Genomic DNA, 54965 nt, shown 5'->3' with positions numbered 1-54965 from the left:
CTACGCCCACGTTGCGTGGCACGTAGCCGTCCGTGCCCGTGACGGACAGGAGGAAGGCCTCCGCGTCCACGCCCGAGTGGACGTAGACGAACAATCCGTCCGGGCCGGTGCCCTCCTGATTCGCTCCCTGGAGGTCGGCGGTGGGGTAGTAGATGCGACCGGCCAGTGCCTCGACATCGGGGGCGACCTTCGCGCCAGCGACGGGATGGCCGCTGGCATCCACCACGCGCCCCAGCACGAAGCCGGCGTCGCGCAGGGTGGCCGCCCGGTTGTCGGTGTGGCCCCGGATGGCGCTCTCCCCCACGGCGACGCTGAGCGCGTCATGGAAGGCCTCCGGCAGCGCCCACACGTGCGCGCCGATGATGTCCGTGCGCGGCCGGGCACCGGTGAATGCGGAGTCGTAGACGACGGTATGGGCGGGCACCAGGCCCGCGGCCTCCGCGCCCACCGCGAGGCTCAGGTGCATCTCCCGCACCGCCACGTCGCGCACGGTGAAGGCGCCATCCGCGGCGGCCGGCGCGGTGCCGAAGGTGGCGTTGGCGTCATTCACCGCCAGCCGCAGGGGCTCCGCGGCGGTGAGGGGCGCTCCCTCCAACGAGGGCAGGGGCAGTCCCCGGGCATCGAGCAACCGCCGGGCCTCGGGGAGCAGGTCCACCGTGCCGCTGACACCAATGCGGAGGTTGTCCAGGTCCACGGCCTCGGCGTCGTCGGTCTGCACGCCAGGGGCGGGTGTGTAGTCGCCAGGGCCGCAGCCCAGTGAGAGTCCCAGCACGGCACATGGAACCATCAGGAGAGGACGCATCATCGCGGGAAAGCTCTCCACGGCCTCACGTGGCGGCAATCCACCCCACGCTCCGTCCGTTCCCTGGTCGACGCCGCGGTGGTGCTGGCCATGGGGCTGGGGGGCGCCGCGCTGTTCGAAAAACATCAGCGCCGCGCCCCGGAGTGGGACGCGGCGCCGTTCATGTGGAACCCAGGTGTTGTCGAACCGTCACCCGCCTCGCGGTGTGGCCCGACTCAGCGCCAGCGGCCGTTGCCGCCGGAGGAGGACGACGAACCCGAGCGGCCGGACGGAGGCGCGCTGGACCCCGAGGAAGAACTCCCGCTACTGCTGCCACCGCGTCCCCAGCCGCTGCCGCTGGAGCCCGAGCCCGAGCCCGAGCTGCCGCTACGGTTGCTGCTGCCGCTGCTGCCGCTGTTGCCGGAGCTGCTGCCACCGCGTCCCCAGCCGCTGCCGCTGGATCCCGAGTTGCTGGACCCCGAGCTGCTGGAGTTGTTGGACCTGGAGCTCCCGCTGCTCCCGGAGTTGCCGCTGCCCCATCGGTTGCCGCTGTCGTTGTCGCGCGAGTCGTCGTCCTTGGGCGCGGCGTTGTTCGTGGTGCGCCCCGCGGGAGGGCTGCTCCGGCCGCTGCCGGAGTTGTTGCTGGGCGCGACGTTGTTCGAGGTGCGCCCCGCGGGAGGGCTGCTCCAGCCGCTGCCGGAGTTGTTGCTCGAGGTGCGTCCTGAGGGAGGGCTGCTCCAGCCGCTGCCGGCGTTGTCGCTCTGGCCACGCGACGGCCGGTGGTTGCCGCCCGAGTTGGAACCGCGCGGCGTGGTCCAGCGCGTACCTCCCGGGGGCGGCCGGGTGCCGCTGTACGTGTTGCCAGGCACCACGGGGCGGTTGGAGGGGCGCGTCGCCGGGCGCACGTAGCCGTAGCCCGCGGAAGCGCTGTGCGTGCGGCTCCACACGTAGCCGCGGTTGCGCTCGTAGCGGTAGATGCTGCCCGTGCTCGGGTAGTAGTCGTGGGAGTGGCGCCCGTGCATGTTGCAGAGGCCGCCGTGCGCGTGCGGGTGGTCGTTCCAGTACCAGACCACCGACGGGCCACTGTAGTAGTACGCGTCGTCCGAGTAGACGTAGTACGTCGTGGTCGGCTCGTAGTCGTGGACATGCACGTGCGAGTACGGGCACCAGCCGCCGCCGAAGTCATCGGGGATGGGGTGGTCGCTCGAATAGCTGTACTCGATGACCTGAACCGGGGCGTGGTGCCGCGCCGGACCGTGGACGTGGGCGACACAGCCAGTGCCCATCATCAGGGCGAGCGGAACGGCGAGGGCGAGCAGGCGGCGCATGTGGTGACTCTCCTGGGCGGAGTGGACGGCCGGGCCGTCCACCTTGCGGCCACGAGAGGAAGACGGCCGGGCGTGGAGAAAATTCACGCCCGGGTGCAGTCCCGCCTTCGGCCACTCGCCAGCCCCAGGATAACGCCCTTCGTCCTCTGGTGGACACCGCCTGGGTGGTGTAGGGGGAAATGTGCGTGCCGCCTGTCCCGGAAAGGTGAGCAGCGGCGCGAGGGGAGACGCACCATGGCGGAGACTGAGTTCACTTCGGGCGCGAGCTGTCCGCTCCACCCGGGATTCGATGCGGTGGGCACCTGCTCCCGCTGCGGCAATTTCATGTGCCGCACCTGCGGCGAGGGTGGCTCGCAAGCCTGGTGCCCGGCCTGCCGTCAGCGCGAGGGCGTGGGGCAGGCCTTTCCGCTGACGCGCGAGAACTGGAGCGTCTCCGGGCTGATGGACCTGTCCTGGAATGCGTTCAAGCGCGAGTGGGTGATGCTCTGTGTCGGCGTGCTCATCTTCCTGGCGGGCTCCTTCGCCGGGCAGGTCGTCTCGCAAGGCTTCTCGATGGTCGGTGGCGCGACGGGGAGCACCGTCATCACCGTCCTGGGCTTCTTCATCGGGATCATGGGTTCCTACGCCATCCAGGGCGGGATAACGCTGGGCTTCCTCCGGATGTGCATGGACGTGCTCAGCGGCCGGCGCGCGGACCTGGGGCGGATGTTCAGCCAGTTCGGCAAGATTCCCACATACCTGGGGACCCTGTTCCTGTCCTTCCTGTTGATGCTCCCGCTCCTGTTGCTCATCGTCGTGGTGGCGCTGGGCGCGGGGCTGGCGACTGGCACCGTGTCCTGGTCGGAGCTGGTGGCGCTGATGGACCTGCCTCCCTCGGAGCTGGACGCGGCCGTGGCGCCCATGTTGCCGGGCTTCGCGGTGATGGGGGTCGTGGCCTTCGCGCTCTACGTCTTCCCGGGCGGGTGGCTCCTCACGCCGCTCATCCTGATGCAGCCGGAGCTGGCCCGGACCGAATCGCCCGGCGCCGTGGAGACGCTGCGCCGCTGCTTCGCCTACTCGCGCGGTGAGCGCCTGCCCATGATTGGAACGGTGCTGCTGGGGGGCTTGCTCGCCACGGTGAGCGTGTTCCTCTGCTGCGTGCCCGTGATTCCCGCCCTGGGCTTCTTGCAGTTGCTGATGGCCGGGCTCGTCATGGCGCTCAGTAACGGCGCCGAAGAGGCCTGAGCCTTCCCTCCACATGGGGCCTTGCGCGCCCGGCGCGCGCAGTGCCTCCGGAAGGGGGGGCTCAGTGCACCACGCGCTCGGGTGAACCCGAGCGGGGCACCGACACCTTGCCCAGGCACGCGAGGATGTGCTCGCGGTACTCGGCCAGCTCACGCAGGCCGCACAGCATCCACCGGCCGCCGATGACGAGCGTGGGCACGCCCCGCACGCCACGGTGGGTGGCATCCCGGTGCTCGTCGAGGATGAGGCGGCGCGTCTCCTCCGAGCGGAAGGCCGCGGAGAATTCGTTCATCGCCAGGCCCACGCGCGAGGCCAGCTCGAACACCACGTCCGGGCGGGATACGTTGACGCCCTGCTCCAGCGCCGCGCGCTGCATGGCGCGGGCGAGGAACGCGCGCGCCTGCGGGCCCTGCAGCCGCGCCGCTTCCAGTGCCGCCAACGCCGGCACGCTGGTGCGCGGTGGATCTCCCCCGAGCCACAGGTCCGTGGACAACATGCGCGCGGCGGCATCCGGTTCTCGCTGTGCGCGCTCGACCTCCTCCACCAACGCGCGTTGTTCGCGCGCCGTGGGCAGCACGTCATGGACGCGCAGCGGATACGGCCTGACGCTCCAGCGAACGGCTTCGCCCAGCTCCTGGCGCAAGACATCGAGGCGCAGGTCGGCGAGGTAGCACCAGGAACACAGCACGTCCTGGTAGACGGTGATCTGCAGCGGCTTGTGCAGCGTTTTCATTTGAGGGCCGCCAGATTAGAGGGCCACCCGCGTCGCTGCCAACTCCTCAGGACACGCGGGCCACGGAGGCATTCCTGTGTTCCTGAGGAGCATGCAAGGTGCCTTGCCCCGGCTGTGTGTCTGCTTGAAAGCAGGCGAGCAACCTCACGTGACCCGGGTTCGCGCTCACCCGGCGCGCTTCGCCTCGGCGTACTTCAGCGCGTGGTCGATGATGGCCCCTGCGATGTCCATGCCCGTGGCGCGCTCCAGGCCCTCGAAGCCCGGGCTGGAGTTGATTTCCATCAACCGGGGGCCCGCGTGGCCCTCCAGCATGTCCACGCCCGCGACCTCCAACCCGACGACGCGCGCGGCCCGCACAGCTGCTTCCGTGTAGGGCGCGGACAGCTCGATTGCCTGCCCTTCGCCGCCGCGGTGGATGTTGGAGCGGAACTCACCGGACTTGGCCTTGCGCCGCATGGCGCCCACCACGCGGTCACCCACGACGAGGGCCCGCACGTCCCGTCCCTCGCTCTCCGCGACGAACTCCTGGAGCACGATTTCCTGTCCCAGGTCCCAGAAGGTGTCGAGGATGGTCTGCACCTCCGGCAGCGTGTGGGCAATCATCACGCCCACGCCCTGGGTGCCCTTGATGAGCTTGATGATGACGGGCAGCCCGTTGACCTCCTCCACCAGCCGGCGCACGTTGCTGCGGTCGTGCGCCATGACGGTGCGGGGGATGTCCAGCCCGGATCGCGACAGGTACTGCAGCGCGCGCAGCTTGTCGCGGCTGCGCGCGATGGACGTGGGCGGGTTGAGGACGGGCACGCCCATCATCTCGAAGTGGTTCACCACCGCCAGGCCATAGGCGGTGATGGACGCGCCGATGCGCGGCACCACCACGTCCACGCCACGCACCTCCACGCCGCGATACGTCATGCGCGGTGCGTCTTGCGCGAGCAGCAGGCAGCAACGCAGCGTGTCCAGCACCAACGGGCGGTGGCCCCGCGCGCGGATGGCGGCCACCAGCCGCCGCGTGGAGTACAGCGCGCGCTTGCGGGACAGGATGACGACCGTCTTCTTCGCGTGCCCTCGCCGTGGGGCCCGTTCGGGACGGTCGGGTGCCTGGGACCCGGTCAGGACCGGGACCTTCTTCGGCTTCACTTTGCGCGGAGGCATGGGCGGGGCGTGAGAGCCTAGCACGGACGCCCGCGAGGGGCGGGCCTCGTGGGGGGCCTTTGCTATCCTCGTGCGCAGATGAGTGCTCCCCCTCTGCACCCTGACGACATCCACACCAGTCCCGGCGACGTCGGACAAGACCTGAACCACTCTCCGTTGTTGGGCGAAACGCTCGTGGTGGACCCGCGCACCACGGTGAAGCTCCACAAGTGCCGCCTGGCCGTCACTTCCGGACCGGACACCGGCCGCTCGGTGGTGAGCGACAAGGAGCGGCTGCGCTGCGGCGCGCATCCAGGCAATGACCTGGTGCTGGTGGAGGACCGCACCGCCAGCCGTCACCACTTCGAAATCCAGTTCACCGAGCGCGGCTATCTGCTGGTGGACCTGGGCTCCACCAACGGCACCTTCCTGGATGGCCGGCGCATCGAGCGGGCCTACCTGTCACCGGGCTCGCAGATTCGCGCGGGCTCGTCAGTGCTGACCTTCGCGCCACTGGATGAGGAAGTCACCATCGAGCCCGACCGCGAGGGCGAGCTGTGCGACATGGTGGGGCAGAGCATGAAGATGCGGCAGATATTCGGCCTCATCAAGAAGATCGCCCCCATGGGTGTGTCCGTCATCATTCAAGGTGAGACGGGCACCGGGAAGGAGCTGGTGGCACGCGCCATCCATGAGTTGTCCGGCCGCACGAAGGGGCCCATGGAGGTGCTGGACTGCGGCGCCATTCCCCCCAACCTCATCGAAAGCGAGTTGTTCGGCCATGAGAAGGGCGCATTCACCGGCGCGGTGAGCAGCCGGCCAGGCGCCTTCGAGCGCGCGCACGGGGGCACCATCTTCCTGGATGAGCTGGGCGAGCTGCGGCTGGACCTTCAGCCCAAGCTGCTGCGCGTGCTGGAGAACCATGAAGTGCGGCGCGTGGGCGGCAACGACGTCATCGAGGTGGACTGCCGCGTCATCGCCGCCACCAACCGCGACCTGATGAAGGAGATACAGGGCGGCGGCTTTCGCGAGGACCTCTACTTCCGTTTGTCCGTCATCACCATCCAGCTGCCGCCGCTGCGACAGCGCCGCGACGACATCCCCCTCATCCTCAAGCGCGCGCTCGCGGACCCGGAGGTGGTGGGCAAGCACGGCAAGAAGCGCTTCTCCGCGGAGTCCCTGGGCCTGCTGATGTCGTATTCATGGCCCGGCAACGTGCGTGAGCTGATGAACGTGTTGTCTCACGTCCTGACTTTCAGTGAGGGCGAGGAGATTCAGCCCGCGCACCTGCCGCCCCGCGTGCGGGGACAGGTCCGCGAAGGGCCGCTGCCCTTCAACGAGCACCTCTCCTTCAAAAACGCGAAGGAGCAGCTGCTGGAGAACTTCGAGCGCGAATACATCACCAGTGTTTTGACGCGCTGCGAAGGAAACCTGTCTCGCGCAGCGCGTGAGAGTGGGCTCCATCGGAAGTCGATTGAACGGTTGGTAAAAAAGTACCAACTGGATACAAAGGGGATGAAGTCACGTTAGCCCCATGAGTCAGCGGTGGATGCTGTAACTCGGTTGTTTCACGCCAGAAAAGCGCGTTTGTCGCAGAGCCGTGTTCTCCTGTTCGCGATGCAAGGAACGCCCCGTCAAGTTGACGTATGTCCGATCTGGACTGAATTCCCGGAACATGCGCCTGCCATGAATTCAATGCGCCCGAGCGGAAGACGCGAATCCGGACAGGCGATGGTGGAATCCGCCCTGACGCTCCCCTTGATGGTGTTCCTCGTCTTGGGGACGCTGCAGCTCTTCCTGATGCTGCAGGGGCGGCTGTTGGCGGAGTACGCCGCCTTTCGCGCGACGCGGGTGGGCAGCGTCAACCACGGCGACTGTCAGGCCATGACTCACGCGGCCATCCTCGCGCTGATGCCCAGCTACTATTCGTTCCTGGGCGGCGCGGGGGGCTCACCGGGGCAGAAGCTGGCCAATGCCTTCGCGGCCCGCCGCGACAACCAGTACAACGGGGCGGCAGGGCGGGCCAACCGGGTGTCGATGCCCGACGGGAATCATACCGGGGCCATCGTGTGGATCATCCGCGACAGCCCACTGGCCACGGCGGTGCCGAACGAGGACGCGCTCTTCGACCAGTTCGACAATCCGGCGGGCATTGTGCGGCTCGAGACGCGGCTGGTTTACTGGTTTCCGCTCAAGATTCCCTTCGCCAACTGGGTCATCGCCCGGTTGACGATGGCGCGCTGGGGGTGGCGGGATTACACGAACCAGAACCCGTTGATGCAGACCCAACGCGCCAGATGGACCCAGGGGCCTCCGTCCATGGGACTGGAAGGGCTGATTCGTGAAGAGGCGCTGCGGCGGATGAACTCCGAGCAGTACGTCATCCCCATCCACGCCTCCGCTTCTCTTCGGATGTTGACGCCGGTGCAACGGCGCTTCTTCCAGACGCAGAACTGCGCTCCTGCTCCCGAGGCACTATGACGCACAAGCTACTGAGCCGCGGACAGACGCTGGTGCTGTTCGCCTTGACGCTGTTGCTCCTCACCCTGCTGGTGACCTTGACGTTGTCGCTTGGCTCCAAGGTGAAGGAGAAGATGGAGGTCCAGGCCGCGGCGGATGCCGCTGCCTACAGCCAGGCGGCGCAGACGGCTCGTGTCTTCAACGAGATGGCCTTGATGAGCCGGGCGCAGATTGGCCACCTGGTCTCCAAGGCTGCGGTGAATAGCCTCATCGACTGGAGCAGCTACTACCGCGCGCAGATTGGCGCCACGCGGAATGCCTACACCATCGCGATGCTCCCTTACATCGCGTTGCTGCCGTGCTGCATTCCCTATTCGGGGTGCAGCAGCTTCTGCAGGTGCGCCATCCAGGGCGTCCGGGACATCACCCGCAGCCAGAACGCGCTCTCTCGCTACGACCGGACGGAGATTGCTCCTCGGTGGGATCAGCTCGAGCGGCCCGCCGCGCAGCGAGCGTTGCGGCTCAGCCAGGCCGCGCAGCAGATGTTCGTGGTGGGGCAGGTTGTCCAGTACGGGCGCCTGATGCTCGAACTGAACAACCAGTCTGCTGCGAACGATATCATCGACAGCGCCGGCGCGGGCAGCCGCTGGGCGGGGGAGCTCCGAGTGGATGGGGTCTCCACCACGCGCCGCGAGGTGGCGCCCTTCCTGGGGGCCGTGGCTTGGCCCAACCTCATCAACGGGCATCACGTCTACGCGGCCATGGGCAGCCGGGGGCACAGCTTCGTCGCCAACCGTGGCATCTTCCCCACCGATGACATGCTCGTCACGGCGGGTATCCAGCGGCGGTTGACTACGCCGGACACGGTGATGATTCAGGGGGATGGCAGCACCTACTGGGCTCGCACGCCGCTTCATGGCACGTATCTGGGCACGACGGACACGTACTCCATCGCGGATGACCATGGTCTGGCCTTCGTCACCTTCGCCCGTGGCCGGTCCCCGTGCCCCACGCAAACTTTTGGAATCGGTGTCGCGGAGTCGCTGCTCATCGCCTCGGATTCGAGCGACCCCAGGGACCGGCACCGCTGGTCTCCGCGCCTGGGAACGGGTGACCTGGAGCCGGCACAGACGCGTCACAACATGGGGACCTGTTATGGCCGCAATCGGATGGGGTGCCCGTCCGTCTGGCCCATGTTCGTCGACTACAATGGCGTCAAGGTCATGGACAAGGATGACAACTGGGGCCAGCCGAAGAACTTCGCGGTCATCCAGCGTGACTACACCGTGCGCGGCACCCAGGCGGACCCCTGGAACCTGCTGTTCCGCTTCCGGTTCGGGGGGACGGACAGCGGGTTCGACAACAGCGGGCTCGTCCTGGGGCCGGCGGGCGGCGGGTTGAACATCAGCCGCCAGACGGCGGTGTCCACCGGGTTGGCCTACTACCATCGTCGCGAGCACTGGCGCGAGCCTCCCAATCTGCTCAATCCGTACTGGCGCGCCACGTTGGTCCCCGCCACCGTGGACTCCAGCGGCGCGGAGGATTTCGTGGACGAGCTGAACGGCGCCGGCGTGGGCTGGGCGGCGGAGGCATACGAGGCCCTGCGTGCACAGGGCTACAGGGGAGGGCCGTGACATGGAGCTGTCTCCTTCGCGTCGCACCCAGCGAGGCCAGGCGATGGTGGAGATGGCCATCGGCTCGCTCGTCTTCATCACCATCCTCCTCTTCGTCATCCACTTCGCCGAGGTGTCCTTCCTTTCGGTGAAGGTGACCGAAGCGGCGCACTCCGCCTTGTTGGAGGCGCCTGGACACAAGCTGCATGAGTGGCCCAATGACTCATCGCCTTCTTCCGCGGCGGCGGAGCGCGCGGGGCAGGACGCCGCCATGCGCTACCGTGACTTCGACAGCCGCACGACCACCAACAGCGCGGGCGTCATCACGCTCGCGTTGACCCGGACGGAAGGGATGCAGGTGGCGTGTGCCCAGGGCGGTCCGACCTTCGACCCGCATCCCGTCTTCACGTCGGTTGCCTACCGCGACGGCGGCGGCATCTCCTGTACCGCGCAGGCGGACCTCACGGCCTTCCGGATTCCGCAGCGTGTCGCCCAGCGGGAGACGGGGGGCTTCTTCCAGGCGGAGCACTACGAGATGCGCCCCATCCGCGTATGCGCCATGGGGCGCGCCCAGGGCGGCAACTGCACGGGCCGTCTGACCAGCATGCTGGATGACTGGGGACTGACGGGCTCGGGTGAGTCCGGCTCGTGCCCCATCATCCCCGATATTCCCGCCCCCTGCCCCATGAACCTGCCGTACTGGGGAATGGCTTCCAGCGTCTATGGCGTCAGCCTGATGGTGAATGCCTTTGGACCGGACTTCTCGGCGAGCCGTCTGGCGCAGACGGTTGTCGGAGGGCTGCCGCTGCCCTTCTTCTTTGGCGCGGAGAACATGTTCTGGATGAGCGCCGTGGGAGAGGAGGCCTTCTTCGGTCAGCCGCTGCCCGCTGACTCCATGGGCGGCCTGGCGACCATGGGGTTCAAGGGCTGGCCCACGTCCCCGGGCTTGTTGCCTCCGGGGCTCAACTGGCAGGCCATTCCGTACCCCGTCTCCTACGGTCGCCGGGACTCGTGCTTCCTGGGGAATGAGTGTCCCTGATGCGCGTGTGGCTGATGTGCGTGGCGCTCGCGACGGCGCCCTCCGTGGGGCAGGCTGAAACGTCGAAGCCCGCTGACCCGAAGGTGCGTCCCTCGGCGGAAGCGAAGGCAGGAAAGGCCCCTCCCAAGAAGGCTCCGGCCGCTAGCGCCAAGCCCGTGCCGGCACCGACATCCGAGCAGGACGCAGGCACGCCACCGGCTCGCCCGTCCTTCCGCTGGGACATCCCCGCCGTGACAGCTTGGGTGGAGTCTCCTGGGCTCCAGGTGACGGATGGTGTGCCCATGCACCTTCAGCTCGCGCGCTCGTCCTGGCAGATGGACCCGCTCATCCAGCACATGGTGGACCGCTTCCGGGCCGCGGGGCTCTTCATCTCCTCTTCACCGGAGGCGCTCAACTCGCCGATTGCCGAGCCCATGCTCACGGCGCTGGATACCGAGACGCTCACGGCCTACACGGTCATCTTCCAGAAGAACCAGGACAACACCGTCACGTTGATTCTGGGGACCTCCGATGTGTCCAAGTACACCCCGGGCGGCAGCATTCAGCTGGACTGGGCGCCGATGATGGCTGGCGCGGAGCAGGTGACGCGGTCCAATCTGGAAGGCTCGCAGATGGCCATGTACGCCGTGAAGGCCACGTCCGCGGAGGTCCGGGAGTTCTATCAGGTCGAGTTGACCCGGGCGGGCTTTGTCGAGGACCCGGAGCAGCCCGGTGTGTTTCAGCGAGGCACGGAGCAACTGACCATCCGCACTCAGCCCGAAGGCGACATGATGATGGTCGGGCTCTATCGCAAGCTGGGGGTGCAGCCGAAGTGAGGCCCCTGGGGCCCCGCTTTGTCAGAGTTGGACGCCGCACTTTCGGGCGCAGCGCTCCATGGTCTGCGCACAGCGCAGCTGGCATTTACGGTCCCCCCCGTCACATCCGCTGATGCACTTCGCGACAGGCTCCTGGCACTTCGAGATGCATTGGGTTTGCTTTGCATCGTGCTTGGGCAGCTCGATGTCATTGCCATCCTCGTCCTTGACGGACGCGGTGTCGCTGGTCTGGCCAATGCTGACCGGCGCCTCCACTCCCGGGATGGGCGACGCGGCCTCGACGGAGCCTGCCAGGAGCAGGACCGTCAGTGGGAAGAGCATCAGTCCAAAGGTCTTCATCGTCAGTCCTCGCAGTGGTGTTGGGCGGAGGGGCTGACAGGTTCCTCCTCGCCTGGCTGTCCAGCATAGCGTGGGGATTGAGCGCATTGAAGCCCTGGGGGCCGCGTGTTACGGCCGCTGTCGACATGAGCGACACGCCCCCGAAGGACAAGGACTTCAAGGACTCGGTCAACCTGCCGCGCACGGATTTCCCCATGAAGGGAAACCTGGCGCAGCTCGAGCCGCGCATGCTCGGCTGGTGGGCGGAGCGGGGGATTTGGGGGAAGATTCTGGAGCAGAACGCGGACGCGGAGCCCTTTGTCCTGCCTGATGGTCCGCCCTACGCCAACGGCCATCTGCACGCGGGCCACGCGCTCAACAAGGTCCTCAAGGACATCGTGGTGAAGTACCGGAACATGTCCGGCCGCCGGTGTGACTTCATCCCCGGCTGGGACACGCACGGGCTCCCGATTGAGCAGGCCGTCGAGAAGCGGCTGAAGGACAAGAAGATCGACAAGCGCACGCTGGCTCGCGATGCCTTCCTGGAGGCGTGCCGCGCCTATGCGTTGGAGTTCGTCGACATCCAGAAGGCGGAGTTTCAGCGCCTGGGCGTGTTCGGCTCGTGGGAGCAGCCGTACAAGACGCTCGACTTCACCTACGAGGCCCAGGAGATTCGCGAGCTGGCCACGTTCGCGAAGCGGGGCATGCTCTACCGCCGCAAGAAGCCCGTGTACTGGTGCCTGTACGACCAGACGGCGCTGGCGGAGGCGGAGGTGGAGTACGAGAACCACACCTCGCCCTCCGTGTACGTGGCCTTCCAGGCCGGGGCGGAGCTGGCCGAGCGCGTGCCTTCGCTGAAGGGCAAGGACGTGGCCTTCGTCATCTGGACGACCACGCCGTGGACGCTGCCGTCCAACTTGGCCGTCTCCGTCAACCCGGAGTTCGAGTACGTCTTCTACCAGTTGGGCACGCGCGTCATCTGCGTGGCCCGGGAGCTGCTGCCCAAGGTGCTGGCGGAGGTGAAGGCGGACGAGCTGGCGGTGAAGCACGTGGAGCTGCCCGGCGGTGAAGTCTCCGCGGCGGCGTTGGTGGACCCGTCGCGCATCCTCGCGTACGCGCGCGGCGAGGAGCTGGAGCACCTGACGTACCAGCACCCGTTCTACGAGCGCCGGGGCCGCGTCATCCTGGGCGAGCACGTGACGCTGGATGCCGGTACGGGCCTGGTGCACACCGCGCCGGGGCACGGCCAGGAGGACTACGAGGTCGGCCTGAAGTACGGGTTGGACATCTACAACCCCGTGCGTCCGGACGGCCGCTACGACGACACGGTGGGGCCGGCGCTGGAAGGCCGGCGTGTGTTCGAGGCGAACCCCGTCGTCATCCAGTTGCTGGTGGAGAAGGGCGCGCTGCTCAACAGCGCCACGGACACGGTGGCGCACACGTATCCGCACTGCTGGCGCTGCCGCAATCCGGTCATCCTGAGCGCGACGTACCAGTGGTTCATCCCCATGGACGCGCCCTTCCATGGGACGCAGACGTTCCGGCAGGTGGTGCTGGAGCAGGTGGACAAGGTTCAGTGGGTGCCCTCGTGGGGGCACAGCCGCATCCGCGGCATGTTGGAGACGCGGCCGGACTGGACCATCAGCCGCCAGCGGACGTGGGGCGTGCCCATCTGCATCGCCTACTGCGAGGGCTGCGAGGAAGCCGTGGTGTCGCCGGAGTTGATGGAGCGGGTGGCGGCGGCGGTGGAGAAGGAGGGCGTGGGCGTGTGGTACCGCACGCCGGTGAAGGAATTCCTGGGCGCGGACTTCCAGTGCCCGCGCTGTGGCAAGGGTGAGTTCCGCCGCGAGACGGACATCCTCGACGTGTGGTTCGACTCGGCGTGCATGTTCTCCGCGGTGCTGGAGAAGCGGCAGCGGATTCCGGCGGACCTCTTCCTGGAGGGCAGTGACCAGCACCGCGGCTGGTTCCATTCGTCCATGCTGGTGGCGGTGGGCACGCGCGACATGTCGCCGTACAAGGCCTGCCTCACGCACGGCTTCGTGGTGGATGGCCAGGGCGAGAAGATGTCCAAGAGCCGCGGCAACGTGGTGGCGCCGGACAAGGTCATCCAGCAGTACGGCGCGGAGGTGCTGCGCCTGTGGGTGGCGGCCAGCGACTACCGCAATGACGTGCGACTGTCGGACCAGATTCTGAAGGGCCTGTCGGAAGGCTACCGGAAGATTCGCAACACCGTCCGCTACGCGCTGAGCAACCTCTACGACTTCGACCCGGCGAAGCACGCGGTGCCGGAGGCGGAGTTGCTGCCGTTGGACCGCTGGGCGTTGGGGCGGCTGGCGGAGGTGGTGGCGCGGGTGCGTAAGGCGTACGAGGACTACGAGTTCCACCTCGTCTACGCGACGGTGGTGGACTTCGTGGCCGGTGACTTGTCGGCGGTGTACTTCGACATCCTCAAGGACCGGCTCTACACGTGGCGCGCGGACGGGCAGCCCCGGCGCGGCGCGCAGACGGTGTTGTACGAGGTGGCCTCGGTGCTGCTGCGCCTCCTGGCGCCGGTGATGAGCTTCACGGCGGAGGAGGCGTGGCAGACGCTGCCGGGCAAGCCGGCGGAGAGCGTCTTCCTGGGCGGCTTCCCGGTGGTGTCCGCGAAGTTGGACCCGGCGCTGGCCGAGCGCTACGCGAAGCTCTTCGCGGTGCGCGGCGCGGTGCAGGGCGTGCTGGAGTCGGCGCGGCGGGACAAGCGCATCGGCTCATCGCTGGAGGCGCGGGTGGTGCTGACGGCGGAGGGCGCGGCGCGCGACTTCCTCCAGGCGAACCTGGCCGAGCTGCCGGGCCTCTTCATCACCAGCCAGGTGGAGCTGGCGGACGTGAAGGGTGACGCGGCGCAGACGTTGGAAGTGGCGCAGTCCTTCGGCGAAGGCGTCCGCGTCACGGCCGAGGTGCTCCCAGCGCACGGCGAGAAGTGCCCGCGCTGCTGGACGTACTCGGAAGCGGTGGGGCAGGGCGGCGACGTCTGCCTCAAGTGCCGCGAGGCGCTGGCGGCGTAGCGGGCCGCCTGGGTGGAACCCTCCCCGGCGGATGTGTCCGGGGGAGGGGCCTCTTCAGGTGCCGGCAGTGCTCAGTTCACGCACTCGACGACCTGGTTCTGGGTCGATGCGTGGGGGTTGCAGTCCATCACATTGGCGAGGCCCGTCCGTGGCTCCACCCGGATGAGGCTGCGCGGCCGGCCCGACGTGAAGTCGAAGCGGAGGTTGCCTGGGGCCGCGGCGTCCAGCGCGGGCAGGTCATCGAGAAAGTCCCGCATGCAGGTCAGGTTGCCTGGGCTCACGGGGCGGCCAGAGCCGGGCATGTAGCAGAGCCCGTGAATCGCAGCCGCGTTCATGGAGACGGGGATGACGATGTCCTGACCCACCTCGCTGCAGCAGTCCGGGTTGGCGCGGCAGGTGGTGTTTTCACAGCCGTTCGCGGGGCAGCCCGCGTTGTCCCATTCATTGTCGCACCGGAGCTGTTCCCACCGGGCCACCGTGCGCGAGGTTCCATCGCCGCGAGGGACGTTCTCCTCCACGACGATGCGCACGGGCTGGTTGGTGGAGAGGGCGCGCTGCCGGGCACGGAGCGTGGAGGCCCACAGCTCGCGCGTGGCCTCATTCTCGCGTTGACGGTTGACGGGCGTCTGGATGCCCATCAGCGCCGCGGCGAGCAGGATGGAGGCGATGGCCACCGTGACCATCATCTCCAGCAATGTGATTCCGCGTGTGTGCCTCATGCTCAATTTTCCGTCAGGCGGGGCTGCAGGCTGCCTGCCGCGAAGTTCCGGAGCGTCACCCGGAAGGTGAAGGTGCGTCGCTTGAAGCCGTCAATCGGGAATTCTTCCGCGTCCAGGCGGATGGGCTCGTTCGGGTTGAAGGCCTCGCGGTCCGCCCGCGGCGTGCGGACGACCAGGGTGACCTCCACCTCACGGATGCGTTGCCTCAAGCGGAGGCGCAATTCATCGTTCGTTGTGGGGGCTCCGCTCTCGTTCGGATGCACTTCGATGGGACAATTGTCGATGGTGCATTCATCCAAGGGAAAGGGCCGACCGTTCTCTCTATCCGGGAACCAGCGCATGCCGCCGAACGGCTCTGCGATGGCCGCGACACCCAGCCGCACCTTGAGGCTCTCGACATCCCGACTCAAGACCACCCAGTTCTCCGCGTTCGGGCCCAGGTACTCCAGCGTCGGAGTTCCACTGGCCCAGTTCACCCGGTAGGTCGCGCTCTGGGCCTGCATGATGCGCCAGGTATCCTCACGGGGATCATTGACGCTCCATCTCGAGTCAGCCGGCTCCGCACAGGGGCCGTTGTTTGTATTGTCCGTGCCGAATCCTGGCTCAGCCGTGATGACGTTGCTGCCCGTGTCCACATTGGTGACGCGCACATGGCACGCGATGTCCTTGTTGGGATTGACGACGAAGGCAGGAACCCACGGGGTGGTCGTTGGCTGGAGCCTTGTGGACGGGTTCATGGACGTGCAGAAGCCCTGAACACCGGAACGCGCGGTGCCCGTCGCCGGAGGAGGAGGGCCACCGCACGGCGCCATCGTGACCATGCCGCGTGTGTCCCCCCAGTGAAGCTGCAGCACGTCCGACACGGATTCTTCAAGTGGGCCTGCGGGAGGGAGCGCGAAGCCCGGATCCTCAGGGAAGGGGCGAGTTGCGTCCGCCGCCGCCAAGTCCGGCTCGGTCCACACCTGGATCGCCGTTTGCACACGCATGTCATGGAACGTGATGCGGCTGTTCCCCATGCCCGCGCCGGCGCGTTGAAGGTCAGCGGCAATCAACTCCTTCACCGTGCGCCCGGTGACCTGGGCCAGCATCGTCTGTTCCTCGAAGAGAGCACGGCGCTGCATCTGCATGGCGGCCACCAGGCCCGCTCCAAGCACGATGAGGCCAATGGCGCTCGCAATCATCACCTCGAGCAACGTGAAGCCGCGGCGGGCCCCGCGCTGAATCCGCATGGAAGAACGCTTCACGGAGCCACCCTGGTCTGAAGCATCACCACCTGACGGTCGCTGCGCTCCTGTTCCTGCCAGCTCACCAGGACGCGCACGTGGGCGACGTTCCCCCGGGAGTCGGGAGTCCCTGGGACCAGGTCTCGGGTGAGGTCCGCCGGAACGACGGAGCCTGGCTCGATGGTGGTGACTTGCGAGGGGAGGTCCACATCCACGACGACCTGGTATGCACGCGCGATGACCTCCGGGTTCGCGGGCGCCACGCGGCTCAGTTCCCCCGCGCTCGTCTGGAAGACGGTGAAGGTCTCATCCAGGCCCACCAGATTGAGGCACGGCGGGTCCAGAGAGCAGCCCAGCATGGTGATGTTCTCCAGGGCCTGCTCGGCGATGAGCTGCGCCTGCGTCGCACTGAGGCTGCGGCGGTTGGAGTAGCTGGTCTGGGTCACGACCAGCATCGCCGCGCCGATGCCCAGCAGCAGGATGGCCATGGTGGCCAGCACCTCCAGGAGCGTGATGCCCCGGGCGTGCTGGCGCCGCTTCATGGAATTCACTGCTGAATCCTCCCGTCCGGGCTGGGGGCGTAGATGAGCACCTTCGAGCGTGCCGCCCCGCCAGCGATGGAGCCGGTGTTGTAGGTTCCATCGCCCAACACGTCGACGTCGCCCTGGGCCTTGGGAATGAAGATGTGCCCGTCATGCACCACGGGCGCATTCACCGCATGCCCGCCGAGCGACGCGCTGGTCATGGCGGGCGGGTTGTTGCCATCCGGAAGCAGTCCGGACTCGTAGAAGCGGCCACTCTCGGTCTCGCTCAGGTTGCAGATGTCCGCCGCGGCGCCCACGGCGGTGGTCGCATAGACCTTGTCTGCCGCCAGGGCCACGCCACCCCACACCGCCTGGCCCGGGTCCAGTTTCTGCACCCACAGGGGCTCCAGCAGTTCGCACGCCTCCCGGCCGGTGGGGTCGGAATCCTCGAAGGCCAGCAGATGGTAGCGGTAGCTGTCCTTGTTCGGCGGACCATCGGAGAACTCGTCCGGGTTGTCTCCCGTGCCGAAGTAGAAGCGCACCACGGGGCTGCCGCCGTTGCGGAGGACGTTCACACCCAGGTTGGAGTGAATCTGCTGGTAGATGGGGTCCTGTCCCGTCGCGGCGTCCGGGTGGCTCGCCAGCGTGTACGGCGCACTGGCAATCCTGCAGGTCTTCACCTTGCGACCCAGCGGTCCACCGGTACTCACCTGGTCCAGATTGATGCGGTAGACGCTGCCCGCCGTGGTGGGCACGTACATGACGTCGTAGTTACCATCGCGGTCGATGTCCACGAGTGCGGTCTCCGCGGCGATGCCGGAGCCCCGGTCCAGGGTGATGATGCCGGCCCTGGCTCCGCCGGGCGACGCGCCGAAGTTGAGCGGCTGCCCCGTCTTCAGGTCGATGAGATAGAGCGCACCGGCGTGTGTCGGCGACGCCGGAACGTAATCCGTGCCCACGATGGCGGCCCACTTCCCCTCGGCCTCCGAGCCCCACTTCAGGCGGCCAATCGAGGGCGCATGGCTCGAGCCAGAGTTGTCCGGGATTTCGACGCTGGGGTCGGCCAGCTTCGCCGTGGAGAACGCGTGGTCGATGCTGGTGTCGCGGAGGTTGAACTCCCAGAGCGGCAAGGGGTACCAGGCGTCATTGGGGTTGGTGATGTCGAGCGCGACGACGGCGGGGCTGTTCTTTCCGGACGCGCTGACGAGCACCGTCTTGGCGCCCTCCGTCTTCGACGCGGAGGTCATGGGCTTCCACTCGAACTCCCCATTGATGCCGAAGTCCACGTTGGCGAGGCTGGGTGAGGCATCCATCGCGGGCCTGGCCAGGTTGCCCGAGCCATTGAAGCGCACGTAGAGGTTGCGATAGCGCTCCAGCAGCATGCGCGGCATGTACGTGAAGCGATCAGCGCCTGAGCCATAGTTCCGCTGATTGATGCTGCCGGGGCCCGCACACGTTCCGGTGGTGTCGAAGTAGCCGCGTACCTGGGGCGAATTCGGAAGGCACTCGTCGTGGGTGGAGTTGCGGAACGCGCCCGCATCGAAGGCGTGCAGGTAACCGTTCATGGTGCCGACGTAGGCCACCGTCGGCCGTTCGGCGAGCGGCTCCATGAAGTTGCGGCGGTACAGGTCCATCTCTCCCGCGCGAGCGTTCAGGGCCCATCCGTCGAGGTACGGCGGCACGCTGATGGCGACGGTGGACATGTTGATGCCACCCAACGCCCAGGGCCGACGGTGGCTGCCGTTGAGGCGTTTCTCCCAGCCATACAACCACTCCCTGAAGAAGTTGCGATCGTTGTCGGGGCCCTCCACGCGTTTATCGGGAGCGGTGATGGAGGGCGTGCCGCACTTGCCGTCGTTGTTGAGGTCGTACAGGTACCGGCCGTTCTGCTCCAGGTCGCAGAGCGCGTCCGGGAAGAGCGGACTGGTGCTGCTCGTGTCCGTCATCAGGTCAGAGATCGTGCTGCGGTTGCCCGACTCGTTCATCGTGAAGAGCTTTCGAGCGAGCGGGTCGGAGCCGCTTCCGCTTGTGCCAAAGGACAGCGCCATCACCCGGCCCGCGTCCCAGCGTTCCCTCTCGCCAGCGGTGCCGCTGACGGGGTTCTCCGGATCATAGAGCGTGCGGAAGTGGAGTCGCCCGCGGACCGTGAAGTCCTTGTTGCCGTCATAGGCCCGGACCCCCGGCGCCGGCATGCCGTTGCCTGGCCAGGTGCCGGCCCGGCCCCAGGCGCTGCCCGGTGTCTCGTTCACGCCCCAGACGATGGCGTTACCCACCGTGGACGGGGAGGCGCGCGAGTAGCTGCCGGCACGGACGGCCTGATAGCCCACCTCGACGTCATCGATGATGGGGCGGCACAGCTCGTTGGGGCTGGTGATGTCCACCTTCCAGCAGAGCTGGGAGCCCGTGAAGCCCATGGCCATGATGTCCAGCTCCACCTCCTGGGTGGGCGGCGTCGTCTCGGGGAAGACCACCGGGAACCAGGTGGGCTGCTCCGGGTTGGGGACGCACTCCATCTCGCCCGTGTCCGGATTGGGCTCACAGATACGGCAGTCCACCGCCAGCGAATAGGTGATGGTGGGCTCGGGGCCATCCTCCGGCGTGCAGGCGCCCGGGACATCCTCGGAGAAGCAGGGCGCTCCACCGGAGCATGTGCGCGGCTGGGGCGCGAAGTCGTCCTGGCGCTTGAAGCGCACCTTGGTGATGACGAAGTCGTTGGCGATGTCTGGCGAGAGGTCGCCGGACACCGTGGCCGAGCGCGTGCTACCGCCGTTCTGCTTGTTGACCACGAACACCACGTCGTTGAAGTCGCGGTCACCACCGCCGGGGATGTCCTCGAAGCCCAGAATCCAGCGGAAGGGGTCCGTGGTGGGTGCGCCCACGATGACGTGAGGCATGGGGTTGCGCACGCCCGGGGGACGGGGAATCGTCACCTTCTCCATGGGCATCACGAGGTTGCCGTAGAGTTCGTCGTTCGCCAGGCGGTACAGCGTGGTGCCCCACTCGTCGATGGGGCCGTCCAGCCAGCCGCAGTAGTACTCGTTGGTGCCCTGGACCCGGCAGGCCTGCGCGGGCGTGCTGGCGGGGTTGTCCCGGTTGCAGCCCTCCAGATACTGGCACCCGATGTTGCGCTCGGCGACAACCGTGCCGCCCTCGGGGTTCTGGTCCATGTTCCAAGCGGACTTGGAGAAGAAGACGTTGATGGACGTGCGCAGGTGCAGCGCGCACCGGCCATCCGGGTCCTGCTTCAGGCAGGGGAAGACATAGCCTTCGCGGGGGCCATGGTTGCTCTGGTAATAGACGGCGATGAAGAAGATGACTTCCTTGCCACCTTCAATCATTCCCATGTCCACGGTTCGGTCATAGGCCGTGATGCCATCGTCCGGATTGGCGCCGGCGCGCGGCAGGCCTCGCGGGTCATACGCGGAGACGTCGTAGTCCGGGATGCCTTCTGAGAAGTCGCCTTCATCCTTCACGGGCGCCAGGTTCCGGTAGGTGGCGGTGCCGTCATCATCGTCGGCGAGCAGGAACACCATGCGCCCCAATCCCATGTTGCCGTTGGCCGCCGAGGGGGGCTCCAAGAGGTTGGGCAGGTGGGGGAAGAGGCCTCCATCAGAGAAGCTGAGGTCGGTGATGGGATCCGAGGCGAAGTTGCCAATCTGGTCTGTCCGATTCCATTCGCCGCCAAGGCCGGGCCGGGCATCCGCCAGGTCGATGTTCTCCTGGAACGTGTTGCCGCAACCCGCGTTCATCGCCAGCTCAGGCTGGTTGTACGTCTCTCCGTCCGAGGTGAAGTTTCGCGTACAGCGACGGGTACCGCCGATATAGGGGCGGGACTTGGCGCCGCTCCGGGGCGCGAGGTTGAACAGGTCCTCGTGCAGATCCAGGATGCCGTTGTTGTTGGTGTCGAGCAGGTTGCCGTTGGCATCGACGTACCCGCGCTCTCGCAGGTCGTCCATGTAGACATAGCCGAGCGAGTGCGAGGCGCCGGCGGACTCGTACACGTAGCTGATGGTGACGTTCTGGTCGAACGGGAAGAAGATGTGCTCGGAGTTCAGCGCCGTGCGGTTCGTGTTGAGCCGGAGCCGGGCTGGATTGTCCTCGGTGATGAGCATGGTCGACGCCTGGATCTCCAGGTTCTCATCACTGAACTCCGGCTGCTTGTTCTGGTCGAGCTGGTCTTCGCACAACTTGGCCGGGGTTTCCGGGGTCGTCTGGGCATAGGCGACCGGCGCGGCCAGCAATGCGAACGCAGCGAGCGTCTGGATAAGGGTGCGCATCACTTCTTCCCCTGGGAACGGCGGGACGAGTCATTGGCCTTGCGTTGCTTCTGCGCACGGCTCGCGGCGAGGTCTTCCTTGAGCTGCTGACGCAGCAGCTCCTCACGCGAAGGCGGAGTCGGATGGATGCTGACCGCCAGGTAGTTGATGAGCAGGTCCCGGTCGGCCGCGGGCAGCAGGCGCGTGTCGCAGGTCGTCTTGGGGTTGAGCTGGGTGGGACCCGCGATCCACGTGCGAAGTTGCTCGGGGCTGCGCTGAGGAACGAGGGGACCCAAATCAATGTTTCGGCCGCGCTTCTTGATGGGGGCGGGCTTCTTCGCGGCGGTCGCGTTCTTGCCGCTGCTGCCCTGGGCCTGAGGCGTGATGACGTGGCAGCGGGCACAGGCCTTGTCGAAGGCCAGCTTGCCTTCATTCGCGGCGCCAACGGCCAGGCCAGGCACCAGCAAGAGCGATAACAGGGAAAGTTTTTTCATGGGGTGCCGGATTCGAGCGTCGTGACCCTGTCACGGGTGGTGGGCGAACTGCCCCCGCTGTTGTAGGTGTTGTCGGAGCCGCCCCCCGTCATCACAGTGCCGGGGCTGGTGACGGCAGGCGCGTTCTCGTTGGCGATGAGTGTCTGGATGACCGCCCGCGTGGGACGGCTGCCCTCGGGGCCCACCACCTCGCCCACGGCGATGAGCCAGACCTGCCCGTTGAGGTCCGTCAGCCCGTCGGGGGCGCCGTTGTCGTCTTCGTCATCGCGAACGAACACGCGGTAGCGCACGTTCTGCTGAAGAGGGAAGGCCGCATAGGCCTCGCCGCCAGGACTCTGTCGCTCCCCAGGGGCAAGGTCCGCTGCATTGATGGCCAGCGAGTTCCACGTGCCAGGGCCGCCGGGGCCTGGGAGGACCTCCAGGTATGGCCGGGCTCCGCCGTTCAGGCCTGGCTCGTTGACCTGCACCATGCTGGTGAGGGCGTCGTTGTACATCTGATTCCTCCCCAGCCGGATGCGCATCGCCTCGCGCCCCTCGGCCAGGCCCGCCTCCGCCGCGAAGTACGCCTCCTTGTAGCGACGGCCATCACCCTGGACTTCCGCCTCGCGGCTCACCACGCCGTAGCTGAGGAGCACCGCGAGGGTGACCATCGTGACGACGCCCATGGCGAGCAGCAGCGTGAAGCCACCTTGCCGCCGTCGGGTTGTGGGACGTTGCACCATGTCGCGGGACTCCCTTGGACTCCGGCCCGTGAGGGCGATACCAGTGTTACTCACTAGGCAATTGCCATGCCTGAGCGGCGGCACTGTAACCGGCCGGAACTTGTGGGCAACGTTTGGGTCGCACCTCAGGGTTGGGTCTCAAGAGACCTCGCAAGAGTTGCGGAGTTGCAATTGCTTGCGAGGTTTCCGTTACGCGCTGGTGACTTCTCGGGTTCCAATGTTCTGAGCGAACCGGACGCCTAGGGGGCGCCTTCGAGCTCGCGCAGCCGGTCCACCAGGGCCTGCATTCGCTGGTGGTGCGTGCCGGCCCAGTAGACGCGCTGGCAGTCCGGACACTGCTGGAAGCGCGAGTGCTGCTCCGCCACGCGCTCGGGGACGCGGCCGGCCACCTCGGACGGCTCGGCGGAGGTCAGCGCGGCGTTGCAGGCGACGCAGCGCGAGAAGGGATGCATGCGGGACGTCAGCCCGTAGCGGCGCACCACCTCGACCAGTTGCTCCGCCGGGTCCGTCGAGCGGGGGAAGTAGCCACGCAGGACTTCGCCGCGCTTGAGCACTCCGATGTCACGCGAGAGGAGGATGCGGTCCTCGTCATGCGAGAGCCGCGCGAGCGTGTCGTCCGCGAAGTCGTTGCGCCACAGGGCGTCGAAGCCCAGCATCCGCAAGAAACCCACGAGCCGTCCCAGCCCCACGTCGAGCACGAAGCGGGGCGTGTCCTGGAGCGGAGGCCCCACCCGGACGCCGGGCGCCTCGACCATGGACGGGGGGTAGACCTCCACGCACGCGCCCGGCTGCACCCGGTGGGTGAAGTCCACGGCTGCGCCGTCCACGCGCACCACATCCACTTCCGGGTGGGGCGGACCCAAGGACTCGATGAGGTCCTTCACCGACGGGCGGCCTCTCAGCGCGTGGCTGAACGTCTGATGCCGGTGCGCGGGAGACAGGAAGTCATTCAGCGCGCCATGGAAGCGCATCGTCACCTGGGCCTTCGGCTGTTCCATGTCCACCCTCCGGCCCACGTTGTCGCGGCCCTCCGTGCTTCACGGGGATGTTTCTGTGACTGCCGTGACGGGTCCGCCAGACTTCCCGTGACGTTTCGGGGTGACTGCGTAGATAAAATCGTTCAGCTGTGCCATAAGTCACAAGATCGTCACATCGAGGGTTTCTATACTCCCGCCGCCGTCCGCACCTGGGTGTCGTCGGCGATTTCCCCCCCTCTCGACTCCTGAGTCCGACAGCATGAAGAAGACGCTCACCTCCCTCCTGTGCGCGGCGGTTTCGCTCACCCTTCTTTCCCTGGCGTGTGGTGAGAGCAACCCACCTCAGGTCCCGCAGCCGCTCGAGGATGGAGGGGTTCTCTGGACGGAGTGCAGCCCCGAGGGCGCCAGGGAAGACTGCTCGCAGGGCGAATCCTGCATCTTCGTCGCGTCCCATGACCGCCACCTGTGCGTCCGGGCCTGTGATTCGCAGACCGCGTGCGAGCACCCGGATGCGGTCTGCTGCCCCTCGTCCGGAGAGGGTGCCGAGGGCGGCCACTGCGTGCCGAGCAACGCGTGCGTGCCGACCGACGACGCGGGCGTGGACGGCGGCTCGAACGAGGAGACGGACGGCGGCGCCCTGGAGGACGGCGGCACCCAGGAAGAAGACGCGGGCGTGGACCCGGAGCCGGATGCCGGCACCGACCCCGAGCCGGACGCGGGCGTGGACCCGGAGCCGGATGCTGGCACCGAGCCCGACGCGGGCACGGATGCTGGTACGGACGCGGGCACGGATGCCGGTACGGACGCGGGCACGGATGCCGGCACCGACGCGGGGACTGACGGTGGCACGGACTCGGGCCACACCCCCATCCGGGTGATGGCGTCCAACCTCAGCAGCGGCAACTACCAGTCCTACGACCCGGGGCACGGCATCCGTCTCATCAAGGGCGTGGACCCGGACATCGTGCTGATGCAGGAGTTCAACTACGGGAACAACTCGGCGTCGGACCTCCGCTCGCTGGTGGACCAGATTGCGCCGGGCTTCCACTACTCCCGTGAGACGGGCGCGCAGATTCCCAATGGCGTCATCAGCCGCTGGCCCATCATCGAGTCCGGCCAGTGGCCCGACCCGCAGGTGTCCAACCGGGACTTCGCCTGGGCGCGCATCGACATCCCCGGTCCCCGCGACCTCTGGGCGGTGAGCGTGCACCTGCTCACGTCCAGCTCCAGCAACCGGAACGCGGAGGCGCAGGCCATCGTCACCAAGGTCCGCTCGCAGATTCCCGAGGACGACTACCTCGTCATCGGCGGCGACCTGAACACGGACAGCTTCAGCGAGTCCTGCTTCGCCACCTTCCGGCAGGTCGTGACGACGGCGGGTCCGCACCCGGCGGACCACAACGGCAGCACGGGCACCAACCGCAACCGCAACAAGCCCTACGACCAGGTTCTGGTGGACCAGGACCTGCGCCAGTACCAGCAGGCGACCGTCATTGGCTCCAGCACCTTCCCCAACGGGCTGGTGCTCGACAGCCGCACCTACCGGCCGCTGTCGGAGATTGCCCCGGTGCAGTCCGGCGACAGCAGTTCCTCCAACATGCAGCACATGGGCGTGGTGAAGGACTTCCTCGTCCCCAACTTCTGAAGGGACGCCCTTTCTGGCGGGTTCGCGGCGGCCATCCTGGGCCGCCGCGGGCCTCGGCTCAGAAGCTCCACTTGTGCTTGTTCCGCTCGATGAAGCGCGCCACGGGAGGAATCCGGGCGATGAGCGGCGTGAGCACGAACACCGCGGCCAGGCGCAGCGGCTTCACCACCTGCGACGCCGCGTAGGCCGCCGCCCAACTGCCCGCCTTCTCGCCGGTGCTGCTGGGCTGGAAGCCGAACTCGATGGCGGCGTAGAAGCCCACGACTACCAAGCCGAAGATGACGTAGTTCACCACCAGCGCCAGCGGCCCGAATTCGAGCATCAGGTTCTTGAAGCGGGCCATCAGCGAGGGCTTCGCTGGCTTGGTCGCGGCCTCGGTGGGTGGGGGCGTGTCGGAGACTGAAGGATTCACGTCGGGCTCAACAGGCGGCATGGTGACACCATGCCCCAAACCCGTGCTGGCCGGGAGATGGAGCGAGCGGACAAGGAAGGGGCGGGTGGGCACTCTTCGTTGTCAGGACTCCGGGGAGCGGGATAGAGGAGGGCGCGCGACATGAAAGCCTCCCATCGATTCGTCCTCCTCGTGATTGTCGCGGTGCTCGCCGCAGACCAGGTGACCAAGTACCTGGCTGTCTCTCGGCTGACGGATGCCCTGGATGGGCGGGAGGGCCTGTCGCGGGTGACGGGCTTCGTCACCGAGCAGAACCTGGACAACCGCCCGCCGCCCGAGGACGGCTCGTACCGGGTGTTGCGGCCCTATCGCTTCATCGAGGACTACTGGCACTTCCGCTACGTGGAGAACCCGGGCGCGGCCTGGGGCATCTTCGGCGACATGCCCGAGGGCGTGCGGCGCCTCTTCTTCCTCGTGGTGAGCCTGGCGGCCATGGGCTTCATCTTCGTGATGTACCGGCGCACGCCCATGGACCAGCGGCTGGCCCGGGTGGCCCTGGCGCTGGTGACGGGTGGAGCGCTGGGCAACTTCGTGGACCGGTTGTTGCGTGGCTACGTCATTGACTTCATCGACTGGCATTGGCGCAACCAGCCGGGGATGCGCTGGCCGACCTTCAACGTGGCGGACGTGGCCATCAGCGTCGGGGTGAGTCTCATGCTGTTGGACTCGCTGCTGGCGCCGAAAAGCCCCAATCCGTGACGGGCGGGCGGCGGCTGGTATAAGTCCCGGCCCGTGCCGCGCAAATACATCATCCTTCTCGCCGTCACCCTTGGCGTCATCGTGCTCGACCAGTGGACGAAGTACCTCGTCGTCCGCGAGCTGACCACCCAGATGGAAGGCAAGGAGAGCCTGGGCGAGCGCCTGGCCGCGATGTACTCCGAGCCGCCCCCCAAGGGCTTCACGGGGATGCACTATCAGCCCCGGCGGCACATCGAGGTTTCGGAGTCGCTCTTCCGCATCCGCTACCTGGAGAACCCGGGCGCCGCGTGGGGCATGTTCCGGAGCATGCCGCCGGAGGCGCGGGTGCCGCTCTTCCACGTGGCCATTATTGGCGCGCTCATCCTCATCACCTTCAACTTCCGCAAGCTGACCGGCACGGACCCGGAAGAGAAGTGGGCGCTGTGGGGGCTGCCGCTGGTGCTGGGCGGCGCGCTGGGCAACTACATCGACCGCGTCGCCCGGGCCTTCGTCATCGACTTCCTCGAGGTCCACTGGTTCGACAAGGCGACCTTCCCGTCCTTCAACGTCGCCGACGCGGCCATCTGCATTGGCGTGGGCATGCTCATCGTCGACTCCTTCGTCCGCAAGGAGAAGCCGGCCCAGGCCCCCACCCAGGCCTAGACCGCTGAATCGGGCCGAGCAGCCAGCCGGGCCGGGCCTGGACGCGCGGATGCGTGTCGTCCCGCCCGCGCAACGAGGGTAGCCTTCGTTGCCATGCTCCCCGTCCTCGTCCATCTCACCTTCACTTCGCTCTGGTCGCAGCTCCTGCTGTACGCGATGGCCGCGGGCACGGTGGGCTACGTCGTCTTCAACGGCTGGCGCAGCGCCGAGGGTGAGCTGGATGCCCGGACGGGCACGCGCGCGCCAGTGTCCTCGCAAGACCGGCTGCTGCGGGCCGCGGGGTATGGCGTCGTGGGCGCGGTGCTGGCCTGGTTCGCCCTGCAGTACTCGCTGCCGCCCGGGGCCTTTCCGGGCGCCAAGGGCGAGGGCATCCCCGTGCACACCTATGGCCTGCTGCTGGCCCTGGGCTTCATCACCGCGGTGACGGTGGCGGGCCGGCTGGCGCAGGACGAATGGCGCACGCTGGAGCTGAAGGACGGGGCGTGGGTGGACGTGGAGGGGCCGAAGAAGCGCGAGCAAATCATGGACATGACGGTCTGGATTCTGCTCGGCGGTATCGGCGGGAGCCGGCTGCTCTTCGTGCTCGTGAACTGGCAGGACTACGCCCGTGACTGGACGCAGGTGTTCTCCCTGGGCGGAGGGCTCGTCTTCTATGGCGGCCTGATTGGCGCGTCCGTGGCCGCGTTCGTGTTCGCGCGGATGCATGGCCTGGACTTCTGGCGCCTCGCCGACGTGTGCATCCCCACCGTGTCGTTGGGCCAGTGCCTGGGCCGCCTGGGGTGCTTCAGCGCGGGGTGCTGCTGGGGGGACGTGGCGCCCGCGCATGCCGCCACCGCCGTGCACTTCCCCGGCAGCGGGGTGGCGCAGGACCTCCTGGGCAGTTCGGGCAACACGTCCAGCCTGGCGTATTCGTCCCAACTCCAGGACACGCGGTACGTCGTGGAGGCTACGGGTGAAATCTTCCACCACGCCGCGCCTGGCGCGGTGCGCATCTCAGATTGGGTGGCGCAGCAGGGCCACACCCTGGGGGTGTACCCCACCCAGCTCTTCGAGTCCGTCGGGCAGCTGGTGCTCTTCGTGGGGCTGCTGTACGCCCGGCGCTACCGCCGCTTCCATGGCCACGTCCTGGCGTTCTGGCTGATGGCCTACGCGGTGCTGCGGAGCACGGTGGAGCTGTTCCGTGGGGACGTGGAGCGCGGCACTCTGCATGGCCTGCTCCAGTCGCTGGGGGCGGGGGAGTTGGCGGCGGCGGTGCCGCTGGAGGCGTGGTACAATGTCTCCACCAGCCAGTTCATCTCCCTGTGCATGTTCACCTTTGGCGCGGTGCTGCTTGCCCAGAAGGGCCGCCGCCGGGAGAGCGAGGCGGCAAGCCTGGGGCCTACCCCCTCGGCTGCGTGAGGTTGAATCGCGCGGGCCTCTTGGGGACACTCTGAGGAGTCATGCCGCCCCCCGACGCCCGACAGTCCGCATCCAAGAGCTTCGCTGGCAGGTCCACCTCGGCCGACCCCGGCTCCAGCGAGGCCGTCCTCCAGGAGTGCGAAGTCCTGGAGGCGGAGGTCGCCGTCCTCCGCAACCTCTACGAACAGTACTTCCTGGGCAACGAGCGTCAGGCGCCGTCGCGCGCTCACGAAGACCTCAAGAAGCGGATGAACAAGCTGAAGGGTGCGTTCATCCGCAGCACCTCTGCCAAGTTCCGCGTCGCCGGCCTGTACAACAAGTTCCTCACGTACGAACGGCTGTGGGTGCGCACGCTCCAGGAAATCGAAGCGGGCACCTATCGCCGTGATGTCTTCAAGGCGCGCCGCCGCGCGGAGAGCCGGAAGGCCGGCTCGACGGGCGCGGCGGGCCAGAAGGGCGTGGTCGAACTGCCGGAGGACATCTCCGACATGGACTTCGAGGAGGTGGAGGAGTTGATCCGCCCTCGTCCCGTCAACGAGCCGCAGGTGGCCTCCAGCTTTCTCCAGGCCACGGGTGGAGCGCCGTCGAAGGGCACGCCCGCGGTCGCGCCGCTGACGCCCGCCATCGCGCCCCTCATGCCCGCGGTGGGAAGCACGCCGCTGCGAGGCACCCCCTCCGTTGCGCCGCTGACAGGCATTCCCTCCGTGGCGCCCGTGGCGGGGACACCGTCGCGTGGTCTTCCCACCGTGACGTCCGCGGTGGGTGGCACGCCTGCTCACGGCACGTCGGTGGCGCCGCCGGGCATGGCGGCGAAGGCACCGGGCGCCGTGGCCAGCACGCAGCCTCCGTCGAGGACTTCTGCCGTCGGCGCGAGCAGCACGCCGCCTCCGTCGCGGCCCGTGGCCACTGGCGCCGGGAGCATGGCTCCCCCGTCGAAGGCTCCCGGCACGGGCGTGGCCGGCAACGTCCCTCCGCCGTCGCGGCCCGCTTCGATGCCGCCTACCTCCGCTGCGTCCCGGCCTCCCTCGGCGAGCGGCGGAGGCGGGCTGGCGGACGACAAGCTGCGTGCCGTCTACGACGCGTATGTCACCGCGAAGCGCCGCTGCCAGGAGGACACGTCGAAGCTGTCCTACGAGTCGGTGGCGGCCACGTTGCGCAAGCAGGTGCCGGAGCTGCTCAAGCAGCACAACGCGAAGGCGGTGGAGTTCAAGGTCGTCATCAAGGACGGCAAGGCGTCGCTCAAGGCCGTGCCGAAGTAGACGTCACCGGACAGTGCGCGGGCGGCCGCACGTCGTTGGCTGGACGCAGGTGTGTGCGCACCCCCTTCCGCCGACGACCTGCCCCCCGCGCCACCAGTGTCGGGAATCGTCGCCTGCTGAAAGAACGACTGCCTCTGCTGCTTGTGCGGGTTGTCGCCCCGGGGGTGCCTCCCTAGCTTGCATTTCGCGTAAGCGGCCGGTGGGCGGCGCGAGACACTGCGGGAGGCGACGTGGGGATTCGGCGGAGGTGGCTCGGGCTTTCCATGGCGATGGGACTCTCCCTGGGCACGGGGTGCATGTCGCCCTCTCAGGAGGCTCAGGAGCGTCTCGCGGCGCTGGAGGCCGAAGGCGAAGCGATGGACGCGGTGCTCGACTCCGTCGAGGAGCGGCTCCTGGGCAACCAGGCCATGCTCCAGACGTGGCAGGAGCTTGGCCGCCGCCACCAGCAGGTGACGCAGCTGCACTGCGAGACGTCCGACCCGCACATGGTCGCGATGATGAAGCACTACAAGAAGCAGGAGGACCGCGCGCGTCAGCTCAAGCGGCGCGGCAGCGGTGTCGCCTCGGTGGACAAGGCGGTGCTCACTTCCGGCAAGGCGCCGCGCGGCAACAACTGACGGTGCTCAGACGCTGAGCCTTTCGCGGAAGCGCTGCGACTGGCGGCGGGACATCTCCACCTCGCGGCCACCGCGCAGGCGCAGCGACAGGACGAACAGCGACGAAAGGGCGTGGCGAGATGCAGCCCATCTGCAAGCCGGGTGAGGACGGGATGCTGCCGCCGAGCCTCATCGAGCGCGGCCTCTGTCGGCCAGCGCCTTGAAGGGGCTCAGCGTCGTCGCAGAAGCCACGCGCGAGCGGAGCGGTCCATCGCGGCGACGGCGCGGAGGAAGAGGCTGGGGGCCATGCGGCGCAGGCGCCAGCCCCAGCGCGCATCCGCCATGGGGACGATGTAGAGGCTTCGCGCGTCCACGGCCTTCAGGAGCCTGCGCGCGACGACCTCCGGGCCCAGGCGGGCTTCATCCAGCATCATGCCGGCGAGGGTTCGAAGCGTGTCGTTGGTGTAGTGGCCCGCACTGGCGATTCGGGTGCGGAAGAAGCTGGGGCACGCCACGGTGACGCCGATGCCGGTGGCCTTCAGTTCGGCGTGGAATGTTTCGGAGAGCGCGACCACGCCTGCCTTGGACACGTTGTAGGCCGCCAGGTCGGGCACGTACACGAGCCCCGCCGCCGAGGCGATGTTGAGGATGTGGCCGGACCCCTGCCTGCGCATCCGGGGGACGAAGACATGGCAGCCGTGGATGACGCCCCACAGGTTGATGTCCAGCACGCGCTTCCATTCGGAGAGCGACAGCTCGCCCACTGGGCCCGCGCTGACGACGCCCGCGTTGTTGACCAGCAGGTCCACGCCGCCCAGGAGTCGCTCCGCGGCGTCGGCCATGGCTTCGACCTGGGCCGGCTCGGTGACGTCACAGACATGGACGTGCGCTTCGCCTCCCGCGCGGGTGACGCGCAGCGCGGTCTCCTCGGCGGAGGCGGCGTTGATGTCGGTGACGAGCACGCGGGCCCGTCTGCGTGCGAGCTCCTCGCAGAGCGCGCGGCCAAGGCCGCTGCCTGCGCCGGTGATGACGGCTCTTGGATGGGATGGAAGGCTCATGCGTGTCGTTGGAGCGATGGAGTTCAGCATGTCCCTGCCGCGGCCTTCGCCGCCATCACCCCGGCTGCGCCTTGACGCGAGCGCCCAGAGCGGCCCTGACACCGGGTGCTCCATGACACACCTGACATCCCTGTCCCAAAATCGCGAACGCGGCTACTAGCGCCAGGCAAGCGAGCGGGGCGTCAGTGACGACGCGGGCGAATCCGGGTACAACCGCCGCCGTGAGACGCGCCTTGTGCGGAGCGTTCGCCGCCATCGCGGTGGGCCTCTTCGGATGCAACGACTTGGAAGTCTGTGGCTCGACGGCCAGCGACATCACGCGTGATGGCGGGGAGCCCTACCGCTGCGTCACGTCCGAGGATTGCCCGCGCACCTCGCGCGTCAACGTCTGCGTCACCGACGTCTCGCCAGTGGAAGTCTGCGTCCGCTGTCAGGACACGAAGTGCGTCACCGTGACACCGGAGGCCTGCGACTGATGAAGTCCTTGCGGCTCGCGCTCGCCGTGCTGTCCCTGGCCGCCACGGCGTGCCGGGACAAGCCCGTGGACCATCTCCAGCGGGCCCGTGACGCCACCTTCGAGAAGCGGCCCGACGAGGCGCTCGTCGAGTACCGCAAGGCCTTCGACGCGCTTCGCCACGACTCCTCACCGGAGGCGCTGGTGCTCCGCGCGCGCGCCCTCAAGGGGGCCGCGGATGTCTACTGGCTGGAGCAGCGCAAGGTGAAGGAGGCGGTGGGCGTCTACCGCGAGCTCATCCAGCAGTGCCCCGAGTCGCCGGAGGCGCTTGAGTCCCGCATCATCCTGGCGGACCTGCTGCGCGTGCATTACCGCGACCTGCGCGGCGCCATCGACCAGCTCACCGCGGCCCTCAAGCTCAATCCACCGCAGGGCGCGGAGCTGCACTACCTGGTCACCAAGCTCTACTTCGAGCTGGGCGACTATCAGCAGTGCGAGCTGGAGACCCGCCGAGTCATGGAGCGCTTCCCCACGAGCGCCTACGTGGATGACGCCCTGTACCTCCAAGCCCAGGCCATCGCGATGATGGAGGGCCGCCGCCAGGAGGCCTCCCGCACCTTCGCGGACCTGCGCACGCGCTTCCCGGACTCCGAGCTGGCGCCGCACGCCCTCTTTGAGATGGGCAAGCTGCGCGCCGACGCCGGAGAGAACGAGAAGGCCATCGAGACGTGGGTGGATGCGCTGAAGACACACCCCGACCCCGCGCTGGTGCAGGACTACATCGCGAGGGCGCGCCGGCGCATCGCCAACACCACGGCCGCGGGCGTGGGGCAGCGCGAGGTGGCCTTCGACCGCGTCCGCCCTGCGCGCACGTCGTTGGAGGCCGTCGGTGGCCGCCCCGAGGAAGCCGCGCACGAGCACGACTGACGCGGGGCGGACACGCCGCCCTACGCCGGGACGTCCAGCGTCGCTTCCAGCAGGTTCGCGGGGCCCGCCCCATCTTCGGAGAGGGCCGCCAGGAGCAGCCGCACGCGCCCCTGTTCCACCCGGGCATCCACGCCCGTCACCGTCACGTGGCCCTCCAGCGCGTCGAGGAACTGCGGCGAGCCATCCGGCGCCAGCACGCCCACGACGGATCCGCCCACGGTTGCCGTCGGGCCGGTGCTCCCCGCGGTCGCGGTGAAGACCATCCGCCCGCCAGGAAGCGGCGATGCCGCCGTGAAGGACAGCCGCATGCCTCCGGCCTGTCCCAGCTCCCAGCGGCGCGTCATGCGCACCACGTCCGGGCCCAGCGCGCCGGTTTCCAGTCCGCGCAGCACCCGCTCCGCGTCCAGGTCCACGAGGGCGTCGGTGCCGGGCTCGCCGCTGCCGCGCTGGAGCAGCCGCATCAGTCCCCCCGACATCGCCGCCCCGGCGATGCGGAGCGGTCCGAACTCCCGGCTGATCTGGGTGTACAGCGCCGTGACGTCCACGGCCCGGGCATCTCCCGCGAGGGTGCCGTCCGCGCCCAGGGCGACCAGCGCGCCGCGCTGCCTGCCCGCGGAGATGCCGGACGGCAGCATCAGCAGCGAACCGTGGGGCGCGCTGCCCTGGGGCGCCAGCAGGCAGGGCACCTCCAGGTCGGGCTGCGATGACTTGAGGGAGACAGACGCGTCGGGCTGGTGGTTCGCGACGAGCACCACGCCATGACCGGGACTTGCCCTCGATAGGGGGAACGCGGCCAGGTGCAGCGGCTCATCCGCGACGGTGTAGAGCCAGTCGCCCGAGCGGACCAGTCCGCTCAAGGCGGTGACGTGAGACGGACGTCCTGTCGCGACGGGCGCCTCCAGGTCGAGGGTGCGCCGTGGGGTCAGGTGAAGCATGGCCGTGTCTCCCGCGAAGCCGCGGCCTCAGGGGCCCCGGCGCTTCAGAGCAGCGTACCGCGCAGCAGGAGGCTGGCGACGGTGAAGTAGATGAGGACGCCGCTAACGTCCACCAGTGTGGCCACGAAGGGCGCGGAGGCGCTCGCGGGGTCGAAGCCGAACTTTCGCAGGACCAAAGGCAGCATGGAGCCGGCCAGGGTACCGAACGTCACCACGCCCAGCACGGACAGGGCGACGGTGATGCCCAGCATCAAGGCGTGTTCCCCATAGACGCCGGAGATGGAGTTCCAGATGAGGATGCGCGCCAGGCCCACCACACCCAGCACCACGCCCAGCACCAGGCCGGAGAGCAGCTCGCGGCGAGCCACGCGCCACCAGTCCCTCAGTCGCATCTCGCCCAGCGCGAGCGAGCGGATGATGAGCGTGGAGGCCTGACTGCCGGAGTTGCCGCCCGAGGAGATGATGAGCGGCACGAAGAGGCTCAGCACCACGGCGGTGGCGATTTCGTCCTCGAAGCTGCTCATCGCGGTGGCGGTGAGCATCTGCCCCAGGAAGAGCACCAGCAGCCAGCCGATGCGCTTCTTCAACATGCCGAAGAAGCCGGTCTCGAAGTAGGGCGCCTCCAGGGCCTCCATACCGCCGGCCTTCTGGATGTCCTCGGTGGCCTCTTCCTGGACGACGTCGACGATGTCGTCCACCGTGACGATGCCCTTCATCCGCTGCTGGACGTCGAGCACGGGCAGGGCCATGAAGCCGTGCTCGGTGAACAGCCGGCTCACGGCCTCCTGGTCGGTGTCTTCCGACACGGTGATGACGTCGCGCTGCATGACGTCCGCCACGCGCTTGTCGCTGGCCGTCTGGAAGAGCTGACGCAGGGACAGCACGCCCAGCAGGTGCTGTTCGGCGTCGAGCACATAGGCGTAGTAGACGGTCTCCACCCGCTCCCGCGCCTGCTTGCGCAGGTAGCTGATGGCCTCGTCGATGGACATGTCCGGCCGCACGCGGGCGAAGCGCGGATTCATCAGACCGCCGGCGTCGTCCTCCGCGTAGGCCAGGAGCACGTTGACTTCGCGGCGGCTGGCGTCGTCGAGCTGCGAGAGGATGGACTCCGCCTGCTCGGGCTCCACCGCCTGTACCAGGTCGGCCAGGTCGTCCGGGGGCAGCAGCCGGACCCAGGTCCGTCGCTCGGCCGGCTGAAGGTGGAGGATGAGCTCCGCCTGCTCACGCGCCGACAACGCCAGGAAGAAGTCGTCCGCCACCGAAGCGGGAAGCAACCGGAAGCCCTCCAGCCGCTCATCGATGGAGAGCACGGGCCACGCCTCGTGCAGTTCCTCCATGGAGAGCGCGGCGCTCTGGGGGCTTTCCATCATGGGGGCTCACCTCCGGGCGTGTAGGGTGGAGCGCGTGGTGCCGCGGCGCGCCGGCCTCTCTACACCCGGAAGGCCAGGTATCGCGAGAGGCAGGCAGGCGACATTTCGCGCTTTCCTTCCGTGTGTGCCCCAACCGTCTCGTTATTTCAACGAAGACGCACGCCGTTCGTACACCCGCGTGCCACCGAGGCCCTGCCCGCCGCCGGCCTCCCAGTAGAAGCGCGGAGAGATGGTTCGCAGTCCGGGAGACAGGTCCGCGTTGCCCGGTAGCAGCTCCAGTCCCAGCGGGCCCTGTGACTCGGGCGGAACGGGCACCGCGGAGCCGACGCGTGATTGCCGCCACTGGATGAAGGGGATGGCGAAGCCGGGGCGGAGGGGCGCGCTCACCAACTCGAGCGGCGCGTCCACGACCAGGGTGCCTCGTTCGGTCAGCGCGCCATCCACCGCGGCCCACCGATACAGCGTCTGTCCTGGCTGCGGCAGGAGCAGGGTGTCCACGCGGGTCCACACCGCGCCATCCTCGATGCCCGCTGGCGCGCCCGGCAGGCGCTGACACGGCGCCTCCGAGGCGACGAAGGCCCCGCTCGGGCCCAACCGGAACGTGCACGCGCGGCTGTCGGGGTCCTGCGTCACCTGGATGACGCTGACCGTGTCGGGGCCCAGACGCACGAGCAGGCCCAGCACCATGTCGACGCCGAAGGGCAGCTGGTTGACCCGTCCCCACGGCGTGGGGGTGGCGCCGGTGACGACGCCTTCTGGGGTGAAGGCGAAGCGGTGCAGGCGCTCCGAGTCGAGCACCCACAGCTCATCCGCGGTGGCGAGCCGGTTCTGGATGACCTTCACGGTGTCGCGCTGGTTGAGCAGGAGCGAGCCGGTGAGCTCGAGTTCCGAGCCGGTGTCGACGAAGCGGCGCACCCGGTCCTCGCCCACGACCCAGACGACATCTCCCGCGACGGCCACGTCGGGCATGCCGGAGACGCCGCCGAGTTGCGTCTGGGTTCCGTTCGCCGCGTGCACCGCCACGCCGTCACACAGCCAGGTGCCATGCGTGGTGCGGTTCAGTTGCGTGCAGCGGGGCAGCGGGAGCACCGTCGGATCTCCTCCGGTCCACGCGCGTGACACGTAGGCGCCGAACTGCTGGAGGCTGCCCACCGGGGCGAAGGCGACGCGGACGTGGTGGCGTCCGGTGGTCGTCGGGGTGAAGCGGACGGTGGCCGCCTGTCCATTGCCGGTGAGGGACGCCTCCGAGGCCACGGCGTGGTTGTTCGGGTCGAACACCTCCGCCGTGATGCTGTCGGGGACCTGGGAGGTATCGGGGCCCTCACAGGTGAAGTTCAGGTTTGGTTGGACGTGGAGCTCCGCGGGGACCTCCAGCGACAGCAGGGGCGGGGTCTGCCCCATGCCTCCTGGCAGCGGGACGAGGCTGCAGTCATCGCCGGTGTCCGCACACCCGGACAGGGACAGCATCGCGGACCATGCGAGCAGGCAGGGAACGGTCTTCATCGAGGGGGGCGCCGCCCGGGTGACCTCGGCCTGGGGGGAGGCGGCGCAGGCTCCAGGGCCTTCTTACCCCATCCGCGGGCCGGGCCGGTGACAGGCGTGGCGCCGTGTCAGGCCCCGCGCCTCCAGCGCGTCATTTTTCACAGAAAGGAGCGGTGACATGCAGACGACGAACCTGACGAGCCCGATGAATCCCGACACCTTGAACGACACTGTCATCGGCATCGGCGTGCTCGCGCCCGTCGCCCTGCTGCCCGCTCCCGTGCTGCCCGGTCTACCCATTGGCGGTAGACGGCCCGGACTCTGACGCCTTTCGCCCGTCCATCGACGTGGCATGGCAGGCCAGAGGCCGGGCTCCCCGAGGGAACCCGGCCTCTTCCTTTTCCGGGTCGTCGCAGCACGTGCGGTCGTGGCCGAGTGGTCAGGCCCCTGGTCGCCATCCAGGTGAACACGGGTTCGAATCCCGTCGACCGCTTTCCGGCAGCCCACCCGGGTTGCCGCATCGAAGAACGCCGCGGTAGCCCAACTGGTAGAGGCGCTGCACTCAGAATGCAGAGGGTGCGGGTTCGAATCCCGCCCGCGGCAAGGCTGTTTCCGGGACGTAGCTCAGCTTGGACAAGAGCGCGCGCTTGGGGTGCGCGAGGTCGCTGGTTCGAATCCAGTCGTCCCGACTGCCATTACCCCTCCATCGGCGAGCAGAGCTCCACCAGGACGCCGTTGAGGTCTCTCACGTAGGCCACCGTCTGTCCCCAGGGTTTCTGCTTGGGGGGCTGCGTGGCCTCGGCACCCGCCTCCACGGCGCGCGTGTATGCGGCGGTCACGTCGGCGGTGACGAGCGCCAGTTCGATGGCCGCCGCGTCTTCCTTCGGCCGCAGATGGCGCACGGTGAAGCCGTGCTCCTTCGCCGCGCCTTCCTCGACGAAGGCCAGGGCGGTGGTGCCTGTCTCCATCTCCGCGTAGCCACCGCTCTCGTGGATGAATCGGCGCGCCAGTCCGAAGGCCTTCTCGTAGAAGACGATGGCGGCGCTCACGTCCGGTACGTAGAGGATGATGTAGCCGAGCTTCATGGTGGACCCCTGTCGGTCAGTGGGATGTCTGTGTGAGTGCGTCGTCACACGGATGGCACGGGCCTGTCTTGAAGGAATCGGACAGCGCTCAACCCACGAGTGCGGTGGGCGACACGCCGGCCAATTCCCGCACGTCTCGTGACAGATGCGCCTGGTCCGCGTAGCCGCATTCGAGCGCGACGTCACACAGGTCTGTGCCCTCACGGGAGCGCAGCAGGGACACCGCCCGCTGGAAGCGCAGGACGCGCGCGAGCAGCTTCGGCGGTACGCCGGCTTCGTCGAGGATGTCCCGGTGCAGGGTGCGCTCACTCACACCCAGTTCGCGAGCGAGCGCGGCCATGCGCACCTGCCCCGACGAGGCTTGAATGTGTCCCAGGGCCTGGATGGCACGCGGCTTCGCCATGCTCCGGAACGAAGCCCAGCGTCGGCGATGGTGCGCTGGAGCAGGGCCATGGCCTGGGCGGGTGAGGCGCAGTCTTCCATCCGCCGCTGAAGCTGCGTGAGGGTGGGCGAGCAATCCTGGGCGGAGACGTTGAGTCCGCAGAGTTCACGCGGACTGACACCCAGCAGGGCCTGCGCCCAGCCAGGACGGAGCCTGACGCCCAGGCTCACCCCGCCGGGCTCGAGGTCGACGAGGATGAAGCGCTTCATGGGGCCGACGACGGCCAGCCGGGGTGCGGCCAGCCACACCGGGCCTGGGGCGTGTTGGAATCCGAAGATGAGGTCGGTGCAGCCATCCGGAAGGACCCGGTGCTGCCGGGGGAGGGGGACGTCGTGGGGCTTTCGGGGCACCCAGAACTGCCAGAACGCGTCCACCGCATCCGCCATCTCGATAGGCGGTGCCCACTGGGTGTAGCCCTGCTGCTGTGCGTCCTCCGCCATCGCGTCCCTGTCTTCAGCCCGTGCACAGCTTGTCAGGCCCTGTGCGGCCATTGCGTCCATTTCCCATGAAAGGAGCGGTGGCCATGAAGACGGCGAACCTGACGAGCCCGATGAATCCCGACACCCTGAACGATACTGTCATCGGCATCGATGCGCTCGCACTCGCTGGCCGGGCCACCGCTCGTGATTCCAAGCGGGGGGCGACCTCCCGTCGAGATCTCCCGCCTGGGTTCTGACCCACCGCGCCCCGTCGAAGGACAGGGCATGGCAGTCCAGAGGCCGGGCTCCCCGAGGGAACCCGGCCTCTTTCTTTTCCGGGTCAACCCCACTGCTCCGGGATGCGATTGGAATCGCAGCACGGCCGTCTACCGTGTGAACAGGGTTCGATTCCCTGTCGGAGCGCTCATCCCCGAGGTGACGCCCATGAATCCCCTCCCCATCGAGTCCGAGCCGGAAGACCTGTTCGACGGCATCGCTTCCTTCTGACACCGCGCCCCGTGGCTGGGGCGCTCTCGCAGTCGCAGTTCCGGTCTTGTAGCTCAGAGGATAGAGCACTCGGTTGCGGACCGAGAGGCCGCAGGTTCGACTCCTGCCAGGACCACTCCTCCTTCAGTTGTCTGGTGCCCCGTGGGTATGGCAAGTGGGTAGCCACTCCGTCATGGATGACGCGACCTCCCTCTTGCTGGACACGCCGTGAGCCCGGTCACCCTGCAAATCAACCTCGCGCCCACGGACTATCCGCACGCGCGCCTCATCCTTCCGCATCAGCTTCGCCAGCTCGGGCCCTCCGTGCAGGAGGTGCTGCTCGTGCTGGACCTGCACCGCAGCCAGGGCAGCCGCTTCGCGGGTGCGTGGCTGGAGCGAAAGCCGAAGATGGACGCGCTGCTGTCGGAGCTGTCCTCGGCGGATCCGCGCATCCGGCTGGTGGAGGTGGACTACTCTCCCGCCGTCACGAAGGCACTCTCCGAGCAATTCTTCGGAGGCTCCCGGCTGCCCATGAAGGACTCGCGCGGCGGGCCCTTCCATTCCTACTTCTTCGGGCTCGCGGCGGCGAAGCACCCGCACGTGATGCACCTGGACGCGGACATGCTCATCGGTGGAGCGTCGCGCGCCTGGATGGCGGAGGCGGCCGCGCAACTCGCGTCACGCGAGGAGTTGGTGAGCTGCAGTCCCTTGTCGGGCCCGCCGCGCGCGGATGGGACGATTGCGGGAGACAGTCGCTGGTACGAGCCCGATGCACAGGGCTCCCACGCGTTCCGTTTCCGGCGCTTCAGTAGCCGGGCCTTCTTCGTGGACCGCGACGCCATGGTGCGCCGAGTGGGGCCGCTGCAGGCGAAGCTGGCGCCGCCCATTCACGTGCTGCGTGCCTTGCGCGCGGGCAATCCGCCGTACCGCGAGCCGGAGAACCTGGTCACCCGGAGGCTCAAGGGTCGCGGCTTGTGGCGGCTGGACTTCCTGGGCGCCGCGCCGGGCCTGTGGACATTGCATCCCCAGTACCGCTCGCCCACGTTCTACGAGCGGTTGCCGGAGCTGATTTCGCGCGTGGAGTCAGGGGACATTCCTGATGCCCAGCGCGGCCAGGAGAACGTGCACGACTGCCTGGTGGACTGGTCCGACGTGAGGGCCGCGCGGCGGAAGTGGTGGCGACGCGGGTAGTGCCTGCACTTCCGCCCGGAGCCCCTGGCATCAGCCCAGGGGCGACTCGGAGGTGACGATGCCGTCCAGGTCCGCATAAACGTAGTGGCCGGGGCGGAAGGTGACTCCGGCGAAGCGGACCTCCACGTCACGTTGTCCCTCGTTGCGCTTGAGGCTCTTGAGCGGGTGGGTGTCCAGCGCCTTGACGCCGATGCGCATGCGGCCCACGTCCTCGGCGTCGCGGATGCAGCCATTCACCACCACGCCCGCCCAGCCATTCTGGTGGGCGAGCAACGCGAGTTGGTCTCCCACGAGCGCGCAGCGGCGGCTGCCTCCGCCGTCCACCACCAGCACCCGGCCTTGGCCGGGCTCCTCCAAGGCCTTGCGCACGAGGGAGTTGTCCTCGGGCGCCCGCACCGTGCTGATGGGACCCGCGAAGGTCCGGACGCCGCCGTAGTCCTGGAACCCGGGCTCGGCAATCTGGAACCGCAGCGTGCCCGCGTGGGCATCGCAGAGGTCGGCCGTCTTGAAGTCGGTGAACGTGCTCATGGGCTTCGAGCCTTCTCAGGCCTCGCGGGACGACGCAACGTCCAGGGCGCGGAGGTCCTCCGCCGTCAGTTGCAACGTGAACGCACCCAGCAGTTCCTGCGTCTGACTGGCGGACGTCGCGCTCGCGATGGGCGCCACGATGGTGGGCTGATCCGCGAGCCACGCGAGCGCGACCTGGGCGAAGTTCGCTCCCGGATGCCGGCGCGTCACGGCGTCCAGGGCATCAATCACCGCCCAGCCGCGCGCGTTTCCATACTGCTTCAGCACGCTTTCGGCGCGGGCCGACTTCGGAGGCGGCTGGTCCTTGCGGTACTTGCCCGTCAGGAAGCCCGAGGCCAACGCGAAGTAGGGCGCCACCACGAGCCCTTCCCGTTCGCAGATGCCCCGGAGCGATGACTCGAAGTCCTTGCGCTCGACGAGGTTGTAGTGCGGTTGCAGCACCGCGTACCGGGCGAGGTTGTTGCGGCGGGATACCTCCAGTGACTCGGTGAGCCGCTGCGGGGAGTGGTTGCTGGTGCCCAGCGCGCGGACCTTGCCGGAGCGCACAAGCGCGTCGAAGGCCGCCATCGTCTCCTCTACCGGCGTGCCCAGGTCCTCGTAGTGCGCGTAGTAGAGGTCGATGACGTCCAACTGCAACCGGCGCAGCGAGGCCTCCACGCTGCGCTGGATGTGCTCGCGGCTCAGGCCCTTCCCCAGCTCCGTCTGCGAGCCCACCTTGGTGGCGATGACGACGCGCTCCCGAGCGCTGCGCGACTTCATCCACTTGCCGATGAGCGTCTCAGACTCGCCGCCGCGGTTGCCGGGAACCCAGCTCGAATAGACGTCCGCCGTGTCGATGAAGTTGCCGCCGTTGTCGACGAAGGCATCGAGCACCGCGAACGAGGTCGCCTCGTCGGCTGTCCATCCGAAGACGTTTCCACCCAGGCACAGGGGGGATACCTGAAGGCCCGTGGTTCCGAGTGCCTTGCGTGCTTCGAGCTTCGTTTGGGGCATTGCCTGTCGCTCCCTCGGTGAGTGGTCGGCCCGTGGGCCGTGGCCGGCGTAGCTAACGCGTCCCGAAGCAGGGTGCAGGTCAAAATGCCCCGTTCATCAGTGCGAATGTCGCCGTGCGGTATCGAGCATTTCCCACCGCTGGGGATGCTCCGCGAGCACTGCAATCCAGGGAGTCACTTCGTCTCGAGCCGCGGCGTTCGTGTCACGGAGTCGCTCGAGGACGGGCACGGCGCGGCTCAGGCCCAGCCGGGAGATGGATTCCCGCAGCGCCTCGCGCACGCTCGCCTGAGTCCCGGACGATGGGGCGCTGAATCCACCCAATTTAGTCAGATTTACAAGAAAGACGGTTTCTTCCGCACTGCCTGAGACTGTCCATAATGTGTCGACAACGGCACGAAGAAGCGGGGGGCATGGGAGCGGGCGTGCGGGGACACAGACTGCCTCGTGCCGCATGGTATGGAACGAGCCATGAACCACGCTCACAGTCAGGCTCTCTTCGCTCGCGCGCAGGCTCGCATCCCCGGCGGAGTGAATTCCCCGGTGCGCGCCTTCCGAGGCGTTGGCGGCGACCCTGTCTTCTTCCGTGAAGGCTCAGGTGCCTGGCTCACGGATGTGGACGGCAACCGCTACGTCGACCTCGTGGGGAGCTGGGGACCGCTCATCCTGGGCCACGCGTATCCGCCCATCTTGGACGCCATCATCGACGCCGCGCGCCGGGGCTCGTCCTATGGCGCGCCGCATGCGGGTGAGGTGGAGTTCGCGGAGCTCATCTGCGCCACCATGCCCGCGGTGGAGATGGTGCGCCTGGTCTCCAGTGGCACCGAGGCCACGGTGGCGGCCATCCGCGTCGCGCGGGGCTTCACCGGCCGCGAGCACATCCTCAAGTTCGAAGGCTGCTTCCACGGCGCGGGAGACCCGTTCCTGGTGAAGGCGGGCAGTGGCGTGGAGACGCTGGGCCTGCCGGACTCTCCGGGCGTGCCGTCGGCGCTGGCGAAGCTCACGCTTACCGCGCCCTTCAACGACCTGGCCGCCGTGGAGCGCATCTTCGCGGAGAATGGCCAGGACATCGCTTGCGCCATCATCGAGCCGGTGGTGGGCAACATGGGCGTGCTGGTGCCGAAGCCGGGCTACCTCGAAGGGCTGCAGGCGCTCTGCCGGAAGCACGGCGTGCTGCTGGTGCTGGACGAGGTCATGACGGGCTTCCGGCTGTCGCGAGGCGGCGCGCAGGAGCTGTACGGCCTCAAGCCGGACCTCACCACCATGGCCAAGGTGATTGGCGGGGGCATGCCGATGGGCGCGTATGGTGGCCGCCGCGACATCATGGAGAAGGTGGCTCCCGCGGGCCCGGTGTACCAGTCCGGCACGCTGTCGGGGAACCCGGTGGCGGTGGCGGCGGGCTTGGCGTGCCTCAAGGCCCTGGCGGCCCCCGGCACCTACGCGCGGCTGGAGGAGGTCAGCCGCATGTTGGAGGTCGGCCTGCTCGCCGAGGCGAAGGCCGCGGACGTGCCCGTCACCGTCAACCGCGTGGGCAGCATGCTCACGGTGTTCTTCACCGGTGAGCCCGTCTACGACTACACCAGCGCGAAGAAGGCGGACACGGCGCGCTTCGGGAAGTTCTTCCACGCCATGCTGAACGAAGGCGTCTACCTGCCGCCCAGCCAGTTCGAGGCGGCGTTCGTGTCGCTGGCCATTGGCGAGCCGGAAGTCGCGCACGTCCTCGCGGCGGCGAGAAAGGCCTTCCGTTCGCTTGGCAAGACCGGTTGAGCCCGCGCCCCTCGAGGGGCCCGTTCGCTTCGGTCCCTATACCCTCGTGCGCCGCATCGGCGCCGGGGGGATGGGAGAGGTGTTCCTCGCGCGTGAGGAGGCGCCTCGTCGTGCCTGTGTGGTGAAGAAGGTCCTCCCGCAGCTCATGGCGAGCCCGCAGTTCGCCGGACGCTTCCGGGATGAAGCCCGCGTCGTGGTGCGGCTGCACCATCCGAACATCGCGCGCGTGTACGCCATGGGCGAGGTGGAAGGGCAGCTCTACCTGTCCATGGAGTACGTGCAGGGCAAGACGCTCAGCCGGCTGACGTACCGGTTGCGGCAGCTCGGGCGGACGTTGCCGCTGGGCATCATGCTTCATCTGGGGCAGCGGCTCTGTGAGGGACTGGCCTACGCGCACGACGCGACGGATGAGTTCGGCAATCCGCTGCACCTGGTCCACCGGGATTTGTCTCCCGCGAACGTGTGCATCAGCTACGCGGGCGAGGTGAAGATCATCGACTTCGGCGCGGCGCAGTCCACGCTGAAGGAGCAGCAGACGGCGCCCCGGGTGGTGATTGGCAACCTGACGTACATGGCACCGGAGCAGGCGCGGAAGCGCTTCGTGGACCGGCGCGCGGACGTGTACGCGGTGGGCGCGCTGCTGTGGGAGTTGTTCGCGTGGAAGCCCCTGGCGCAGCGGGGCGACCCGGTGGAGCGGTGGCGGCGCGCGGCATACCCCCAGTGGGAGCCAGCGGGGAGCGTCCGGCAGGGCGTGCCTACCAGCGTGGATGCGTTCCTGATGCGCGCGCTGGCCTCCGAGCCCGACAATCGCTTCCCGGACGCGGCCGCCATGGGCGCGGAACTGGCGCGGATGAAGGCGAAGCTGGCGCCCAACGTGGGGGATGCGGATGTCGCGCGCCTCATCGCGGCCGCGTTCCCCCGCGAGAAGAAGGCGGAGGAGCTCGTGCTCCGCGAACTGCTGCGGGAGCCGCGTTCCCGCGCACTCACCGAGCCCGCGTTGGCCACCGTGCTCGCTCCGCCCACCGCGCTCGCGTTCGAGCACGAAGGCATCGACGCGCCCGAGGACTACGTCCCGGCCGAGCGTGGCGGCGCTGAGACTTCGAAGGCGCCGCCGCCCGCCCACCAGCCTGATGCGAATGTCCCAGCCGCACCGGATGCCTCCGTGCGAGGCACGACAGCGAAGGCCGCGCCCGCCGCGCACGATGACGCGGATGAACTTGAAGTCACGGTGCGAGGGACTCCTGGAAGGGCGCCGGAGTTGCCTCGCGCTGTCAATGCGCCTCGCGTCACCGCGCTGTACGGGACGGAGGACGAGGCGACCGTGGTGGAGGGTGGAGCCTCGCGAGCGCGACGGGGCCTTCCCGGCGGCGAACGGGCACACCTCGATGTGGAGGGGGAGGCCACCGTCGTCCATCCAGCGCGAGGCCCGGTCGCGAGCGCGCCACTCGATGCGGACGAGGAGCCCACGGTCGTTCAGCCCGAACGTGCCCGGATGGCGGCGGACGCCGGCGTGGCGTCGAAGTCCGCGGTGGGCCCTGGGGCCGTGAACTCCGGAGCCAGCCTGGGCGGAGACGCGGCGGCCACCGAAGCCGTCGATGCGGCGAAGCTGATGGTCGCGCTCGAACGGGCGGAGGCCAGCCGAAGCCAGGGCGCCCGTGCCACCGCGTCCGAGGATGTCACCGTGACGGAGGTGAGTCCCGCCAGGGCGCTCCAGTCCTTGCCGCCCCAGGCCGCGCAGTTGCGCCGAGCCACCCGCGAGACACAGGTGGGCTTTGGCGTGGACATCTCCCAAGCGGTGGATGCCGCGGCGGTGGAGGCCCGTCGTCTGGAGTTGGTGCGCGCCATCACGGGGGATGAAGCGCTGCCCATGCCTGAGCCCGAGGAGGACTCTGGCACATGGCTTCGCGGCGGACGCCCCTGGCTCGTCGCGGGGCTCTGCGCGGGTGCGTGTGCCCTGGGGCTCGCGCTGGCTTGGGCGCTGGCCTGAAGCCAGCCGTGGGCGTCAGCTCCGCCGACAGCCCATGACGTTGTAGAGGTTGTCCTGCCCGCCGTCGTCCGTGTCGCGGAACAGGGTGCCGTCACTGCCCTGGCGGATGCTGTGAGCCAGCACGTCCAGAAAGAAGGACTCCCAGGACGGCGGCACGGCGGTGCATTTCTGCTGCCCCGGACGCGTGAGCTTCAAGTGCGTTACCAGCCTTCGCTTACCGCCGCGGCGGAGGTGTCCAGAGGGAGATAGAGCCGGAAGGTGGTGCCCTGGCCCGGCTGGGATTCCAGCGCGACCCGGCCCTGGTGCGACTCGATGATGCGCTTCACCACCGCCAGCCCCAATCCGGTGCCCTTGGCCTTGGTGGTGAAGAAGGGCTCGAAGATGCGCGCCCGCACGTCGGGGGAGATGCCCGGCCCGCTGTCCGCGAACTGCTCTTCGACTTCGGGAGTCCCCGTCGCGCGCCGGACGCTCGCGCGCAGCATGCCGCCCTGAGGCATGGCCTGCACGGCGTTGATGGCGAGGTTGAGGAAGGCCTGGCGCATCATCCGCTCGTCCACGGTCACCGAGGGGACATCGTCCGCCAGGTCCAGCTCCACGCGCACCTGGCCCGGGGCCTCCGCCAGCGCGCCTCGCACCGCGTCCTCCACCAGGGGCGACAGCGGCACGGCATAGGGATGCGGCGCGGGCGGCCGCGCGAAGGTGAGCAGGTCCGCGACAATGCGGTTGAGCCGGTCCGACTCCTCCCCGACGATGTCCAGCAGCGGCACCGCCGCGCTGTCCGGCCCGACGATGCGGCGGATGGACGCCACCGAGTTGAAGATGGCACCCAGTGGATTGCGCACTTCATGGGCGACCACGGCGGACAGCTCGCCCAGCGCGGCCAGCCGTTCGCGGCGCACCAACTGGGCCTGGGTCCGGGCCAGCTCCACGTAGCTGGCTTGAAGGTCCTCCACCAGCCGCGCGCCCTCGCGGGCCAGCGCCAGTTGGTTGGCGATGGCACTGGCTCGCTCCACCTCCGCGAGCGTGAAGCGCCGTGGCCGCCGGGTCTCCACCGCCATCATCACGCCCATGGGGCGCTCGTGGACCACCAGGGGGAGCACCAGGAATGCTCGAGCACCGGGCAGGCGCCGCACCTCCTCGTTGACGCGCAGGTCGGAGCGGGCGTCCTCCACCATCACCACCTCGCGCGTGTGGAACGCCACCGACGCGAGTGACGCATCGGCCGGGATGAGTGGCAGCGCGGGCCCTTGAAGCTCCGGTGAGCCTCCCGTCATCGCGCGAAGCTGGAGCCGTTCCCCCGAGACATCCGGAAGGAACACGTATGCATCCGACGTGTCCACGATGCGCGCCAGGCTGGTGGCGCCAATGTGCAGGAGCTTGTCCAGTTCCAGGGTGGCCGCCAGCGCCTTGGCCACCTCGTGCAGCAGCGCCAGGTCCTCGGCGCGGCCACGAAGCTCGTGCAGCAGCCGGTGGGATTCGATGGCCGCCGCGAAGTGGCTGCCCATGGCCTGCAACGTCTCCCGTTCGAGCGGCGTCAGGGGCCGCCGTTCCCGGAAGAGGGCGGACAGGGTACCCACGCCCCGCGAGCGTACCCGCAGGGGGACGACCACCACGGTACGGAAGCCTTGCCGGCGCAGTTCCTCGCTCAGGTCGTCCGGACAGGACTCCACCTCGCGCTCCAGCGGGATGCCTTCTCGTTGCGCCTGGAGGCACAGGTTTCCGGCTCGCCAGCGCCGCGTGAAGTCCTCCGAGCCTTCGGTGTCCAGGCCGCTCGAGTACGCGAGCTCCACTTCGCCGTCGTCCGTTGGCAGGAGCACTGTCACCGCGTCGCAACCCAGGAGCCCGGCGATTTCGTCGGTCCCCGGAGCGAACAGTGCCTGTGGGTGCGGCGCGGAGGCCGTCACCGAGGCCAGTCGGTTGAGCGCCGCCAGCGCCGTGTTCTGCGCGGACAGGCGGGAGATGGTGAGCGCCGCGTCCAGCGCCGCGGACACCTGCGCGCCGAAGAGCCGCACGGGTGGCAGCTCCTCCTCGCGCAGCCAGTCCGCCACCAGCGCGAGCATGGCCCGGGGCTGGCCGTCCACGTCGATGCGCACCGCGATGGCACGCGTCTGTCCGGCGCGCTGGATGCCCTGGCGAACCAGCGCGCCCCGGGCGCCTCGGAGGAATCGCTCGGTCTCCTGGGGCAACTCGTCTGTATAGGCCGCGCCATCGCGCCAGGCGCGCTTCAGCAGGGGAGGCCACTGGCCCACCACATCCCGTACCCAGCGGCCACTCAGTGCCGCGGCTTCCGTGGGCACCATGCCGGGCGGCACGAACGTCTGTCCCAGCCGGACGCCCAGCCGGTCTGGCGAAAGCCACGCGCAGCCAAGTCCCAGCTCCTCCACGCTGGAGAACATCCTCCGCAGCACCTCGCCCTCGGTGCGCAGGGAGGGCAGGCTCGCGCCCAGCTCGGCCAGCCGCTGGAGCACGCTGCGGCGCCGGGCCCTCGCCGACACGTCGCGTACCAGCACCACCCACTCCGTGCCGCTGGGGATGACGGTCAGCTCCACCCGCCGCTCCCCTTCGGTGGTGCGCAGCATCGTCTCGTACGTGGTGGGGACGGGCTCGCCGCGCTTGCGACGGGCATGGCGGGACGCCAGCTCCGCCTCGCTCTCCGCCGAGACGAGGAGCGTGGCGGGCTCACCCAGCACGCCTTCGCGCGGGTAGCCCGACATCGTCACCAGCGCTTCGTTCACATAGACGAAGCGGCCGTCACGGACGACGCAGACACCCACGGACATTGCATCGAAGGGGCCGTAGGCTGCCCCGGTTTCGGCGGCGGTTTTCACGGCAGGCCTGACTCTTCCACCGCTGCCAGCCCGTGCGAAATTGCTGACCCGCCGCTTCGCCCACCATCCCACAACCCGGTGCCAGCCCTGCGGCTTGTACTTAGAACGGGCCCGGCCGCGCAGGGCCGCCGAGCCCGTGTCCTCAGGGTTGCTGTCGCCCGAGCCGAATCAGGCGGGAGTGGCCCCGGGGGACTCCGCGCCGCGGTGGTGGACCTTGGTGTACAGGCCGATGAGCTCCGCCTGTCCCACGATGTGGCCTTCCATGGCCTCCCGGAGCTGTGTGCGCGAGGCGCGGCCCAGGTCCGGCAGTACCGTGTCCAGGGCGTACAGGCGGAAGTAGTACCGGTGCATGCCCACGGGCGGCATGGGGCCCCCGTAGTTCTGGCGGCGGAAGTCGTTCTGACCCTGGCGGGCGCCCTCCGGGAGGACGTCCGGCGTGGCGCCTTCCGGCAGGCCTTGGGCCGAAGGTGGGATGTTGTAGACAACCCAGTGGGAGAAGGTCATTTGGGGATTGCGCGGGTCTGGCGCGTCCGGATCCTCCACGATGAGGGCCAGGCTCTTCGTCCCGGCGGGCATGTCCGTCCATTGAAGCGGCGGTGAGATGTCCTCGCCCTCGCCGGTGTAGGCAATGGGGATGAGGTCGCCGTCCTTGAAGCGGGGGGACGTGAGCACGAGCGGCTTCGGCATGGAGTCCTCCAAAGGTGTCACGGTGGGTTGACGCGTATCGGGTGCAAGCTGGCGACGCAGGCGCCCGGGCGCCGAGGAGCGGGCCGGCCGGCGCCCGGAGGCTGGCCACCCGGGCGTTGGGGCAGGCGCCCCCATCCCCATGCGCCTGCTCAGGTCGCCGGACCCCAGCGCCTCACCCAGAGGCGAGCCCAGGCCCTGGTGAGCCCATGGGGAGGGCCCTCGATTCCATGCGGGGCAGATCGGCGGTAGCTGAGCTTGCCGAAGCGGCAATCGCCACTGGGGGCCGGGGGGCCGCTGCCCATGGTACCGGTTGCGTGTGCCGCGTGTTCGGTGTTAAGCGGCGCCCCGCGTAGAGGGGTTGGTTCGGCGGGGTTGGAAAAGCGAGGTTTTCCCAGGGTTTGGGGAGGCGTCCGAATGGAAGTGAAGGAGCCCCGGAAACCGGGCGGTTCGGACGGCAGCGAGCTGGGTGAGACGGCCCGGCAGATGAGGGCGGCGCAACCCTACATCTCGGCGGTGTGGAAGCTGGTGGGTGGAGCGGTGGTGGGCGTGCTGGGTGGCTACTGGCTGGATGGGTGGTTGGGGACGGGCCCCTGGTTGATGGTGGTGCTGAGCCTGGTAGGTATCTGCGTGGGCTTCTATGGGTTCCTCCATGAGATGGCCCGGCTGGGGAAGCGGAAGTGACGGCGCGGGGCGGCGGTAGCGGGACGGACTCCTTCAAGAGTCATGCGGCGCTGGCGGGTGGCGTGGCGGTGGTGGGCCTGGCGCTGGCGGCGTTGATGCCGCAGGTGGTGGAGGACCGGGTTTCGGCGGTGTGGGGCGTGGGGCTGGCGGCGGTGACGGGCGCGGTGGCGCTGGTGCTGAAACGGCGGGCGGTGCGGCAGGACCTCAATGCCGCGCTGAAGGTGGTCGGAATCATCTTTGGCCTTCGGGCCGTGGGCGTGTTGGCGGGGCTGTTGGGCGTGGTGTCGCGGGGAATGGCGGCGGTGCCGTTCATCGCCGGCTTCTTCGGCGTCTACTTCGCGCTGCAGTGGATTGAAGTGAGCTACGTGATGGCCGCGTCGAAGGAATCGGCGGGCGGAGACGAGTGATGCGCAAGGCAATGGTGCTGTTCGCCAGTCTGTTTGCTGCCACGGCGTGGGCCGCGGGGTCTGAAGACGACGTGCCGGGGTACATCCTCCATCACGTCGTGGACTCGCCCTACCTGGAGATCGAGGTCCCGCTCGGCAACCCCATCAAGGCGCTGGAGTTCCCGCAGTGGCACGTCCCGCTGAAGGCCAACGGGTGCGCGCCCCGGATGACGGAGCACGGCGAGGAGATTCCAGGCCTCATGGACGGCTGCCTGGACATGTCCATCACGAAGCACACCCTGATGATGTGGCTGGCCGCGCTGCTGCTGATGGCCACCCTGTTCATCTGGGGCAACCGCGACAAGACGAAGCTGGTGCCGCGCGGCGCGGGCGCCAACATCCTTGAGATGCTGGTGCTGTTCGTTCGTGACGAGCTGGCCATCAAGAACATCGGCAAGGAGGAGGGCCCCCGCTACGTGCCCTTCCTGCTCACCGTGTTCTTCTTCATCCTCTTCATGAACATGCTGGGCATGATTCCCTGGATGGCGACCGCCACCGGCAACCTGGCCGTCACCATGGCGCTGGCGCTGTGCACCTTCGTCATCACCCAGGTGGCGGGTATTCGCGCGGCGGGTCTGGGCGGCTACCTGAAGCACCTGACGGGTGGCGTGGCCCCCTGGTTGTGGCCCATCATGATTCCGGTGGAGGTGCTGGGGCTGTTCACCAAGCCCTTCGCCCTCACGATGCGTCTGTTCGCCAACATGCTGGCGGGCCACATCGTCTTCTTCTTCCTCCTGGGCCTCATCTTCCTCCTCGGCCACCCCGCGGTGGCGGCGGTGAGCGTGCCCTTCGCCTTCGCCATCTTCATGCTCGAGCTGTTCGTGGCCTTCGTGCAGGCGTACGTCTTCGCGATGCTGTCGGCGCTGTTCATCGGTATGAGCGTGGCCATGGGGCACCACCATGACGACCACGGCCACGACCACCCGGAAGCGGGCCCCAGCCACGACCAGGGCAAGGCGCACCACGCCTAGGCCGTTCTGACGCGTTAGCGGGGCGCTGAAGTCCGGTGCCCCGGTCGAAGACCCGGCGGTTCGAAAGGCCGCCGGAGGTAGTCCTCAAGGGACATCACGACCCCCCCACAAGCGGGTCCACGCTACGAAAGAACAAGTGTCACCATGACCAACCTCGCTCTTGCCTTCCTCGCCGCCGGTCTGGGTGCCGGTCTCTCCATCATCGGTGCCGCGCTCGGCATCGGTAAGCTGGCCGCCGCCGCCATGGACGCCACGGGCCGTCAGCCGGCCGCGGGCGGCGACATCCGCACCACGATGATCATCGCGGCGGCCCTTATCGAAGGCGCCACGCTGTTCGCGCTGGTCGTTTGCATCCTGCTCGCCACCAAGGCTTAAGGCGAGCGCAGGTCGAGTCATCGCTGGACGGTCGCCGGTGCCCGTAGGGAATTCCACCGCGGGCGCCGGCCGCTCCTGCCGCGGAAACCGAAGTCTTCGCAGCATCCCTCCCTCACGCTGGACATCCCGCCATGTTCCTGCCCTCCGTTCTCGCCGCCAGTAACCTCGTGAAGGTCCAGCCGGGCCTCATCTTCTGGACCCTGGTCACCTTCGTCATCTCCGCAGTCGTCCTGAAGTGGAAGGCGTGGGGCCCCATCCTTTCGCTGGTCGAGGAGCGCGAGAAGCAGATCGCCAGCTCCATCGAGAGCGCCAAGCGTGAGCGCGCCGAGGCGGAGAAGCTGCTGGCCGACCAGAAGACGGCCATCGCCGAGGCCCGTCGCGAGGCCGCGGAGATGATGCGCCGCAACACGCAGGAGATGGAGAAGTTCCGCGAGGAGCTCATGGCCAAGAGCCGCAAGGAGGCCGAAGAGCTCAAGCTGAGCGCGCGTCGCGAGATTGACGAGCAGAAGGCGAAGGCCATCGCCGAGGTCCGCTCCATGGCGGTCGACCTGGCCATGGAAGTCGCCGGCAAGCTCATCAGCGAGCGCATGGACGACAGCAAGCAGCGCGCGCTGGCCGAGCAGTTCGTCCAGGGCCTGCCGCTGAACGGCACCAGCGCCACCGGCGCCGTGCGCCGCACTGCCTAATCCCCTTCTGGGGAAGCGCGCCCCCCGGCGCGCGTGTTCCAGGGAATCACCATGGGTCTATCCATCGGAATCGTCGGGCTGCCCAACGTCGGCAAGTCCACCCTGTTCAACGCGCTGTCGGCCGCGGGCGCGCAGGCGGCCAACTATCCCTTCTGCACCATCGAGCCCAACGTGGGCGTGGTGCCCGTGCCGGATGACCGCCTGGACCAGTTGTCCGCGCTCATCAAGCCGCTGAAGAAGGTGCCCACCTCGCTGGAGTTCGTGGACATCGCCGGCCTGGTGCGCGGCGCGTCCAAGGGCGAAGGCCTGGGCAACCAGTTCCTGGGCAACATCCGCCAGGTCAACGCCGTGCTCCACGTGCTGCGCTGCTTCGAGGACGACAACGTCACCCACGTCGAGGGCGGGGTGAATCCGGTGCGGGACCGGGACGTGGTCGACACGGAGCTGTGCCTCAAGGACCTGGAGACGGTGGAGAAGCGCCGCGAGCGCACCTTGAAGAACACGAAGGTGGGCGGCAAGGCCGGCGAGGAGGCCAAGGCCGAGGTGGCATTGCTGGACCGCATCAAGGCGAGCCTGGACAACGGCATCACCGTGCGCGCCCAGAAGCTCACCGAGGAGGAGAGCGCCGTCATCCATGACCTGTTCCTGCTCACCGACAAGCCCGTGCTGTACGTGGCGAACATCGGCGAGTCGGAGCTGGGCAAGGAGGACGCGAACCCCCACGTGAAGGCCGTTCGGGAGATGGCCGCGAAGGAGGGCTTCGAGGTGGTGGTGCTCGCCGCCGCGCTGGAGTCCGAAATCCAGCAGCTTCCGGAGTCGGAGCGTCCGGGCTTCCTGGAGAGCGCGGGCCTGTCCGAGCCGGGCCTGCACAAGGTGGTGCGCGCTGGCTACAAGCTGCTGGGCCTGTGGACGTACTTCACCGTGGGCGAGCAGGAGTGCCGCGCGTGGACCATCCATCAGGGCTACAAGGCCCCGCAGGCGGCCGGCGTCATCCACTCCGACTTCGAGCGCGGCTTCATCAAGGCCGAGGTGATGCGCTGGGAGGACCTGGTGAAGCTGGGCAGCGAGTCCGCCGTGAAGGAGAAGGGCATGCTGCGCGTGGAAGGCAAGGAGTACGTCGTCCAGGACGGCGACTGCATGCACTTCCGCTTCAACGTGTAGCGGTCAGCACACGGCAGTCATCGCGGGCGCTGTGCTTCCGGACGGTTCAGTCTGGAGGCGGCGCCCGCGAGCCGTTTCAGGGCCTGGCGGCTCAGAAGCCGCGCGGGCCTTGCAGCACGGTGTAGACCCAGATGCCCACGGCGATGAGCGCCAGCACGGTGGTGAGGGTCGCCGTGCGCCGCATGCGCGGGCGCTCCTCCGGCGGGTGTTTCGAGGCGAAGAACCACATGCCGCCGACCCGCAGGACGAGGAACATGAGGAGCAGGAGCGGGCCGACTACCTGCCAGCCCGAGGGGCGCATCAGCACCACACCCCAGGAGGCGAGGAAGGCGACGTTGCCGAGCAGGGAGGCGATGGCGAAACGGGGATATACGCGTCGAGTGTCCACGGCGCGGGAGTTTCCCCTCGCGCGTGCGTGTCTCCAACGACGGACTTCGTTGGGTGCGCGGCATGCGACAGTGGCCGTTGGCGCAGTCCCGCGTCACGCCGTGCCTGGACGCTTCGCTTCCACGTAGCCGCGGAGGTGGACTCCTGGAGCGGCGAGGAGCGATAGGCTGTGGGGCGCGATGGCCCCATTGCTCGACATGCTCACCCGGGAGCGACTCCTCAAGGACCGCGATGCCGCCGCGGCGCTGCTGCCGCGTGGCGAGCCTCCCCATGTGTCCATGCTGCGCCTGTGTGACGCGGGCCTGCTCGAAGGCGGCTTGTCCGTGGGGTACGGCGTGCGCGCCGACGAGCTGGTGGGGCCGCTCACCACCGCCATGGGCGGCGCGGCCCGCCGCTTCAAGGTGGTGGACGTGCGCGAGCGCCCCGTGCTGGAACTCCACGTCATGGTTGGCGAGGTGACGGAGCGCTGGGAGGTGGAGGACCTGTCCGCGTTGGTGCACAACCTCAACAGCCTCTACCGCGATGCGCCGGACGTGCGCGCGGTGGCCGAGCTGGGTGAGTGGGAGGATGCGCTCCAGCTGTGGTGCGTGGACAAGCGCGCCCTGTCGAGGCTCGCGCGCCAGCCCTTCTTCGCACCGCGCAATGCCCGGGCGCTGATGAACCCCTCGGGCGAGTGAGTCTTCAGGGGCCCGCACTCGCGGTAGACCCGGCTTCTGAGGCAGCATGAGGGGGCATGCGCTTCGTCCTGTCCTGCCTGCTCGTGTTGCTCCCGGCGTCCCCCGCGCTGGCGGAGCTGGATTCCTTCGGCCTGGGCTCGGGCCGTGATGGCGCGCTGTCCGTCACGACGGTGGGGCGCGTCCTCAACGCCGCCACGCCGCTGACGGACCTCGTGGTGGTCGGAGCCCACGACGTTCCGGTGCAGCGCGTTTCGGGCTTCACCCCGGGCACGCTGGTGCTCCTCCACCAGAGCGGCGGGTCGGAGGAGGCCGTGGTCTCCAGCGATGGCGGCACCCTGGCGCTTCGGCGGATGGGCCACTGGGAGCTGGCGCGCGTGGAGGCGGTATCGGAATCGCCGCCCGGGCTGCGCTTCTCCGAGCCCCTGGTGCATGCCTACACCGCGCCGGGCGCGCAGGTGGTCTCCGTGCCCGAATACACGAACGTCCTCGTGTCCGCGGGTGCCTCGGTCGTAGCCCGTCCATGGGATGGGCGCAGCGGTGGCATCCTGGCCTTCCTCGCCACGGGCAGCGTGACGAACCAGGGCCTCATCAGCGCGGAAGGAATGGGCTTCCGGGGCGGGCTCTTCGTCAATCACGCGGACCTCATTGGCTGCACCGACCTGGACATCCCTCCCGAGGCAGGTGGTGCCTACAAAGGGGAGGGCCTGCGGATGGGCCGCTTCGGCACGGCCTCGGGGCGTGGCTCCGTGGCGGGCGAGGGCGGCGGTGGCAACTGCTGTCTCTTATTACACATCTCAAAAAAAAAAAAAAGATAGACAAGTCTGTGTGACATTGAAGTGTGTAAAATT

General features: G+C 68.3%; 54 protein-coding genes and 4 tRNA genes (1 of these 58 running past the window's edge). 32 read left to right on the top strand and 26 right to left on the bottom strand.

The window, feature by feature from the left end; translation table 11 throughout:
- Positions 1-928: the 5' portion of a carboxypeptidase regulatory-like domain-containing protein gene (locus F8M74_RS20865; RefSeq protein WP_141254014.1), read on the bottom strand. The gene continues 56 nt to the left of window position 1, outside the view; only the first 928 of its 984 coding nucleotides appear in the window; its start codon is at positions 926-928; the stop codon falls past the left edge of the window.
- Between the two features lie 89 nt (positions 929-1017).
- Positions 1018-2109 (bottom strand): hypothetical protein, encoded by a 1092-nt coding sequence (locus F8M74_RS20860; protein ID WP_153881044.1) that lies wholly within the window; start codon positions 2107-2109, stop codon positions 1018-1020.
- Positions 2110-2343: 234 nt separating this feature from the next.
- On the opposite strand from F8M74_RS20860, the gene F8M74_RS20855 reads away from it, so the two are divergent.
- Positions 2344-3333: a hypothetical protein gene (locus F8M74_RS20855; protein WP_141254016.1), complete on the top strand. Its 990-nt coding sequence runs from the start codon at positions 2344-2346 to the stop codon at positions 3331-3333.
- Positions 3334-3394: 61 nt separating this feature from the next.
- On the opposite strand, the gene F8M74_RS20850 is transcribed toward F8M74_RS20855, so the two are convergent.
- On the bottom strand, positions 3395-4066 hold the full coding sequence (locus F8M74_RS20850) for a DsbA family protein (RefSeq protein ID WP_141254017.1): 672 nt from the start codon (positions 4064-4066) through the stop codon (positions 3395-3397).
- A gap of 165 nt (positions 4067-4231) precedes the next feature.
- The gene (locus tag F8M74_RS20845) at positions 4232-5221 is read right to left on the bottom strand and encodes a RimK family alpha-L-glutamate ligase (protein WP_141254018.1); all 990 of its coding nucleotides are present in this window, start codon (positions 5219-5221) and stop codon (positions 4232-4234) included.
- Between the two features lie 78 nt (positions 5222-5299).
- Here F8M74_RS20845 and F8M74_RS20840 point away from each other — a divergent pair, with 78 nt between their 5' ends.
- The 5 genes from F8M74_RS20840 (at position 5300) to F8M74_RS20820 (ending at position 11127) form a co-directional block, all read left to right on the top strand.
- A complete protein-coding gene (locus F8M74_RS20840; protein WP_171410239.1) occupies positions 5300-6730 on the top strand; it encodes a sigma 54-interacting transcriptional regulator in 1431 nt (476 codons plus the stop codon).
- 165 nt (positions 6731-6895) lie between these two features.
- Entirely contained in the window at positions 6896-7681 is a 786-nt protein-coding gene (locus F8M74_RS20835) for a TadE/TadG family type IV pilus assembly protein (RefSeq protein ID WP_141254051.1), read from the top strand.
- Positions 7678-9294, top strand: coding sequence for a pilus assembly protein TadG-related protein (locus F8M74_RS20830; RefSeq protein ID WP_141254019.1), 1617 nt, complete (start codon positions 7678-7680; stop codon positions 9292-9294). Before F8M74_RS20835 ends, F8M74_RS20830 begins: the two co-directional genes overlap by 4 nt.
- A gap of 1 nt (position 9295) precedes the next feature.
- Positions 9296-10312, top strand: coding sequence for a TadE/TadG family type IV pilus assembly protein (locus F8M74_RS20825; RefSeq protein ID WP_141254020.1), 1017 nt, complete (start codon positions 9296-9298; stop codon positions 10310-10312).
- On the top strand, positions 10312-11127 hold the full coding sequence (locus tag F8M74_RS20820; RefSeq protein ID WP_141254021.1) for a hypothetical protein: 816 nt from the start codon (positions 10312-10314) through the stop codon (positions 11125-11127). Before F8M74_RS20825 ends, F8M74_RS20820 begins: the two co-directional genes overlap by 1 nt.
- Before the next feature lie 21 nt (positions 11128-11148).
- Here F8M74_RS20820 and F8M74_RS20815 read toward each other — a convergent pair whose 3' ends face one another.
- The gene (locus F8M74_RS20815) at positions 11149-11466 is read right to left on the bottom strand and encodes a hypothetical protein (RefSeq protein WP_141254022.1); all 318 of its coding nucleotides are present in this window, start codon (positions 11464-11466) and stop codon (positions 11149-11151) included.
- A gap of 125 nt (positions 11467-11591) precedes the next feature.
- Between F8M74_RS20815 and ileS the strand changes: the two genes are divergently transcribed.
- A complete protein-coding gene (gene ileS, locus F8M74_RS20810; protein ID WP_141254023.1) occupies positions 11592-14492 on the top strand; it encodes an isoleucine--tRNA ligase in 2901 nt (966 codons plus the stop codon).
- Positions 14493-14563: 71 nt separating this feature from the next.
- Here the strand turns inward: ileS and F8M74_RS20805 are convergent, their stop codons facing one another.
- From F8M74_RS20805 to F8M74_RS20775, 7 genes are all read right to left on the bottom strand, one after another.
- Entirely contained in the window at positions 14564-15211 is a 648-nt protein-coding gene (locus F8M74_RS20805; protein WP_141254024.1) for a Tfp pilus assembly protein FimT/FimU, read from the bottom strand.
- A 2-nt stretch (positions 15212-15213) separates the two neighbouring features.
- Positions 15214-16455: a PilW family protein gene (locus tag F8M74_RS20800; RefSeq protein ID WP_228560266.1), complete on the bottom strand. Its 1242-nt coding sequence runs from the start codon at positions 16453-16455 to the stop codon at positions 15214-15216.
- Positions 16452-16976, bottom strand: a complete 525-nt coding sequence (locus F8M74_RS20795) for a prepilin-type N-terminal cleavage/methylation domain-containing protein (RefSeq protein ID WP_216619959.1) — start codon at positions 16974-16976, stop codon at positions 16452-16454. The genes F8M74_RS20800 and F8M74_RS20795 overlap by 4 nt, the downstream gene beginning before the upstream one ends.
- 5 nt (positions 16977-16981) lie before the next feature.
- Positions 16982-21235 (bottom strand): DUF4114 domain-containing protein, encoded by a 4254-nt coding sequence (locus tag F8M74_RS20790; protein ID WP_141254026.1) that lies wholly within the window; start codon positions 21233-21235, stop codon positions 16982-16984.
- Positions 21235-21708: a hypothetical protein gene (locus tag F8M74_RS20785; RefSeq protein ID WP_141254027.1), complete on the bottom strand. Its 474-nt coding sequence runs from the start codon at positions 21706-21708 to the stop codon at positions 21235-21237. The genes F8M74_RS20790 and F8M74_RS20785 overlap by 1 nt, the downstream gene beginning before the upstream one ends.
- On the bottom strand, positions 21705-22430 hold the full coding sequence (locus tag F8M74_RS20780) for a type II secretion system protein (protein ID WP_141254028.1): 726 nt from the start codon (positions 22428-22430) through the stop codon (positions 21705-21707). The genes F8M74_RS20785 and F8M74_RS20780 overlap by 4 nt, the downstream gene beginning before the upstream one ends.
- Before the next feature lie 239 nt (positions 22431-22669).
- The gene (locus tag F8M74_RS20775; protein ID WP_171410240.1) at positions 22670-23428 is read right to left on the bottom strand and encodes a Mut7-C ubiquitin/RNAse domain-containing protein; all 759 of its coding nucleotides are present in this window, start codon (positions 23426-23428) and stop codon (positions 22670-22672) included.
- Between the two features lie 238 nt (positions 23429-23666).
- On the opposite strand from F8M74_RS20775, the gene F8M74_RS20770 reads away from it, so the two are divergent.
- Complete coding sequence (locus F8M74_RS20770) at positions 23667-25052, top strand: endonuclease/exonuclease/phosphatase family protein (protein WP_141254029.1); 1386 nt, start codon at positions 23667-23669, stop codon at positions 25050-25052.
- Between the two features lie 58 nt (positions 25053-25110).
- On the opposite strand, the gene F8M74_RS20765 is transcribed toward F8M74_RS20770, so the two are convergent.
- Complete coding sequence (locus F8M74_RS20765; RefSeq protein WP_020478440.1) at positions 25111-25464, bottom strand: hypothetical protein; 354 nt, start codon at positions 25462-25464, stop codon at positions 25111-25113.
- A 141-nt stretch (positions 25465-25605) separates the two neighbouring features.
- On the opposite strand from F8M74_RS20765, the gene lspA (F8M74_RS20760) reads away from it, so the two are divergent.
- The 5 genes from lspA (F8M74_RS20760) to F8M74_RS20740 all read left to right on the top strand — a co-directional run bounded on the left by lspA (F8M74_RS20760) (position 25606) and on the right by F8M74_RS20740 (position 30118).
- Positions 25606-26202: a signal peptidase II gene (gene lspA, locus F8M74_RS20760; protein ID WP_141254030.1), complete on the top strand. Its 597-nt coding sequence runs from the start codon at positions 25606-25608 to the stop codon at positions 26200-26202.
- 33 nt (positions 26203-26235) lie between these two features.
- Positions 26236-26844: a signal peptidase II gene (gene lspA / locus F8M74_RS20755; RefSeq protein WP_141254031.1), complete on the top strand. Its 609-nt coding sequence runs from the start codon at positions 26236-26238 to the stop codon at positions 26842-26844.
- A 93-nt stretch (positions 26845-26937) separates the two neighbouring features.
- Positions 26938-28242, top strand: coding sequence for a prolipoprotein diacylglyceryl transferase (locus tag F8M74_RS20750; protein WP_141254032.1), 1305 nt, complete (start codon positions 26938-26940; stop codon positions 28240-28242).
- 41 nt (positions 28243-28283) lie between these two features.
- Complete coding sequence (locus F8M74_RS20745) at positions 28284-29501, top strand: MXAN_5187 C-terminal domain-containing protein (RefSeq protein WP_141254033.1); 1218 nt, start codon at positions 28284-28286, stop codon at positions 29499-29501.
- A 230-nt stretch (positions 29502-29731) separates the two neighbouring features.
- Entirely contained in the window at positions 29732-30118 is a 387-nt protein-coding gene (locus F8M74_RS20740) for a hypothetical protein (protein ID WP_141254034.1), read from the top strand.
- Between the two features lie 209 nt (positions 30119-30327).
- On the opposite strand, the gene F8M74_RS20735 is transcribed toward F8M74_RS20740, so the two are convergent.
- Complete coding sequence (locus F8M74_RS20735; protein WP_141254035.1) at positions 30328-31155, bottom strand: SDR family NAD(P)-dependent oxidoreductase; 828 nt, start codon at positions 31153-31155, stop codon at positions 30328-30330.
- Positions 31156-31388: 233 nt separating this feature from the next.
- On the opposite strand from F8M74_RS20735, the gene F8M74_RS20730 reads away from it, so the two are divergent.
- Together F8M74_RS20730 and F8M74_RS20725 are read left to right on the top strand one after the other, a co-directional pair.
- Positions 31389-31631 (top strand): hypothetical protein, encoded by a 243-nt coding sequence (locus F8M74_RS20730; RefSeq protein ID WP_013936442.1) that lies wholly within the window; start codon positions 31389-31391, stop codon positions 31629-31631.
- Positions 31631-32536, top strand: coding sequence for a tetratricopeptide repeat protein (locus F8M74_RS20725; RefSeq protein ID WP_011550514.1), 906 nt, complete (start codon positions 31631-31633; stop codon positions 32534-32536). Before F8M74_RS20730 ends, F8M74_RS20725 begins: the two co-directional genes overlap by 1 nt.
- A gap of 20 nt (positions 32537-32556) precedes the next feature.
- Here F8M74_RS20725 and F8M74_RS20720 read toward each other — a convergent pair whose 3' ends face one another.
- The 3 genes from F8M74_RS20720 to F8M74_RS20710 all read right to left on the bottom strand — a co-directional run bounded on the left by F8M74_RS20720 (position 32557) and on the right by F8M74_RS20710 (position 36344).
- The gene (locus tag F8M74_RS20720; protein ID WP_141254036.1) at positions 32557-33471 is read right to left on the bottom strand and encodes a hypothetical protein; all 915 of its coding nucleotides are present in this window, start codon (positions 33469-33471) and stop codon (positions 32557-32559) included.
- Between the two features lie 44 nt (positions 33472-33515).
- Positions 33516-34841, bottom strand: a complete 1326-nt coding sequence (gene mgtE, locus F8M74_RS20715; RefSeq protein ID WP_141254037.1) for a magnesium transporter — start codon at positions 34839-34841, stop codon at positions 33516-33518.
- Positions 34842-34982: 141 nt separating this feature from the next.
- Positions 34983-36344 (bottom strand): hypothetical protein, encoded by a 1362-nt coding sequence (locus tag F8M74_RS20710; RefSeq protein WP_141254038.1) that lies wholly within the window; start codon positions 36342-36344, stop codon positions 34983-34985.
- 157 nt (positions 36345-36501) lie between these two features.
- On the opposite strand from F8M74_RS20710, the gene F8M74_RS20705 reads away from it, so the two are divergent.
- From F8M74_RS20705 to F8M74_RS20690, 4 genes are all read left to right on the top strand, one after another.
- The gene (locus F8M74_RS20705; RefSeq protein ID WP_163884507.1) at positions 36502-36648 is read left to right on the top strand and encodes a hypothetical protein; all 147 of its coding nucleotides are present in this window, start codon (positions 36502-36504) and stop codon (positions 36646-36648) included.
- A 96-nt stretch (positions 36649-36744) separates the two neighbouring features.
- A tRNA-Gly gene (locus tag F8M74_RS20700) sits at positions 36745-36816 on the top strand.
- Between the two features lie 36 nt (positions 36817-36852).
- Positions 36853-36926: transfer RNA gene (locus F8M74_RS20695), tRNA-Leu, on the top strand.
- Between the two features lie 10 nt (positions 36927-36936).
- Positions 36937-37012, top strand: a tRNA-Pro gene (locus F8M74_RS20690).
- 6 nt (positions 37013-37018) lie between these two features.
- On the opposite strand, the gene F8M74_RS20685 is transcribed toward F8M74_RS20690, so the two are convergent.
- The 3 genes from F8M74_RS20685 to F8M74_RS20680 form a co-directional block, all read right to left on the bottom strand.
- Positions 37019-37408: a VOC family protein gene (locus F8M74_RS20685; RefSeq protein WP_141254039.1), complete on the bottom strand. Its 390-nt coding sequence runs from the start codon at positions 37406-37408 to the stop codon at positions 37019-37021.
- Positions 37409-37496: 88 nt separating this feature from the next.
- Entirely contained in the window at positions 37497-37748 is a 252-nt protein-coding gene (locus tag F8M74_RS37940; RefSeq protein ID WP_239004911.1) for a helix-turn-helix domain-containing protein, read from the bottom strand.
- Positions 37718-38290 (bottom strand): DUF6597 domain-containing transcriptional factor, encoded by a 573-nt coding sequence (locus F8M74_RS20680; protein ID WP_228560270.1) that lies wholly within the window; start codon positions 38288-38290, stop codon positions 37718-37720. Before F8M74_RS20680 ends, F8M74_RS37940 begins: the two co-directional genes overlap by 31 nt.
- Before the next feature lie 83 nt (positions 38291-38373).
- Here F8M74_RS20680 and F8M74_RS20675 point away from each other — a divergent pair, with 83 nt between their 5' ends.
- The 3 genes from F8M74_RS20675 (at position 38374) to F8M74_RS20665 (ending at position 39946) form a co-directional block, all read left to right on the top strand.
- Positions 38374-38526 carry a hypothetical protein gene (locus F8M74_RS20675; RefSeq protein WP_153881173.1) on the top strand — a complete coding sequence of 51 codons (153 nt, stop codon included), beginning with the start codon at positions 38374-38376 and terminating at the stop codon, positions 38524-38526.
- Between the two features lie 292 nt (positions 38527-38818).
- A tRNA-Arg gene (locus F8M74_RS20670) sits at positions 38819-38891 on the top strand.
- 92 nt (positions 38892-38983) lie between these two features.
- A complete protein-coding gene (locus F8M74_RS20665; RefSeq protein ID WP_141254040.1) occupies positions 38984-39946 on the top strand; it encodes a hypothetical protein in 963 nt (320 codons plus the stop codon).
- 30 nt (positions 39947-39976) lie between these two features.
- Here F8M74_RS20665 and rraA read toward each other — a convergent pair whose 3' ends face one another.
- Together rraA and F8M74_RS20655 are read right to left on the bottom strand one after the other, a co-directional pair.
- Complete coding sequence (gene rraA / locus F8M74_RS20660; protein WP_141254041.1) at positions 39977-40474, bottom strand: ribonuclease E activity regulator RraA; 498 nt, start codon at positions 40472-40474, stop codon at positions 39977-39979.
- 15 nt (positions 40475-40489) lie between these two features.
- A complete protein-coding gene (locus F8M74_RS20655; protein WP_141254042.1) occupies positions 40490-41467 on the bottom strand; it encodes an aldo/keto reductase in 978 nt (325 codons plus the stop codon).
- A gap of 468 nt (positions 41468-41935) precedes the next feature.
- On the opposite strand from F8M74_RS20655, the gene hemL reads away from it, so the two are divergent.
- Together hemL and F8M74_RS20645 are read left to right on the top strand one after the other, a co-directional pair.
- On the top strand, positions 41936-43231 hold the full coding sequence (gene hemL, locus F8M74_RS20650) for a glutamate-1-semialdehyde 2,1-aminomutase (RefSeq protein WP_141254043.1): 1296 nt from the start codon (positions 41936-41938) through the stop codon (positions 43229-43231).
- Positions 43215-45218, top strand: a complete 2004-nt coding sequence (locus F8M74_RS20645) for a serine/threonine-protein kinase (protein WP_141254044.1) — start codon at positions 43215-43217, stop codon at positions 45216-45218. The genes hemL and F8M74_RS20645 overlap by 17 nt, the downstream gene beginning before the upstream one ends.
- A 15-nt stretch (positions 45219-45233) precedes the next feature.
- On the opposite strand, the gene F8M74_RS20640 is transcribed toward F8M74_RS20645, so the two are convergent.
- The 3 genes from F8M74_RS20640 to F8M74_RS20630 form a co-directional block, all read right to left on the bottom strand.
- Positions 45234-45413 (bottom strand): hypothetical protein, encoded by a 180-nt coding sequence (locus F8M74_RS20640; protein ID WP_141254045.1) that lies wholly within the window; start codon positions 45411-45413, stop codon positions 45234-45236.
- 5 nt (positions 45414-45418) lie between these two features.
- Positions 45419-48046, bottom strand: a complete 2628-nt coding sequence (locus F8M74_RS20635; protein WP_163884506.1) for a GAF domain-containing protein — start codon at positions 48044-48046, stop codon at positions 45419-45421.
- A 168-nt stretch (positions 48047-48214) separates the two neighbouring features.
- Complete coding sequence (locus F8M74_RS20630) at positions 48215-48733, bottom strand: YbhB/YbcL family Raf kinase inhibitor-like protein (protein ID WP_141254047.1); 519 nt, start codon at positions 48731-48733, stop codon at positions 48215-48217.
- Between the two features lie 414 nt (positions 48734-49147).
- Here F8M74_RS20630 and F8M74_RS20625 point away from each other — a divergent pair, with 414 nt between their 5' ends.
- The 6 genes from F8M74_RS20625 (at position 49148) to ychF (ending at position 53053) form a co-directional block, all read left to right on the top strand.
- Positions 49148-49414 (top strand): AtpZ/AtpI family protein, encoded by a 267-nt coding sequence (locus F8M74_RS20625; protein WP_141254048.1) that lies wholly within the window; start codon positions 49148-49150, stop codon positions 49412-49414.
- A complete protein-coding gene (locus F8M74_RS20620) occupies positions 49411-49821 on the top strand; it encodes a hypothetical protein (RefSeq protein WP_011550536.1) in 411 nt (136 codons plus the stop codon). The genes F8M74_RS20625 and F8M74_RS20620 overlap by 4 nt, the downstream gene beginning before the upstream one ends.
- Positions 49821-50831, top strand: coding sequence for a F0F1 ATP synthase subunit A (atpB, locus tag F8M74_RS20615; protein ID WP_141259044.1), 1011 nt, complete (start codon positions 49821-49823; stop codon positions 50829-50831). Before F8M74_RS20620 ends, atpB begins: the two co-directional genes overlap by 1 nt.
- A 144-nt stretch (positions 50832-50975) precedes the next feature.
- A complete protein-coding gene (locus tag F8M74_RS20610) occupies positions 50976-51206 on the top strand; it encodes an ATP synthase F0 subunit C (protein ID WP_002636238.1) in 231 nt (76 codons plus the stop codon).
- 131 nt (positions 51207-51337) lie between these two features.
- Entirely contained in the window at positions 51338-51892 is a 555-nt protein-coding gene (gene atpF, locus F8M74_RS20605; RefSeq protein ID WP_141259043.1) for a F0F1 ATP synthase subunit B, read from the top strand.
- 51 nt (positions 51893-51943) lie between these two features.
- Complete coding sequence (gene ychF, locus F8M74_RS20600) at positions 51944-53053, top strand: redox-regulated ATPase YchF (RefSeq protein ID WP_141259042.1); 1110 nt, start codon at positions 51944-51946, stop codon at positions 53051-53053.
- A 91-nt stretch (positions 53054-53144) separates the two neighbouring features.
- Here the strand turns inward: ychF and F8M74_RS20595 are convergent, their stop codons facing one another.
- On the bottom strand, positions 53145-53441 hold the full coding sequence (locus tag F8M74_RS20595) for a hypothetical protein (protein WP_141259041.1): 297 nt from the start codon (positions 53439-53441) through the stop codon (positions 53145-53147).
- A 178-nt stretch (positions 53442-53619) separates the two neighbouring features.
- Between F8M74_RS20595 and F8M74_RS20590 the strand changes: the two genes are divergently transcribed.
- Both F8M74_RS20590 and F8M74_RS20585 read left to right on the top strand, forming a co-directional pair.
- Positions 53620-54117: a hypothetical protein gene (locus tag F8M74_RS20590; protein ID WP_141259040.1), complete on the top strand. Its 498-nt coding sequence runs from the start codon at positions 53620-53622 to the stop codon at positions 54115-54117.
- Positions 54118-54173: 56 nt separating this feature from the next.
- The gene (locus F8M74_RS20585) at positions 54174-54932 is read left to right on the top strand and encodes a hypothetical protein (protein ID WP_240462300.1); all 759 of its coding nucleotides are present in this window, start codon (positions 54174-54176) and stop codon (positions 54930-54932) included.
- The last annotated feature ends 33 nt before the right edge of the window (positions 54933-54965 follow it).

This window comes from Myxococcus sp. CA023 (genome assembly GCF_010998615.1).
Lineage (GTDB): Bacteria > Myxococcota > Myxococcia > Myxococcales > Myxococcaceae > Myxococcus.
The sequence above is the reverse complement of the archived record's forward strand: the minus strand, read 5'-3'. Positions and strand labels throughout refer to the sequence as shown.

What these genes read in the sequence shown, in the direction of transcription:
- F8M74_RS20860 (WP_153881044.1), bottom strand. Translation starts at nt 2,109, where the DNA reads ATGCGCCGCCTGCTCGCCCTCGCCGTTCCGCTCGCCCTGATGATGGGC.
- F8M74_RS20855 (WP_141254016.1), top strand. Translation starts at nt 2,344, where the DNA reads ATGGCGGAGACTGAGTTCACTTCGGGCGCGAGCTGTCCGCTCCACCCG.
- F8M74_RS20850 (WP_141254017.1), bottom strand. Translation starts at nt 4,066, where the DNA reads ATGAAAACGCTGCACAAGCCGCTGCAGATCACCGTCTACCAGGACGTG.
- F8M74_RS20845 (WP_141254018.1), bottom strand. Translation starts at nt 5,221, where the DNA reads ATGCCTCCGCGCAAAGTGAAGCCGAAGAAGGTCCCGGTCCTGACCGGG.
- F8M74_RS20840 (WP_171410239.1), top strand. Translation starts at nt 5,300, where the DNA reads ATGAGTGCTCCCCCTCTGCACCCTGACGACATCCACACCAGTCCCGGC.
- F8M74_RS20835 (WP_141254051.1), top strand. Translation starts at nt 6,896, where the DNA reads ATGCGCCCGAGCGGAAGACGCGAATCCGGACAGGCGATGGTGGAATCC.
- F8M74_RS20830 (WP_141254019.1), top strand. Translation starts at nt 7,678, where the DNA reads ATGACGCACAAGCTACTGAGCCGCGGACAGACGCTGGTGCTGTTCGCC.
- F8M74_RS20825 (WP_141254020.1), top strand. Translation starts at nt 9,296, where the DNA reads ATGGAGCTGTCTCCTTCGCGTCGCACCCAGCGAGGCCAGGCGATGGTG.
- F8M74_RS20820 (WP_141254021.1), top strand. Translation starts at nt 10,312, where the DNA reads ATGCGCGTGTGGCTGATGTGCGTGGCGCTCGCGACGGCGCCCTCCGTG.
- F8M74_RS20815 (WP_141254022.1), bottom strand. Translation starts at nt 11,466, where the DNA reads ATGAAGACCTTTGGACTGATGCTCTTCCCACTGACGGTCCTGCTCCTG.
- ileS (WP_141254023.1), top strand. Translation starts at nt 11,592, where the DNA reads ATGAGCGACACGCCCCCGAAGGACAAGGACTTCAAGGACTCGGTCAAC.
- F8M74_RS20805 (WP_141254024.1), bottom strand. Translation starts at nt 15,211, where the DNA reads ATGAGGCACACACGCGGAATCACATTGCTGGAGATGATGGTCACGGTG.
- F8M74_RS20795 (WP_216619959.1), bottom strand. Translation starts at nt 16,976, where the DNA reads ATGAAGCGGCGCCAGCACGCCCGGGGCATCACGCTCCTGGAGGTGCTG.
- F8M74_RS20790 (WP_141254026.1), bottom strand. Translation starts at nt 21,235, where the DNA reads ATGCGCACCCTTATCCAGACGCTCGCTGCGTTCGCATTGCTGGCCGCG.
- F8M74_RS20785 (WP_141254027.1), bottom strand. Translation starts at nt 21,708, where the DNA reads ATGAAAAAACTTTCCCTGTTATCGCTCTTGCTGGTGCCTGGCCTGGCC.
- F8M74_RS20780 (WP_141254028.1), bottom strand. Translation starts at nt 22,430, where the DNA reads ATGGTGCAACGTCCCACAACCCGACGGCGGCAAGGTGGCTTCACGCTG.
- F8M74_RS20775 (WP_171410240.1), bottom strand. Translation starts at nt 23,428, where the DNA reads ATGGAACAGCCGAAGGCCCAGGTGACGATGCGCTTCCATGGCGCGCTG.
- F8M74_RS20770 (WP_141254029.1), top strand. Translation starts at nt 23,667, where the DNA reads ATGAAGAAGACGCTCACCTCCCTCCTGTGCGCGGCGGTTTCGCTCACC.
- lspA (WP_141254030.1), top strand. Translation starts at nt 25,606, where the DNA reads ATGAAAGCCTCCCATCGATTCGTCCTCCTCGTGATTGTCGCGGTGCTC.
- F8M74_RS20750 (WP_141254032.1), top strand. Translation starts at nt 26,938, where the DNA reads ATGCTCCCCGTCCTCGTCCATCTCACCTTCACTTCGCTCTGGTCGCAG.
- F8M74_RS20745 (WP_141254033.1), top strand. Translation starts at nt 28,284, where the DNA reads ATGCCGCCCCCCGACGCCCGACAGTCCGCATCCAAGAGCTTCGCTGGC.
- F8M74_RS20735 (WP_141254035.1), bottom strand. Translation starts at nt 31,155, where the DNA reads ATGAGCCTTCCATCCCATCCAAGAGCCGTCATCACCGGCGCAGGCAGC.
- F8M74_RS20725 (WP_011550514.1), top strand. Translation starts at nt 31,631, where the DNA reads ATGAAGTCCTTGCGGCTCGCGCTCGCCGTGCTGTCCCTGGCCGCCACG.
- F8M74_RS20720 (WP_141254036.1), bottom strand. Translation starts at nt 33,471, where the DNA reads ATGCTTCACCTGACCCCACGGCGCACCCTCGACCTGGAGGCGCCCGTC.
- mgtE (WP_141254037.1), bottom strand. Translation starts at nt 34,841, where the DNA reads ATGATGGAAAGCCCCCAGAGCGCCGCGCTCTCCATGGAGGAACTGCAC.
- F8M74_RS20710 (WP_141254038.1), bottom strand. Translation starts at nt 36,344, where the DNA reads ATGAAGACCGTTCCCTGCCTGCTCGCATGGTCCGCGATGCTGTCCCTG.
- F8M74_RS20705 (WP_163884507.1), top strand. Translation starts at nt 36,502, where the DNA reads ATGCAGACGACGAACCTGACGAGCCCGATGAATCCCGACACCTTGAAC.
- F8M74_RS20685 (WP_141254039.1), bottom strand. Translation starts at nt 37,408, where the DNA reads ATGAAGCTCGGCTACATCATCCTCTACGTACCGGACGTGAGCGCCGCC.
- F8M74_RS37940 (WP_239004911.1), bottom strand. Translation starts at nt 37,748, where the DNA reads ATGGCCGCGCTCGCTCGCGAACTGGGTGTGAGTGAGCGCACCCTGCAC.
- F8M74_RS20680 (WP_228560270.1), bottom strand. Translation starts at nt 38,290, where the DNA reads ATGGCGGAGGACGCACAGCAGCAGGGCTACACCCAGTGGGCACCGCCT.
- F8M74_RS20675 (WP_153881173.1), top strand. Translation starts at nt 38,374, where the DNA reads ATGAAGACGGCGAACCTGACGAGCCCGATGAATCCCGACACCCTGAAC.
- rraA (WP_141254041.1), bottom strand. Translation starts at nt 40,474, where the DNA reads ATGAGCACGTTCACCGACTTCAAGACGGCCGACCTCTGCGATGCCCAC.
- F8M74_RS20655 (WP_141254042.1), bottom strand. Translation starts at nt 41,467, where the DNA reads ATGCCCCAAACGAAGCTCGAAGCACGCAAGGCACTCGGAACCACGGGC.
- hemL (WP_141254043.1), top strand. Translation starts at nt 41,936, where the DNA reads ATGAACCACGCTCACAGTCAGGCTCTCTTCGCTCGCGCGCAGGCTCGC.
- F8M74_RS20630 (WP_141254047.1), bottom strand. Translation starts at nt 48,733, where the DNA reads ATGCCGAAGCCGCTCGTGCTCACGTCCCCCCGCTTCAAGGACGGCGAC.
- F8M74_RS20625 (WP_141254048.1), top strand. Translation starts at nt 49,148, where the DNA reads ATGGAAGTGAAGGAGCCCCGGAAACCGGGCGGTTCGGACGGCAGCGAG.
- atpB (WP_141259044.1), top strand. Translation starts at nt 49,821, where the DNA reads ATGCGCAAGGCAATGGTGCTGTTCGCCAGTCTGTTTGCTGCCACGGCG.
- F8M74_RS20610 (WP_002636238.1), top strand. Translation starts at nt 50,976, where the DNA reads ATGACCAACCTCGCTCTTGCCTTCCTCGCCGCCGGTCTGGGTGCCGGT.
- atpF (WP_141259043.1), top strand. Translation starts at nt 51,338, where the DNA reads ATGTTCCTGCCCTCCGTTCTCGCCGCCAGTAACCTCGTGAAGGTCCAG.
- ychF (WP_141259042.1), top strand. Translation starts at nt 51,944, where the DNA reads ATGGGTCTATCCATCGGAATCGTCGGGCTGCCCAACGTCGGCAAGTCC.
- F8M74_RS20590 (WP_141259040.1), top strand. Translation starts at nt 53,620, where the DNA reads ATGGCCCCATTGCTCGACATGCTCACCCGGGAGCGACTCCTCAAGGAC.
- F8M74_RS20585 (WP_240462300.1), top strand. Translation starts at nt 54,174, where the DNA reads ATGCGCTTCGTCCTGTCCTGCCTGCTCGTGTTGCTCCCGGCGTCCCCC.